The organism is Micromonospora sp. H33 (assembly GCF_052068455.1).
Taxonomy (GTDB): domain Bacteria; phylum Actinomycetota; class Actinomycetes; order Mycobacteriales; family Micromonosporaceae; genus Micromonospora.
Genome location: NZ_JBQHDE010000003.1, coordinates 222,418 through 279,461 on the forward strand (window position 1 = coordinate 222,418; position 57,044 = coordinate 279,461).

At 72.9% G+C, this 57,044-nt stretch carries 49 protein-coding genes (1 of these 49 running past the window's edge); 27 read left to right on the plus strand and 22 right to left on the minus strand.

All coding sequences use genetic code 11. The features are described 5' to 3' along the window. From ACTMS0_RS10235 to ACTMS0_RS10245, 3 genes are all read right to left on the minus strand, one after another. Nucleotides 1-2,208, minus strand: the 5' portion of a protein-coding gene (locus tag ACTMS0_RS10235; protein ID WP_441155160.1) for a lamin tail domain-containing protein. The gene continues 1,071 nt to the left of window position 1, outside the view; 2,208 of the gene's 3,279 nt are visible here — the first part of the coding sequence; its start codon is at nt 2,206-2,208; the stop codon falls past the left edge of the window. A gap of 92 nt (nt 2,209-2,300) precedes the next feature. Beyond that, complete coding sequence (locus ACTMS0_RS10240) at nt 2,301-3,317, minus strand: GNAT family N-acetyltransferase (RefSeq protein WP_441155161.1); 1,017 nt, start codon at nt 3,315-3,317, stop codon at nt 2,301-2,303. Between the two features lie 72 nt (nt 3,318-3,389). Further along, nucleotides 3,390-4,721, minus strand: a complete 1,332-nt coding sequence (locus ACTMS0_RS10245) for a lytic murein transglycosylase (protein WP_441155162.1) — start codon at nt 4,719-4,721, stop codon at nt 3,390-3,392. 56 nt (nt 4,722-4,777) lie between these two features. Between ACTMS0_RS10245 and ACTMS0_RS10250 the strand changes: the two genes are divergently transcribed. After that, nucleotides 4,778-4,993 carry an FmdB family zinc ribbon protein gene (locus ACTMS0_RS10250; protein ID WP_441154910.1) on the plus strand — a complete coding sequence of 72 codons (216 nt, stop codon included), beginning with the start codon at nt 4,778-4,780 and terminating at the stop codon, nt 4,991-4,993. Between the two features lie 154 nt (nt 4,994-5,147). Beyond that, a complete protein-coding gene (locus ACTMS0_RS10255; protein WP_441154911.1) occupies nt 5,148-7,976 on the plus strand; it encodes an ATP-binding protein in 2,829 nt (942 codons plus the stop codon). Nucleotides 7,977-8,098: 122 nt separating this feature from the next. Here ACTMS0_RS10255 and ACTMS0_RS10260 read toward each other — a convergent pair whose 3' ends face one another. The 7 genes from ACTMS0_RS10260 to arfA form a co-directional block, all read right to left on the minus strand. Next, nucleotides 8,099-8,638: a phospholipase gene (locus ACTMS0_RS10260; protein ID WP_441154912.1), complete on the minus strand. Its 540-nt coding sequence runs from the start codon at nt 8,636-8,638 to the stop codon at nt 8,099-8,101. 177 nt (nt 8,639-8,815) lie between these two features. Further along, nucleotides 8,816-10,471 (minus strand): glycoside hydrolase family 10 protein, encoded by a 1,656-nt coding sequence (locus ACTMS0_RS10265; protein WP_441154913.1) that lies wholly within the window; start codon nt 10,469-10,471, stop codon nt 8,816-8,818. A gap of 325 nt (nt 10,472-10,796) precedes the next feature. Then, complete coding sequence (locus ACTMS0_RS10270) at nt 10,797-11,810, minus strand: glycoside hydrolase family 43 protein (protein WP_441154914.1); 1,014 nt, start codon at nt 11,808-11,810, stop codon at nt 10,797-10,799. Next, the gene (locus ACTMS0_RS10275; RefSeq protein ID WP_441154915.1) at nt 11,807-12,706 is read right to left on the minus strand and encodes a carbohydrate ABC transporter permease; all 900 of its coding nucleotides are present in this window, start codon (nt 12,704-12,706) and stop codon (nt 11,807-11,809) included. Before ACTMS0_RS10275 ends, ACTMS0_RS10270 begins: the two co-directional genes overlap by 4 nt. Nucleotides 12,707-12,716: 10 nt before the next feature. Then, nucleotides 12,717-13,682 carry a carbohydrate ABC transporter permease gene (locus ACTMS0_RS10280; protein ID WP_441154916.1) on the minus strand — a complete coding sequence of 322 codons (966 nt, stop codon included), beginning with the start codon at nt 13,680-13,682 and terminating at the stop codon, nt 12,717-12,719. Nucleotides 13,683-13,688: 6 nt separating this feature from the next. Next, complete coding sequence (locus ACTMS0_RS10285) at nt 13,689-15,008, minus strand: ABC transporter substrate-binding protein (RefSeq protein ID WP_441154917.1); 1,320 nt, start codon at nt 15,006-15,008, stop codon at nt 13,689-13,691. A gap of 54 nt (nt 15,009-15,062) precedes the next feature. After that, on the minus strand, nt 15,063-16,580 hold the full coding sequence (gene arfA / locus ACTMS0_RS10290) for an arabinosylfuranosidase ArfA (RefSeq protein ID WP_441155163.1): 1,518 nt from the start codon (nt 16,578-16,580) through the stop codon (nt 15,063-15,065). A 148-nt stretch (nt 16,581-16,728) separates the two neighbouring features. Here arfA and ACTMS0_RS10295 point away from each other — a divergent pair, with 148 nt between their 5' ends. Beyond that, nucleotides 16,729-17,742, plus strand: coding sequence for a LacI family DNA-binding transcriptional regulator (locus ACTMS0_RS10295; RefSeq protein WP_441154918.1), 1,014 nt, complete (start codon nt 16,729-16,731; stop codon nt 17,740-17,742). A 76-nt stretch (nt 17,743-17,818) separates the two neighbouring features. Here the strand turns inward: ACTMS0_RS10295 and ACTMS0_RS10300 are convergent, their stop codons facing one another. The 3 genes from ACTMS0_RS10300 to ACTMS0_RS10310 form a co-directional block, all read right to left on the minus strand. Beyond that, the gene (locus ACTMS0_RS10300; RefSeq protein WP_441154919.1) at nt 17,819-18,544 is read right to left on the minus strand and encodes a methyltransferase domain-containing protein; all 726 of its coding nucleotides are present in this window, start codon (nt 18,542-18,544) and stop codon (nt 17,819-17,821) included. A gap of 190 nt (nt 18,545-18,734) precedes the next feature. Further along, complete coding sequence (locus ACTMS0_RS10305) at nt 18,735-19,052, minus strand: hypothetical protein (protein WP_441154920.1); 318 nt, start codon at nt 19,050-19,052, stop codon at nt 18,735-18,737. Nucleotides 19,053-19,090: 38 nt separating this feature from the next. Then, nucleotides 19,091-20,728: an ABC-F family ATP-binding cassette domain-containing protein gene (locus tag ACTMS0_RS10310; protein ID WP_441154921.1), complete on the minus strand. Its 1,638-nt coding sequence runs from the start codon at nt 20,726-20,728 to the stop codon at nt 19,091-19,093. Nucleotides 20,729-20,872: 144 nt separating this feature from the next. Here ACTMS0_RS10310 and ACTMS0_RS10315 point away from each other — a divergent pair, with 144 nt between their 5' ends. Then, nucleotides 20,873-21,634 (plus strand): ROK family protein, encoded by a 762-nt coding sequence (locus ACTMS0_RS10315; protein ID WP_441154922.1) that lies wholly within the window; start codon nt 20,873-20,875, stop codon nt 21,632-21,634. A 94-nt stretch (nt 21,635-21,728) separates the two neighbouring features. Beyond that, entirely contained in the window at nt 21,729-22,091 is a 363-nt protein-coding gene (locus ACTMS0_RS10320) for a tetratricopeptide repeat protein (RefSeq protein ID WP_441154923.1), read from the plus strand. 56 nt (nt 22,092-22,147) lie between these two features. Here ACTMS0_RS10320 and ACTMS0_RS10325 read toward each other — a convergent pair whose 3' ends face one another. After that, nucleotides 22,148-22,885: a class I SAM-dependent methyltransferase gene (locus ACTMS0_RS10325; RefSeq protein WP_441154924.1), complete on the minus strand. Its 738-nt coding sequence runs from the start codon at nt 22,883-22,885 to the stop codon at nt 22,148-22,150. Between the two features lie 118 nt (nt 22,886-23,003). Here ACTMS0_RS10325 and ACTMS0_RS10330 point away from each other — a divergent pair, with 118 nt between their 5' ends. Beyond that, nucleotides 23,004-23,258: a Smr/MutS family protein gene (locus tag ACTMS0_RS10330; RefSeq protein ID WP_350652564.1), complete on the plus strand. Its 255-nt coding sequence runs from the start codon at nt 23,004-23,006 to the stop codon at nt 23,256-23,258. A 34-nt stretch (nt 23,259-23,292) separates the two neighbouring features. Here the strand turns inward: ACTMS0_RS10330 and ACTMS0_RS10335 are convergent, their stop codons facing one another. Continuing rightward, a complete protein-coding gene (locus ACTMS0_RS10335) occupies nt 23,293-25,695 on the minus strand; it encodes a M28 family peptidase (RefSeq protein WP_441155164.1) in 2,403 nt (800 codons plus the stop codon). Nucleotides 25,696-25,957: 262 nt separating this feature from the next. Here ACTMS0_RS10335 and ACTMS0_RS10340 point away from each other — a divergent pair, with 262 nt between their 5' ends. The 7 genes from ACTMS0_RS10340 (at nt 25,958) to ACTMS0_RS10370 (ending at nt 34,755) form a co-directional block, all read left to right on the plus strand. Next, on the plus strand, nt 25,958-27,208 hold the full coding sequence (locus tag ACTMS0_RS10340) for a PP2C family protein-serine/threonine phosphatase (protein ID WP_441154925.1): 1,251 nt from the start codon (nt 25,958-25,960) through the stop codon (nt 27,206-27,208). Next, nucleotides 27,205-29,004: an ATP-binding protein gene (locus ACTMS0_RS10345; protein WP_441154926.1), complete on the plus strand. Its 1,800-nt coding sequence runs from the start codon at nt 27,205-27,207 to the stop codon at nt 29,002-29,004. The genes ACTMS0_RS10340 and ACTMS0_RS10345 overlap by 4 nt, the downstream gene beginning before the upstream one ends. Next, the gene (locus ACTMS0_RS10350; RefSeq protein ID WP_441154927.1) at nt 29,001-29,453 is read left to right on the plus strand and encodes a response regulator; all 453 of its coding nucleotides are present in this window, start codon (nt 29,001-29,003) and stop codon (nt 29,451-29,453) included. The genes ACTMS0_RS10345 and ACTMS0_RS10350 overlap by 4 nt, the downstream gene beginning before the upstream one ends. Further along, nucleotides 29,446-30,258 carry an inositol monophosphatase family protein gene (locus tag ACTMS0_RS10355; protein ID WP_441154928.1) on the plus strand — a complete coding sequence of 271 codons (813 nt, stop codon included), beginning with the start codon at nt 29,446-29,448 and terminating at the stop codon, nt 30,256-30,258. Before ACTMS0_RS10350 ends, ACTMS0_RS10355 begins: the two co-directional genes overlap by 8 nt. Before the next feature lie 179 nt (nt 30,259-30,437). Continuing rightward, the gene (locus ACTMS0_RS10360; RefSeq protein WP_441154929.1) at nt 30,438-31,445 is read left to right on the plus strand and encodes a coiled-coil domain-containing protein; all 1,008 of its coding nucleotides are present in this window, start codon (nt 30,438-30,440) and stop codon (nt 31,443-31,445) included. Nucleotides 31,446-31,481: 36 nt separating this feature from the next. Further along, entirely contained in the window at nt 31,482-33,035 is a 1,554-nt protein-coding gene (locus tag ACTMS0_RS10365) for a fused MFS/spermidine synthase (RefSeq protein ID WP_441154930.1), read from the plus strand. A 70-nt stretch (nt 33,036-33,105) separates the two neighbouring features. Next, complete coding sequence (locus ACTMS0_RS10370; protein ID WP_441154931.1) at nt 33,106-34,755, plus strand: serine/threonine-protein kinase; 1,650 nt, start codon at nt 33,106-33,108, stop codon at nt 34,753-34,755. Nucleotides 34,756-34,766: 11 nt separating this feature from the next. Here the strand turns inward: ACTMS0_RS10370 and ACTMS0_RS10375 are convergent, their stop codons facing one another. Together ACTMS0_RS10375 and ACTMS0_RS10380 are read right to left on the minus strand one after the other, a co-directional pair. Beyond that, on the minus strand, nt 34,767-35,435 hold the full coding sequence (locus ACTMS0_RS10375; RefSeq protein ID WP_441154932.1) for a potassium channel family protein: 669 nt from the start codon (nt 35,433-35,435) through the stop codon (nt 34,767-34,769). Continuing rightward, nucleotides 35,425-36,759 (minus strand): TrkH family potassium uptake protein, encoded by a 1,335-nt coding sequence (locus tag ACTMS0_RS10380; protein WP_441154933.1) that lies wholly within the window; start codon nt 36,757-36,759, stop codon nt 35,425-35,427. The genes ACTMS0_RS10375 and ACTMS0_RS10380 overlap by 11 nt, the downstream gene beginning before the upstream one ends. A 146-nt stretch (nt 36,760-36,905) precedes the next feature. Between ACTMS0_RS10380 and ACTMS0_RS10385 the strand changes: the two genes are divergently transcribed. Both ACTMS0_RS10385 and ACTMS0_RS10390 read left to right on the plus strand, forming a co-directional pair. Then, nucleotides 36,906-38,027, plus strand: coding sequence for a glycerophosphodiester phosphodiesterase (locus ACTMS0_RS10385; protein ID WP_441154934.1), 1,122 nt, complete (start codon nt 36,906-36,908; stop codon nt 38,025-38,027). A gap of 316 nt (nt 38,028-38,343) precedes the next feature. Further along, nucleotides 38,344-39,231, plus strand: coding sequence for an LGFP repeat-containing protein (locus tag ACTMS0_RS10390; protein WP_441154935.1), 888 nt, complete (start codon nt 38,344-38,346; stop codon nt 39,229-39,231). 457 nt (nt 39,232-39,688) lie between these two features. On the opposite strand, the gene ACTMS0_RS10395 is transcribed toward ACTMS0_RS10390, so the two are convergent. Next, nucleotides 39,689-39,919, minus strand: coding sequence for a GntR family transcriptional regulator (locus ACTMS0_RS10395; RefSeq protein ID WP_441154936.1), 231 nt, complete (start codon nt 39,917-39,919; stop codon nt 39,689-39,691). Between the two features lie 382 nt (nt 39,920-40,301). Here ACTMS0_RS10395 and ACTMS0_RS10400 point away from each other — a divergent pair, with 382 nt between their 5' ends. From ACTMS0_RS10400 to ACTMS0_RS10435, 8 genes are all read left to right on the plus strand, one after another. Then, nucleotides 40,302-40,508, plus strand: a complete 207-nt coding sequence (locus ACTMS0_RS10400; protein WP_441154937.1) for a DivIVA domain-containing protein — start codon at nt 40,302-40,304, stop codon at nt 40,506-40,508. Further along, the gene (locus ACTMS0_RS10405; protein ID WP_441154938.1) at nt 40,505-40,756 is read left to right on the plus strand and encodes a hypothetical protein; all 252 of its coding nucleotides are present in this window, start codon (nt 40,505-40,507) and stop codon (nt 40,754-40,756) included. Before ACTMS0_RS10400 ends, ACTMS0_RS10405 begins: the two co-directional genes overlap by 4 nt. A gap of 569 nt (nt 40,757-41,325) precedes the next feature. Continuing rightward, nucleotides 41,326-42,531 carry a substrate-binding domain-containing protein gene (locus tag ACTMS0_RS10410; protein WP_441154939.1) on the plus strand — a complete coding sequence of 402 codons (1,206 nt, stop codon included), beginning with the start codon at nt 41,326-41,328 and terminating at the stop codon, nt 42,529-42,531. Between the two features lie 5 nt (nt 42,532-42,536). Then, nucleotides 42,537-43,280 (plus strand): ABC transporter ATP-binding protein, encoded by a 744-nt coding sequence (locus ACTMS0_RS10415; protein ID WP_441154940.1) that lies wholly within the window; start codon nt 42,537-42,539, stop codon nt 43,278-43,280. Then, nucleotides 43,277-44,005, plus strand: coding sequence for an ABC transporter ATP-binding protein (locus ACTMS0_RS10420; RefSeq protein ID WP_441154941.1), 729 nt, complete (start codon nt 43,277-43,279; stop codon nt 44,003-44,005). The genes ACTMS0_RS10415 and ACTMS0_RS10420 overlap by 4 nt, the downstream gene beginning before the upstream one ends. Continuing rightward, nucleotides 44,005-44,895 carry a branched-chain amino acid ABC transporter permease gene (locus tag ACTMS0_RS10425; RefSeq protein WP_441154942.1) on the plus strand — a complete coding sequence of 297 codons (891 nt, stop codon included), beginning with the start codon at nt 44,005-44,007 and terminating at the stop codon, nt 44,893-44,895. Before ACTMS0_RS10420 ends, ACTMS0_RS10425 begins: the two co-directional genes overlap by 1 nt. Beyond that, nucleotides 44,892-46,010 (plus strand): branched-chain amino acid ABC transporter permease, encoded by a 1,119-nt coding sequence (locus ACTMS0_RS10430; protein ID WP_441154943.1) that lies wholly within the window; start codon nt 44,892-44,894, stop codon nt 46,008-46,010. Before ACTMS0_RS10425 ends, ACTMS0_RS10430 begins: the two co-directional genes overlap by 4 nt. 118 nt (nt 46,011-46,128) lie before the next feature. After that, entirely contained in the window at nt 46,129-46,875 is a 747-nt protein-coding gene (locus ACTMS0_RS10435) for an SDR family NAD(P)-dependent oxidoreductase (protein WP_441154944.1), read from the plus strand. Between the two features lie 58 nt (nt 46,876-46,933). Here the strand turns inward: ACTMS0_RS10435 and ACTMS0_RS10440 are convergent, their stop codons facing one another. After that, on the minus strand, nt 46,934-47,740 hold the full coding sequence (locus ACTMS0_RS10440) for a hypothetical protein (protein WP_441154945.1): 807 nt from the start codon (nt 47,738-47,740) through the stop codon (nt 46,934-46,936). A 144-nt stretch (nt 47,741-47,884) separates the two neighbouring features. Here ACTMS0_RS10440 and ACTMS0_RS10445 point away from each other — a divergent pair, with 144 nt between their 5' ends. The 3 genes from ACTMS0_RS10445 (at nt 47,885) to ACTMS0_RS10455 (ending at nt 52,499) form a co-directional block, all read left to right on the plus strand. After that, nucleotides 47,885-49,219: an AfsR/SARP family transcriptional regulator gene (locus tag ACTMS0_RS10445; protein ID WP_441154946.1), complete on the plus strand. Its 1,335-nt coding sequence runs from the start codon at nt 47,885-47,887 to the stop codon at nt 49,217-49,219. Nucleotides 49,220-49,228: 9 nt separating this feature from the next. Next, complete coding sequence (locus ACTMS0_RS10450) at nt 49,229-51,367, plus strand: DEAD/DEAH box helicase (RefSeq protein ID WP_441154947.1); 2,139 nt, start codon at nt 49,229-49,231, stop codon at nt 51,365-51,367. A gap of 178 nt (nt 51,368-51,545) precedes the next feature. Further along, nucleotides 51,546-52,499 (plus strand): hypothetical protein, encoded by a 954-nt coding sequence (locus ACTMS0_RS10455; RefSeq protein ID WP_441154948.1) that lies wholly within the window; start codon nt 51,546-51,548, stop codon nt 52,497-52,499. Between the two features lie 46 nt (nt 52,500-52,545). Here ACTMS0_RS10455 and ACTMS0_RS10460 read toward each other — a convergent pair whose 3' ends face one another. From ACTMS0_RS10460 to ACTMS0_RS10470, 3 genes are all read right to left on the minus strand, one after another. After that, nucleotides 52,546-52,962, minus strand: coding sequence for a helix-turn-helix domain-containing protein (locus tag ACTMS0_RS10460; protein WP_441154949.1), 417 nt, complete (start codon nt 52,960-52,962; stop codon nt 52,546-52,548). Nucleotides 52,963-53,081: 119 nt separating this feature from the next. Continuing rightward, complete coding sequence (locus ACTMS0_RS10465; protein WP_441154950.1) at nt 53,082-54,272, minus strand: class I SAM-dependent methyltransferase; 1,191 nt, start codon at nt 54,270-54,272, stop codon at nt 53,082-53,084. Between the two features lie 84 nt (nt 54,273-54,356). Further along, the gene (locus ACTMS0_RS10470; protein WP_441154951.1) at nt 54,357-56,015 is read right to left on the minus strand and encodes a DEAD/DEAH box helicase; all 1,659 of its coding nucleotides are present in this window, start codon (nt 56,013-56,015) and stop codon (nt 54,357-54,359) included. A 373-nt stretch (nt 56,016-56,388) separates the two neighbouring features. On the opposite strand from ACTMS0_RS10470, the gene ACTMS0_RS10475 reads away from it, so the two are divergent. Beyond that, nucleotides 56,389-57,027, plus strand: a complete 639-nt coding sequence (locus ACTMS0_RS10475) for a ferritin-like fold-containing protein (protein ID WP_441154952.1) — start codon at nt 56,389-56,391, stop codon at nt 57,025-57,027. Nucleotides 57,028-57,044: the final 17 nt, after the last annotated feature.

Below are 57,044 nucleotides of genomic sequence, written 5' to 3' on the forward strand. Positions count from 1 at the left end.
GCCCCGGTCGTCCGCGCCGGTGCGGTCGTACGCGGCCGCGTAGGCGGGACCACCGTTCCCGGCGATGGTCAGCGCCAGCTCCTGGAGGGTGTCCGGCGCACCGTCGGCGTCGTTCGTGGTGCCGCACACCAGCTCGGTGCCGCTGACCGTGCAGATGTCCTGGTCCTCCGCCTCCTGCACGAGGATCAGGTCGGGGGAGTGCAGGTCGGTGGTGATCTGGTCGGCCAGTGCGGCGAGCTGCTCCCGGTACTCCTCCTCGCTGCCGGGCACGTAGTCGAACGGCGGACGCACTCCGGTGCAGCCGGCGTTGCCGGTGAAGTCACAGCCGTCGAACGGGTCGTCGCGGAAGTCGTACAGGTTCTCCACGTTGTACGTCGCGACCGCGAACTCCTCCGACCGCTTGGCCGGCTGCGGCGGGTTGTTCTTCGACGGGTCCGCCCCCTCGGCGAAGGCGGCCGTCTCGACCTGGACGCCGTACTTCTCGAATGAGTAGTAGAGGCCGCCCACCGCGTCACCGGTCAGGGTGTCGAAGGTGTGCGCCGGTGACAGCAGCGTCGTGCTGTCCCCGGCCACGGCCTTGACGCCCATGCTGCCGAGCATGATCCGCTGGCCGTTGCCGTCATCGAAGGTGCGGGCCGGGTCGTTGTCGAGCGGGTGCGTGTCCCGGAAGACCCGACGGGCGTACGGGTCGGCGCGGTCGAGCAGCGGGTCGTCCCGGTCGATGACGAACGTCTCCGCGTCGGCGGTGGAGGCGAAGACGTTCCGCCCGCTGACCGCCGCGCTGCCGGCCCGCACCCGCAGCCGGGCGCCCTCGTGCCGCTCCCAGAAGCGCTGCGCGTCCGCCAGGTCGACCGGCGGGACCGCGTCGGTCACCGTGACCACGTTGGCCACGTCGAGGCCGGAGGCGACCTTGCGGACCAGGGAGGCGCTGGAGAGCTGGGTCATGTTGAAGAACTCGGAGACGCGGGCACGCAGCACCACCTCGTCGCCGACGGTCGGCACGTAGCCGCCGATGAGCGACGTGAACGAGCCCATGAAGACGAAGATTCCGTCCGAGCTGGTCGGGTCGCCGTCGGTGGCGTCGGACCGGCTCTGGAGGAAGAAGCCGTGCTGGTCCCGGCCGGACGAGTCGCGGGCCAGGGTGCGCTGGGTGATCACGCCGCGGACGTCGTACAGCGTGCTGCTGGTGCCGTTGCCGCTGGCCGGCGCGAGCGGCGAACGGTCGGCCGGGCCGGACTCGGCGTCCGTGGTCGGGCCCTGCACCTCGCCGACGGTCAGCTCCCGGGTGACCTGCACGGCCAGCGTGCAGGTGGCGGTGGTGCCGTCCGCGTCGGTCGCGGTCAGGACCACGGAGTACGCCCCGGCGGCCAGGCCGGCGCTCGCGGTGACGGTGGCCCGGGCGGTGCCGCCGACGGCCTCGGCGGGGGTGACGGCGGTACGGCTGATCGAGCCGGCGGCCGGCGTCGGAGTGACCGACGTGACGGCCAGGTCGACGATCCGGTCGTCCGGGTCGGTCGCGGTGACCTCGCGGGTCGCCGCGCTGCCGGACGGGGTGACGAGCGCGCCGCCGCAGGTGACGGTGGCCGGCACGTCGACCGGGCCGCCGCCGTCGACGGTGTGCGCGCCGAGCCCGTCGACCGTGTCGACGGCGAAGCCGGCCCACTGGGCGGCCGGGTCGAAGGCGTCGGCGGGATCGGTGTCGCCCGCCGTGACGCTGCCCAGGCGGCGCAGCGTGTTGTCGGCGGTGCTGGTCGCCCCGGAGCCCCACTCGGTGCCCGGATCCACACCCACCTGACCGATCGAATCGAGCACGGTGTCGCCGCGCCGGAGGACGACCGCGTCGTCGCCGTTGAACAGGCCGGCGCCGGTGGTCTGGTCGGCCTGGGCGAGGATCGCCGCGTTCGCCGACGATTGGGCGAAGACGTGGACGTCACCGGCCGCGACCGTGCCGGTCAGCGGGAAGGCCGTCGGCGTGGTGGAGCCGTTGAAGTACAGCAGCAACTGATAGCCGCCGGCGGCCAGGTCGATCGGCGCGCCGGTGCCGTTGAAGAGCTCGATCGCCTTGTTGTTGGACGAGCCTTCGACGTACTCGGAGATGAACAGGTCGGTGGGCGCGGCGCTGGCCGCGGTGGGTGCGACCCCGACCGCCGTGACGGTGACGGCGGCCGTGGCGGTCGCGAGCGCGGCGAGTGTGCGGCGCGGGCGCATGAGGCCTCCACGGTGGGTGGACATGAACTAACGCACGTTAAGTGGCGTTGTTGACCGCCGTCCATCCCCCGACGGACCGTTTCGTGAACTTCTCAGCGCCCCGCGTCGAGCCGGTGCACCAGGTCGGCCACGTCCACGCTGTACTCGCACCACTCGCGGTCGGGCCGGTAACCCAGCTCGGCGTTGACCTTGAGCATCGCCTCGTTGGCCTGGGCGTTCCAGGTCTGCACCTCGACGAGCTGCGGCTCGGCCGAGCGCAGCTCCAGCAGCATCCGCGCCTTGATCGCCCGGTCGATGCCGTACCCGCGGTGGTCCTGGACGACGATCGTGTCGTACTGGTCGGCGCGGGTCGGGTGCTGGGCCGGCACCACCACCTCGGTCAGGCCGGCCACCTCGCCGGTCTGCTCGTGCTGGGCGAGCACGATGTACGGCTTCATGCCCCGCCGGTGCAGGCAGTCCAGGCTGTCGCGGAGCCGCTGCGGGTCGTACGAGCTGGGGCGCAGCTCGCCGTCCTCGACGTCGCGTACCTCGGCCTTGGCCCGCGCGTACGCCTCGATCAGCTCGTCCGGTGGCCCGCCGGGGTGGAACTCCAGGTGGTACCCCGCGCCGATGCCGGCGGCCATCTCGGCCAGCTCGGTCCAGTCCACCGCGGTGAGGTCGAGCACGCTGCGGGTCTCCACGTACTCCTTCGTGAAGCCGATCGCCTCGTAGAAGGCGACCGCCGGGGTGTCGCCGACCACCTCGACGCCGATCGACTGGAAGCCCTCCTGGTAGACCCGGCGGGCGGCGGTCCGGACCAGCTCGCGGCCGAGGCCGCTGCGCCGCTCGGACGGGTGCACCAGCACCTCCAGCACGCCGATGTCGCCGAGCAGCAGCACATGGACCTGCCCCAGGATCGCCCCCGGGGTGCCGTTGGTGGCCGGCTCCGCCTGGGCGACCCAGGAGATCCGCCGCTCGCCCGGCATCACCTCGGCCAGGTATTCCCGCAGGGAATTCTCCTGCCACGGCGGATCCCGCGGCAGATCGACCGCCAGGACCGCGTTCAGCGTGTCCAGCAGCGACGCGATCTCGGCGGACGACGCGGTCCTGGGGTCCCACTCGCGCACCATCACCCGTCTAGCTTGCCGCTAACGGCTGCTCGGGGGAAGTGTCCAGTTCTCCAATGTATGCGGACGATCACATCACGTACGGCTCGCCTGCCCGTACTGGTTGGCCTTGTCGAACACGTCCTGCGCGTACCGGCGGACGTCGTTGTACGACAGGATGGCGTTCCACCAGTCGCCGGCGATGGTCAGGTTGCGGCCCCCCTTGCACAGGTAGTTCGCGGCGGCCAGGGCGGCATCGTCGATGTCATGCGGGTCCCTGCGGCCGTCGTTGTCCGCGTCGGCGCCGACCTCCTGCCAGGTGGTCGGGATGAACTGCATCGGCCCGATCGCCCGGTCGTAGGTCGTGTCCCGGTCGAGCACCCCGCGGTCGCTGTCGCGGATCAGCATCCGGCCGCCCTGCCCGTCCAGCGGGAGGCCGATGATCTCGGGAACCGCCCGGGCGTCGGGGCCGAGCCGGGCGCCGTTGGCCTGCCCGTGCGCGGATTCGACGTGCCCGATCGCGGCCAGCGTGGTCCAGCTCAGCCCGCAACTGCGGTTGGTCTGGGCGAGGACCAGCTCGGCGTAGCCGTACGCCTGCATCGCCACCGGGGCGATGCCCACCTTCGGGCCGATCTGGGCGGCCCAGGCGGCGAGGGCGTCGGCGGGTCGGCCGGTGCCGGGCGCGGGGACGACGCCCGGGCCGCCGGTGGGCGCCACGACTGTGGGCCCGCCGAGCGGCGGCAGCGTCGTGGCCGGCAGCGGTGCGCCCGCCGCCAGCGTCGGGTCGGGAACGGCCGTCGGCGCGCCAGCGGTGGCGTCCACCGCGACCGGCCGGGAGCGCACGGCCGCGGGCACCAGCAGGGCGCCGGCCGCGGCGGTCGCCGCGACCAGGAACAGCAGGAAGACGCCGGGCAGGGTGAGCCGGCCGCTGGGGCGCCGCGACCAGTCGCGGACCGCCCGTGCCGCACCCGCCGCCATCCGTCCGGGCTGCGTGCGTACGGCGTGCGCGAAGGGGACCCGGCGCCGCCGGGCTCCCGCGGGCCCATCCGGGGCGGCCGGGTCGACCCGGGTCAGCGGGTCGACGCGGGTGACGGTGAGGTCGTCGCCGGTGCGTGGCGGCGCGTCCGTCGACGGTTCCTCCGTGCGCGCTGCGACCTTCAGCGTCGGCGCGTCCCGGCCCGCCGGCTCGTCCTCGTGCGGCGGCCCGGTCGCCGTCACCGGCTCCGCATCGGTCTGCGCCGCGGGGCGGTCCTCGGTGTGCGGCGCCTCGTCGTCGGTGGGTGTCGCCGAGCGCAGCCACGGCCGGCGCGGACGGGGCACCGACGCGACCGGTTCGTCCGGGGCGGCGCCGGAGGCGGCGAGTGGCCCGTCGGGCGGCGCGGCCGGCCGGAGGGGTCGATGGGTCGTCCTGTCCTCGCCGTCCACCACCCGTCGAGTATCACCCATGTTCCGCCCGACGTCAGGACCGGTCGTACGCTGGTGCCATGCCCCGGTACGAGTTCCGCTGCCGCGCCTGCGGCGACACCTTCGAGGTCAACCGTCCGATGGCGCGGGCCGCCGAGCCGGCGTCCTGCCCCCAGGGGCATGACGACACGGTCAAGTTGCTGTCCACAATCGCGGTGACCGGCCGCGGCGGTGCGGGCGCGCCCTCGCCGGCACCGAGCGGCGGCGGCTGCTGCGGCGGCGCCTGCGGTTGCTGAGCCGCACTCGGAGTCCGTCGGTACGGCGGCCGCCCTTGCCCGCACAGAGACGTAGTGGCACCTTGGGGCGGAACCGGGCCGGCCGTTCTCACGATGCGTGACGGCTTGCTTTCAGGCAGCATGAACCCGACGTCACGGGGCGGAGGTTCCACGCATGTCGCCACGGATCCACCTCCCCACCGGGTGGGTGACCTTCGTCTTCACCGACATCGAGGGCTCGACCCGGCTGGCCCAGCTGCTCGGGCCCGACTACCGGCCCGTTCTGCGGGAGCACCGGCGTCTGCTGCGCCGGACGATCGCCGCCACCGAGGGCGCGGAGCTGCTCACCGAGGGGGACTCGTTCTTCCTGGCCTTCGGCGACGCGTCCGCCGCGTTGACCGCCTGCCTCACCGCCCAGCGGGCCCTGGCCAGTCATGACTGGCCGACGCAGGAGGCCGTGCCCCGGGTCCGGATGGGCCTGCACACCGGGTGGGCGGAGCCGCGCGACGGCGAGTACGCGAGCCCGGAGGTCCATCGCGCCGCCCGGGTCGCCGCGGCCGCGCACGGCGGGCAGGTGCTCTGTTCGGCGGCCACCGCGAAGCACGCCGACCCGCTGCCGTCCGGCGCGTCCCTGCTCGACCTCGGCCTGCACCGGCTGCGCGGCTTCGACGACCGGGAGCGCCTGTTCCAGCTCGTCGCCCCGGGGCTGGAGCGGCAGTTCCCGCGCCCGCGTACCGCCGACGCCGTGGCGCACAACCTGCCGACCCAGGTCACCTCGTTCGTGGGCCGGCAGAACGAGCGCGCCGAGCTGCGGCGGCTGGTGGAGGGCCACCGGCTGGTCACCGTGCTCGGCGCGGGTGGCGCCGGTAAGACCCGCCTCGCGGTGGAACTCGCCGCCGATCTGGTGGAGTCCTATCCGGACGGGGTCTGGTTCGTCGACATCGCCACCGTCACCGACCCGGGCCTGGTGGCGTTCGCCATCGCCGCCGTGCTCGGTCTCCGCCCGGAGCCGGGCCGCCCGATGGTGGACACGCTGGTCGAGTACGCGGCCGCCCGCCGGATGCTCGTCCTCCTCGACACCTGTGACGCCCAGCCGGCCGCGTCGGCCGAGGTGATCTCCCGGCTGCTCGCCGGCGGGGTGGGCGTCCGGGTCGTCGCCACCAGCCGGGAGTCGTTCGGGCTGCCCGGCGAGGTGGTGTGGCGGATCCCTCCGCTGTCGGTGGACCCGCCCCCGAACGGCGCGGAGAGCGACGCGGTCGCGCTGCTGCTCGACCGGACGGCCGCGGCCCGGGGCGGCCGGCAGCCGGACCCGGCCGAGTCGGCCGACCTGCGCCGGGTGGTGCAGCGGCTGGACGGCCTGCCGCTCGCCATCGAGCTGGCCGCCGCCCGGCTGCGGGTGCTCTCCGTCGGCCAGCTCGCGGAACGACTCGACGACGTGCTGGGCACTCTGGACGCCGGCCGGGACGACCCGGAGCCGCCGGCCGAGCGCGGCTGGACGGGCAACCAACAGGACACGGTGGACCTGGTCGCGGCTGCGGTCGGGATGAGCCCGCCCACCCCGGCCACCCGCGCGGTGCAGCGGTCGGCGACCGAGCGGCACCTCACCATGCAGGCCACCGTCACGTGGTCGTACCGGACGCTCGGCCCGCGCGCCGCCCGGCTACTGCGGTGGCTGGCGGTGTTCGTGGGACCGGTGGACCTGCCGACCGTGGAGTGGCTGCTCGGGGACGACCCGCTCGATCCGCTGTCGGTGCTGGTGGACAAGTCGATGGTGCTGGCTGAGCCGCACGCCTCGGGCAGCACGTACCGGATGCTCGACCCGATCCGCGCGTACGCGGCCCGGCGGCTCGTGGAGGCGGGGGAGGAGCAGGCCGCCCGGGACCGGCACGTGGCCTGGTCCGCCCACGCGCTCCAGCGGGCGCACCTCGGTCCGGACGGCCGGCCGGTCACCCTCTCGCTGTACGCGCTCGACCCGCTCGCCGGTGAGCTGCGCGCCGCGCTGCGCTGGTGCGCCACGGGCGGCAGCGCCCGGGCGGGGCTGGAGCTGACCGGCGGGCTGGACCAGTGGTGGCGGGAGCGGGGGCTGGCCCGGGAGGGGCGGCTCTGGCTGTCCCGGCTGTACGGCCGGATCGCCGAGACCGGGGAGCGGATCCCGGAGGCGGAGCTGGCGGCGGCGTACCACATGCACTCCCTGCACGCGGGCGCCGACGGCGAGTTCGCCGAGGAGCTGCGCTTTTCGCAGCGGGCGGAGGAGGCGGCGCGGCAGGCCGGCGACGCGGGCCTGCTCGCCCGGGTCCTGGCGGGCCGGGCGGCCCCGCTCGTCGACATGGGACAGTTCGCCGAGGCCGAGCGGGTGTGCCGGGAGGTGATCGACTGGGCGCACCGGCAGGACGTGGTGGGTGACGCCCTGTTCGCCGTGTTCAGCCTGGCCGAGCTGCTCTGGCGCCGGGGCGCGCTGGACGAGGCGGCCGAACTGCTCGGGGCGGCCCGCCCGGTGGAGGCGGCCCGCCCGGTCGAGCGCGGCCGGCGCTCGGTGGACATGCTGCTCGGCTTGGTCGCGCTGGCCCGGGGTGACCTGATCGCCGCACACGAGCACCTGCTGGTGGCGCTCCGCTCCCGCATGGCCCACGGCTTCCACGGCCGCGCCTGCGACACGCTGCACGCGATCGCGGTGCGCTGCGCCGCCGGGGGCGACCCGCTGACCGCCGCGCGGCTGTTCGGGGCGGCGCAGGCCACACGGGCGAGCCTCCGCTCCACACCGGGTATCTACGGCGCGTACTGGGCGCAGCGGCAGGCGGAGCTCCGCGGAGTGCTGGGCGACGTGGCCTTCGACGGTGCGTACGCCGAGGGCGCGGAGCTGGGCCTGGAGGAGGCGGCGGCACTGGCGCTCGGCGTCGAACACCCCGACCTGGCCGCAAACTCGACGAGGTTCGCCACGGGCGCCCCCCACCCGGCCCCCCGCCAACCCACCGGCGCCTCAACCCCCCACACCGAACACGCCTGACCCACCGGCCCACCCGCGCGCTGCCCTCGGCCCCGACACGCGTTGATCATGAGGTTAGCGGCGGTGTCGATCTCCCTGGCTGCCGCTAACCTCATGATCAACTTGTTCCGTGGGGGTGGCGGTCAGGCGCGGGTGGTGGCGCGGCGCTCGGCGTCGGCCTTCATCCTTGCGGCGCGGTCGATGTCGGACTGTTGGACCGCGGCCGTGGAGCCGAAGACGCTGACCGCCTGGTAGTAGGTCCAGGCCAGGCTGTAGCAGGCGGGACGGACGACGGAGCTGTACGTGGCGCAGACGCGCTTGAGGTCCTCGTAGAAGGCGCTGTCCAGACGGGACTTGTTCGACGAGAACAGGCCCATCGCCTTGTAGTTGCGGTACCCGAAGTCGTGCCGGTAGCAGGAGAGGGTGAAGTTGAACCCGAGCGGGTTGTCCGGGCTGGACGAGCAGTAGTCGGTCGACCAGTTGAAGGCGTAGTCGGACCAGGCGGCCTTGTTCAACCGGCCGGCGTTCCACGCGTTGTAGCTGGTGGCGCTGGTCTGGGTCCAGCTGGACAGGACGGAGAGCTTCTGCTCGCGCGTGACGGCGGCGGCCGGGGAGGCCAGGCCGAGCACGACGAGCAGGGTGACCGCGAGCGAGGCGAGGACGGTGGCGAGGCGTCTGGACACGGTTACCTCCGCGAGGGTGTGCGGGAGTGCAAGTTACCGGCGGGTTACCGGATGTAGATCAGTGTCGATCCCGTACCTCGCGGCGACCTCGCGGGCGTCTCAACAATTCGTGGCCGGCGCCCAAACAGACGAATGCCCCGGGCGCCAGGGGCGCCCGGGGCATTCAGCGGAGATCGGTCAGCGTACGAAGGCCGGCGGGCTGGCCGGGCCCTCGTTGGCCACCCGGTCGACCGCCCGTACGTAGTAGGTGTACGAGTGGCCGGCCTCGGCGGTGGTGTCCACCCAGGACTGGACGTCGCCGGTCGCGCGCACCGTGTCCACCAGGTGCGCGGCGTCGGCCAGGTCGCACCGGTCGGCCAGGCCGACCCCGTCGAGGCGGTAGATGGCGTACGAGGTCGCGGAGCCCAGCGGGCCCATCCCGTCGGCCGGCTGCCGCCAGCTCAGCCGGACCCCGTCGTCCTGCCACGTCGCGCCGGTGACCACCGGCATGAGCAGCGGCTTGGCCGGCAGGTGCGGCATGGCCGGCACCAGCGCCGGGCGCGAGTAGTGCTCGGCGGCGTAGATGTCGGTCGCGCCGAGGCGGTTGGCCCGCACCTGGACGGCCGAGAAGTGGACGTTGCCGAGCACCTCGGGGTACTGCCGGTTGAGCGTCAGGTGGTCGGACAGCTCGCGCGGGTTCATCCAGAACGAGCCGTACACCGGCTCGCCGCTCTTGTAGTCGGCCTGCCCGATGTAGAGCTGCACGCGGGTTCCGCGCACCTGCTCGGCCCACCACGGCACCAGCCGCGCGTAGTCGGCGGCCGGGTACTGGCCGATGTACCAGTAGAGCTGCGGCACCACGTAGTCGATCCACTCCTCCTTGATCCACTTGCGGGTGTCGGCGGAGATGATGTCGTACGACTGGCTGCCGGTGGTGTCCGAGCCCAGCGGGTCGACGGACTTGTTGCGCCAGATGCCGAACGGGCTGACACCGAACTTCACCCACGGCTTGACCGACTTGATCTTGGCGTTCATCTCCTGGACCAGCAGGTTGATGTTGTCCCGCCGCCAGTCGGCCTTGTTGGTGAAGCCCCGGTTGAACTCCGCGAACGTCGCGTCGTCCGGCACCTGGTGGGTGCCGCTCGGGTACGGGTAGAAGTAGTCGTCGAAGTGGACGCCGTCGATGTCGTACCGCTTGACCGCGTCGAGCATCGCGGTCTGGACGAACTCGCGGACCTCGGGGATGCCGGGGTTGTAGTAGAGCCGGCTGCCGGCGACGCCGGCCGGCGGGTACGCGAAGACCCACTCCGGGTGCTCGCGGGCCGGGTGGTTGGGCGCCAGCTTGCTGATGTCGGCGCCGGCGCCGCTCGGTGCCGGCATCGAGACGCGGTACGGGTTGAACCAGGCGTGGAACTCCAGGTTCCGCTTGTGGGCCTCCTCGACGACGAACGCCAGCGGGTCCCAGCCCGGGTCCTTGCCGCGCACCCCGGTCAGGTACTCCGACCACGGCTCGTGTGGCGACGGCCAGAACGCGTCGGCGGTCGGGCGGACCTGCACGACGACGGCGTTGTGGTTGAGCCGCTCGGCGAGGTCGAGCCAGCCCAGGTACTCGGCCTTCTGCGCCGCGACCTGGTCCGGGGCGGTCCAGGAGCCCTTGGTGGGCCAGTCGATGTTGGTGACCGACGCGATCCACATGGCGCGGAACTGCCGCTTCGGGGTGGCCGGGTCGGTGGTGCAGGTGGTGGTGGAGGCGGCGCTGGCCGTGTCGGGCGTCGCGGTCGCCGGGGTGGCGGCGACGAGCGCCCCCAGCAGCGCCGCGGCGAGCCCGGCGGCGCCGAGCCGAGTTGGCTTCATCCGGTGTGTCCCTTCGTTGGACCCCCGTGACAGGGTTCGACGCGGCGCCCTCGGCAACATCCGCCGCTGACTAAGTGCCGCTGGTAGAAAATTTTCACACCGTACGCGCTCCGCGCAAGGGGTCTGCGCCCGATCGATCCGTCCGTCGCTCTCCGGGTCCGTCGAGTGGCCCAGGCCACCTCGCAGATCGTGACGACATCCACACGCCAGGTCGTGACCCGGTTGCGGCCTCGTGACCCCTCCCCACCCGGGGGCCTCGTTCACGGAAAGAGTGGCTGTTCCACGCGGAACAGCCACTCTTTCCCGGTAAGTGCGGCAACCCCGGTCAGGGGCGGGGTTGCGGGGTGGCCGTCGGGCCCTTGACCACCGGCTTGCCGTTCTGCCAGACGACCTCGTCGAGCCAGACCTGGCGGCCGGGGTCGACGGTGCCCTCCTGACCCGGCGGCCAGGCGTGGTAGAGCAGCCAGGTGCGGCCGTCCTTGACCACCATCGACGCGTGGCCGGGGCCGGAGGCGACCTCGTTGCTCCGCAGGATCGGGTTCTCCGGGGCCTTCACGCACGGGCCGGCCGGGCTCTCGCAGACCGCGTAGCCCTCCGCGTACTGGGCGCGGTCGTACGCGTTGGCGGCGAAGAACAGGTACAGCCGCCCGTCCTGCCGGTGCAGGAACGGCCCCTCGATCAGGGTGCCCTCCCACGGCTCGGTCTGCTTGAGCAGCTTCGTCGGCTCGCCCACCAGCGTGAGCCCGTCGTCGGCGAGGCGCTGCGACCAGAGCCAGGTGTCCACCCCGATGGCGTTGCCGTCGTTCTTCCAGAGCAGCCACAGGCTGCCGTCGGTGTCGCGGAACGGGCTGGCGTCGATCGCGCCGCCCAGCTCCGCCTGGCAGATCAGCGGCCCGGTCGAGTCGTCCCGGTACGGCCCCGCCGGCGCGCTCGCCACCGCCCGGCCGACGCACTGCCGGCCCGACTCCCGTCCGGCGGCGGTGTAGTACAACACGAACCGGTCCGGAGCCAGCTCGATCACCTCGGGCGCCCAGTTCTTCCCCGGGTCCACCCAGTCCGGCAGCTCCGGCAGGGCGTCGCCGGCCGGCGTCCAGGTCACCAGGTCGGGCGAGGTGAGCACCGGGACGTTCCGGCCACCGGCGTTGGTGTGGAACAGGTACCAGGTGTCGCCGACCCGGATCGCCTGCGGGTCGGGGGCGTCGCTGCGGACGACCGGGTTGGTGAACATGCGCGCGTCGTCTCCCGTACTCGAAGGGGCTTCTCCACCACCGCAACCGGCGACGAGCAGTGCGGCGGCGAGCACCGCCGCGCCGCGCCGCCGGGTCCGGCCGCCCGTCATCCCTTCAGGCCGCTACGCGAGACGCCCTGGATGATGTGCCGCTGGGCCAGTACGAAGAGGATCAGCACCGGCACGCTGGCCAGCACCGCGCCGGCCATGATGACGGGGTAGTCGGTGACGTACGCGCCCTGGAGCAGGCCGAGGCCGGGCGGCAGGGTCAGCATCTCCGGGCTGAAGAGGACGTAGATCGGCCAGAGGAAGTCGTTCCAGTTGGTGAGGAACGACAGCACGGCGAGGGTGGCCAGCGCCGGCTTGGAGAGCGGGAGCACCACCCTCCAGAAAATCTGCCACTGGCTGGCGCCGTCCAGCGTCGCGGCCTCCTCCAGTTCCCGCGGCAGGGAGAGGAAGAACTGCCGCAGGAAGAACACCCCGAACGCGCTGGCCGCGCTCGGCACGATCACCACGGTCAGGGTGTCGAGCCAGCCCAGCTCGTCGACGATGAGGAAGTTCGGGATGATCAGCGAGGTCGGCGGGATGAAGAGCGTCCCGACGATCAGCGCGAAGAGCACCGTACGGCCGCGGAACCGCATCCGGGCCAGGGCGTACGCGGCCATCGAGGCGGTCGCCAGCACCAGCAGCGCGTGCAGCGTGGCGGCGAGCATGCTGTTGAGGAACCAGCGCAGCACCGGGTTCGCCGAACTGTTCAGGATCTGTTCGTAGCCGTACCCGGAGAGTGGGTCGGGCAGCCAGGTCGGCGGGATCTGCTGGGCCGCGGGGTAGGTCTTCAGTGAGGTGATGACCATCCACACCAGCGGCGCGAGGAAGACCAGGGCCAGCGTCACCAGGGTGGCGTAGAGGGCGGTCTTGCGCAGCGCCGGGGCCGGACCGCGCGCGTCCGCCGGCGCGCTACCGCGGGTCGGCGCGGTATCGCGGACGGTCTGCGTGGGCGTCGTCATGGCGGTCCCCTCAGTCTTCCCGGTATCGGAAGAGGCGGAAGTTGGCGATGCTCACCACGGCCAGCATCAGCGCGAACACGACGCTCATGGCGGCGGCGCGACCGGCGTCGTTGTCGCGCAGCCCCTCGTTGACGATCAGCCAGACGACCGTGCGGGTCTCGGTGCCGGGCGCACCCTGGGTGATCAGGAAGGACTGGCCGAACACGTTCGCCGAGGCGAGCACGGTCGTGGTGAGTACGAAGAGCAGCACCGGGCGCAGACCCGGGAGCGTGACGTGCCGGAACCGGTCCCAGGCGCTCGCCCCGTCCACCTTCGCCGCCTCGTAGAGCTCGGCCGGGATGTCCTGGAGGCCGGCCAGGTAGATCACCGCGTTGAAGCCCGCGGTCCACCAGACGGTGACCCCGACCAGCGCGATCCACGCCCACGGCGTGTCGGTCACCCAGGGCGTGTCCGCCGGCAGCCCGACCATCCCGGCGAGCCGGTTGACGAGGCCCAGGTTGGCGTCGAGCAGGAACCGCCAGAGTAGGCCGATCACCGCTACGCCCAGCACGTACGGCGCGAAGTAGACCGCCCGGAAGAAGGTCCGGCCGGGGAACGAGCGGTTCAGCAGCAGCGCCAGCCCGAGCGGAACGACCAGCAGCAGCGGCACCGACAGCACGGTGAAGATCGCAGTGGCCCGTACGCTCTGCCACCAGTCTCCGTAGATCGCCGAGTCGCTGGAGAAGAGCTCCCGGTAGTTGTCCAGCCCGACGAAGGGCCGGTGGGGCAGCTGGAAGTCCCACTGGTGGACGCTGAGCCACACGCCGAGCACGATCGGCAGCAGGCCGAAGACCCCGAAGAGCACCAGGTACGGGGCGAGGAAGAGATAGGGCGTCGCCCCTCCGGCCCGGCCCGCCGAGGCGCCTCGGCGGGCGGCCGTGGCCGCCGGGGGCGGCGCGTCACCGCGCGCCGCCCCGACCTCGATCACGTCCGCCACCGAGAATCAGCTCCCGTACTTCTTGCGGTTGTCCTCGAGCTGCTTGTTGGCCTTGGCCACCCCGTCGTCCAGCGCCTGCTTCGGCGACTTCTTGCCCAGCGCCGCCTCCTTGAACGAGTCGTAGAAGGTGGTCATCACCTCGCCCAGGCCAGGGGCGGCCGGTGGGAACGCGGCGTACTCCAGCTCGGGGGCGAGCGCGTTGACCTCGGTCAGCGCCTTGAAGCCAGCGTCCTCGCGGACCGTCTTGCGGGCCGGCACCTGGCCGCCCTTGGCCCAGTCCAGGGAGTGCTGGCTCAGCCAGTTGATGAAGACCTTCGCCGCGGAGACCTTGTTGGCGTCGTTGGCCCGGCCCTTGACGATGGTGAAGTTGTGCGAGTTCGCCCAGGCGGCCGGCTGGCTGCCGATCTGCGGCAGCGGCGCCACGCCCCACTGCATCTCCGGGCTCTTCTTCAGGTCGTTGATCTGCCAGATGCCGTTCCAGTTGAAGGCGTTCTTGCCGCTCTTGAACGCCAGGTAGTCGGCGTCCTGGCCGACGTTGGCCGGGGAGTGGCCCTGCTTGATCATGTCGACCAGCCAGGTGCACGCCTCCACCGCGGGCTCGGAGTTGAAGGTGGCCGTACGCGCCTCGCCGTCGAAGACGCTGCCACCCCACTGGTGCAGCACCGAGTAGAAGGTCATGCCCCCGGTGAACTGGAAGGGGCTGACCCAGAAGCCCTGGACGCCGGACTTCTTCAGCTCAGTCAGTGCGGCGGTGTACTCGTCGCGCGTGGTCGGCGGCTTGTTCGGGTCCAGGCCGGCCTTCTGCATCACCGCCTTGTTGTAGTAGAAGCCGAGCGGGTGCATGTCGAGCGGGATGCCGTACCGCTTGTTGTTGTAGAGCCCGCCCTTCCAGACAGTCGGGGCGAAGTCGCCCTCGCTGAGCTCCAGGGTCTTGGCCACGTCGTCCAGCTCGGTGATCACGCCGCGCGCGGCGAAGGTGGCGAGCTGGTCCATGTGCATGACGGCGATGTCCGGGCCGCTGCCGCTGGAGGCGGCGCCGGGAAGCTTGCTGTAGTAGTCCTGCCACTGGTACGTCGCGATCGACACGGCGATGTTCTGGTGCTCGGTGTTGAACTGGTTCACCAGCGTCTTGAAGATGTCGCCGTCACCGCCGGTGAACCCGTTCCACAGCTTCAGGTCGACCTTCGGGCCGGTGTACTCCTTGCCGCCGTTGCCGGCCGCCGGTCCGGCGTCGTCGTCGCCGCCGCAGCCGGCCAGGGTCAGCGACGCGGCGGCGCCGAGCCCGAGCCCGAGTAGCCGCCTCCGGCTCATCTCGTTGTGGATCATGCTGTTCAACTCCTTGGGGGGACGGGATGAATTCTGCCTGGTCAGAGCCGGTGCTCAGAGGTCGCCGGTGGGGGCGAAGCGCAGCACGTTCCAGGACACGGCCGGCAGCAGCACGGAGGACCGGCCGCCGTCGGTGGTGGGGGTGTTCATCTGCCGGGGCGTGACCCGCTCGGGCTCCGCCTCGGTGTTCGTCGCCGTCGGGTCGTCCCCGGCGGCGAGGCTGATGTGGTCCAGCCCGCGCAGGCCGGGCAGCCCGCGCAGGTCGAGGTCCAGGGGCAGGTCCGTCTCGCCCCGGTTCACCGCGAAGACCGTGAGGACTCCGGTCTCCTCGTCGTGCACGGCGACCGTGTCCAGCACCGGGACCTCGCCGTACTTCCTGGTCTCGTACGTGGGCGAGACCGGTTCGGTCCGCAGCACGGTGCCGCGCGCGTACCGGGCGGTCAGCGCGAAGGGGTGGAAGATGCTCTGCCGCCAGGCGGGTCCGCCGGTGCGCGTCCGGATCGGGGCGATCACGTTGGCGAGCTGGGCCTGGCAGGCGACACCCACCCGGTCGGCGTGCCGGAGCAGGGTGATCAGCAGGTCGCCGACCACCACCGCGTCCACGGCGGTGAAGTCGTCCTCGATCAGCGCCGGGGCCTCGACCCAGCCGCGCCGGTCCAGGTCGGCCTGGAGACGGGACTCGTACCAGACGTTCCACTCGTCGAAGGAGATCTTGAGCTTGCGCCGGTGGCGCTGCTTCGCCGCCACGTGGTCGGCGGTGGCCACCACGTCCCGGATGAAGTTGTCCATGTCGACGGCGGAGGCGAGGAGGCTCGCCCGGTCCCCGTCGGACGGGTCGTAGTAGGTGTGCGCGGAGATGTAGTCGACGTGCTCGTACGTGTGCTCCAGCACCGTCGCCTCCCAGGAGGCGAAGGTCGGCATCCGCCGGTTGGAGCTGCCGCAGGCCACCAGGCTGATCGACGGGTCGATCATCTTCATCGCGCGGGCGGTCTCGGCGGCGAGGCGGCCGTACTCGTCGGCGGTCTTGTGGCCCACCTGCCACGGCCCGTCCAGCTCGTTGCCGAGGCACCAGAGCCGCACCCCGTACGGCTCCTCGGCGCCGTGCTTGCGGCGCAGGTCCGACAGTTGGGTGCCGCCCGGGTGGTTCGTGTACTCCAGAAGGTCGAGCGCCTCCCGCACGCCCCGGGTGCCGAGGTTGACCGCCATCATCGGCTCGACGCCCGCCTCGGCGGCCCAGGTCATGAACTCGTCCAGCCCGAACGCGTTGGTCTCGATCGTCTTCCAGGCCAGGTCGAGCCGGCGCGGCCGGTCGCCGACCGGGCCGACCCCGTCCTCCCAGCGGTAGCCGGAGACGAAGTTGCCGCCGGGGTAGCGGACCACGGAGACGCCCAGCTCCCGGGTCAGCGCCAGAACGTCGCCACGCAGCCCCCGGGCGTCGGCGGTGGGGTGGCCGGGCTCGTAGACCCCGCCGTACACGCAGCGGCCCATGTGCTCGACGAAGGAGCCGAAGAGCCGGCGGTCCGCCGGGCCGATTGTGAAGGCCGGATCGATCGTGAGCTGCGCGGTCCGCAAGGGGGTGCCACCTTTCCTGTTGCCGAGCCGGGTGATCCCGATCACCCGTCCTGCTTGCTTTCTACAACGTTGTAAGCAACGTTGTAAAGAGGTCGTGACTCGCCCGTGACGCGGTAGAGTGCGGGCCAGCGTCTCCCGGGAGGAAGTAGTGCGGCACAGGCTCAAGGACGTTGCGGAGCGGGCCGGCGTGTCGGTGAAGACCGTCTCGAACGTGGTCAACGGCTACGTGCACGTCCGGCCGGACACCCGGGCGCGGGTCGAGGAGGCGATCGCCGAGCTGAACTACCGGCCCAACCTGTCCGCCCGCAACCTGCGCAAGGGGCGTACCGGGGTGATCGCCCTGGCCGTCCCCGAGCTGGACATCCCGTACTTCGCCGAGTTGGCCCGGCACGTCGTCACCGCCGCCGCCGAGCTCGGTTGGACGGTCCTGATCGACCAGACCGGCGGCGGTCGCGAGCAGGAACGGGTCGCCGCCGCCGGCATCGGCGACCACATGCTCGACGGCCTGATCTTCAGCCCGCTCGCGCTCACCGCCGACGACCTGGCCGGCCTGGACGGCACCCCGATGGTGCTGCTCGGCGAACGCGTCGACCACGGCCCCGCCGACCACGTGGGGATCGACAACGTGGCCGCCGCCCGGGCGATGACCGCCCACCTGATCGGGCTCGGCCGCCGCCGGGTCGCCGCGATCGGGTCGCAGCGCACCCCCGAGGGCGCCAGCGCCCGGCTCCGGCTCGCCGGCTACGCCGCCGCGCTCGCCGACGCGGGCATCGCGTACGACGAGTCGCTGGTGGCGCCCGCGCCGGCCTGGCACCGCGCGGAGGGTGCGGCCGCGATGCGGTCCCTGTTGACCTCCGGGGTACGCCCCGACGCCGTCTTCTGCTTCAACGACACCCTCGCCCTCGGCGCCCTGCGGGCCCTGCACGAGGCCGGCCTGCGCGTGCCCGAGGACGTCGCGGTGGCCGGCTTCGACGACATCGAGGACGGCCGCTTCTCCATCCCCACCCTGACCACCATCGCCCCGGACAAGGAACGGATCGCCCGCCTGGCGGTCGACCTCCTCGCCAACCGCCTGGCCGGCGACCGCGCAGCCCCCCCACGCGAACTCCCCGCCCCCTGGACCCTGCTCCCCCGCGAGTCCACAACCCCACCCCGGGGCTAGCTCCGGTTGATCATGAAGTTATAGCGCCGACACGCCGATGCGGGAGGCAATAACTTCATGATCGACGCGCAAGGGGTCAGGCGAAGAAGCGGGCCAGGTGGGACGGGGACGGGCCGTCGGCCCCGGGTGGGAGGGGGGTCAGGTCGGCGAAGATGCTCGCGCCGTCGCAGCCGGCGTGCAGCGGGTACCAGCGCGGGGTGCCGGGTGGGCGCTGCACGCAGATGCCCTTGATGGTCTGGACGTCGAGCAGCCGGACGTGGGTGGGGTCGGCGACCGCGTTGACGTGCCCCCACCAGGGGCTCATCACGTGCAGGACGCCGCCCGGCCGCAGCACCCGGTGCGCCTCGTCGACCAGCGGCAGGAAGTCGATCAGGTGCTCCAGGATGTGGACGGCGAAGAGCACGTCCACCGAGTCGTCGGCCAGCGGCAGCGAACTCGACAGGTCCGCGACCGCGTCCACGCCCGGCGCCGGGAAGATGTCCAGCCCCAGATTGCCCGGCCACTGCTTGGTCGGCCCGCACCCCAGGTCCACCACCACCGGATCCCGTCCGCCGACGCGGACCCGGCACCAGACGGCGAGGACCCCGGCGAGCCGGCCGACGCGGTCCCGCACCAGACGCAGGTCGTCCGGCTCGCCGACCTCCCCGGTCAGGTGAGCCACCCCCCGGTCGAAGCGCACCTCGACGGCGAGGTCCCGCAGGCGGTCGTCGTGCCGGGCCTGATCCGTCCAGGCTTCGGCGAGGAACTCGTCGACCGCCCGCAGCCGCTCGGCCGAGGGCGGGGTCAGTGCCAGCGCGACCATCGGCCCACCTCCGGCCGCCCGTTACCCACATCCCCGCCCGGTATGCCCCACCTTTCGGATCTGGGTGGGTGCTCGACTGCCCGGCGAGCGGGTGGATCGACTCCATGCCGCCGGCATCGCGCGTCCCGGGCGCCCGTACCGGCACGGCGTGCCGGCGGCATGGCGGGACCGGCCCGGGCGGGCGCCGGGGTCAGCCGGCGATGGTGCGACGGGGGCGGCCGACCGCGCGCATCCGCTGACGCGGCTGGGGAGTGGCCGCTTTGGGTCGCTTCAGGTGGTAGCGGTGGAGCTCGTTGTTGCCGGGCAGGGACGGGTCCTCGCTCATCGCGACCAGCTCCCAGCCCTGGTCACCGGCCCGGTTCAGGTGGGCCAGCGCGGTGTCACCGTACGGGGTGACGTCGACCATCGAGCCGTCCGGGCCGTACCAGACGAAGACGACCTCCCACCCGGTGTCGTTGGTGGCCGCCTGCCGACGGCGGACGAGCAGCGCGTACTCCCACTTGAGCATGGGCTCATTCTCACCCCGCGCGACCGGACCGGCACGGATCAGTCCTCGGCGATCCGTCCGGCGGTCACGCGCAGCCGCCGGTTGACGCTCACCACGTCGAGCATCCGCCGGTCGTGGGTGACCAGCAGCAGCGTGCCCGGGTAGCTGGCCAGCGCCGACTCCAACTGTTCGATCGCCGGCAGGTCGAGGTGGTTGGTCGGCTCGTCGAGCACCAGCAGGTTGACCCCGCGCCCCTGCAGCAGCGCCAGCGCCGCCCGGGTGCGCTCACCGGGGGAGAGGGTCGCCGCCGGCCGCAGCACGTGCGCCGCGCGCAGGCCGAACTTGGCCAGCAGCGTCCGCGCGTCGGCCGGCGACAGGTCCGGTACGGCCAGCCGGAAGGCGTCGAGCAGCGGTGCGTCGCCGAGGAACAGCCCGCGCGCCTGGTCCACCTCGCCGACGACGACACCGGGCCCGAGCGAGGACTGACCGGCGTCCAGCGGCAGCCGGCCCAGCAGGGCGGCGAGCAGCGTCGACTTGCCGGACCCGTTCGCCCCGGTGACGGCCACCCGGTCCGCCCAGTCGATCTGGAGGTTCACCGGCCCGAGGGTGAACGCGCCGCGGCGTACCACGGCGTCGCGGAGCGTGGCCACGACGGCGCCGGCGCGGGGCGCGGCGGTGATCTCCATGCGCAGCTCCCACTCCTTGCGCGGCTCCTCGACCACCTCCAGCCGTTCGATCAGCCGCTCGGTCTGCCGGGCCTTGGCCGCCTGCTTCTCGGTCGCCTCGGAGCGGAACTTGCGGCCGATCTTGTCGTTGTCGGTGGCCTTCCGGCGGGCGTTCTTGACGCCCTTCTCCATCCACGCCCGCTGGGTGCGGCCCCGTGCCTCCAGGCCGGCGCGGGTGTCGGCGTACTCCTCGTAGTCGGCGCGGGCGTGCCGCCGCGCGACCTCCCGCTCCTCCAGGTAGGCCGCGTAGCCGCCGCCGAAGTGGTTGACCTGCCGCTGGTGCAGGTCCAGCTCGAGCACGCGGGTCACGGTACGGGTCAGGAACTCCCGGTCGTGGCTGACCAGGACGGTGCCGGCGCGCAGCCCGGTGACGAACTCCTCCAGCCGTTCCAGCCCGGCCAGGTCCAGGTCGTTGGTGGGCTCGTCGAGGAGGAAGACGTCGTACCGGCTGAGCAGCAGCGACGCCAGCCCGGCCCGTGCCGCCTGGCCACCGGAGAGGCCGGTCATCTCGGCGTCGAGGGAGACGGCGAGGCCGAGGTCGGCGGCGACCTGCTCGGCGCGCTCGTCCAGGTCCGCCGCGCCGAGGGCGAGCCAGCGGTCCAGCGCCTCGGCGTACGCGTCGTCGGCGCCGGGCGCGCCCGCGGTCAGCGCCTCGGTGGCCGCGTCCAGCGCCGCCTGCGCCCCGGCCACCCCGGTGCGCCGGGCCAGGAAGTCGCGGACCCGCTCGCCGACCCGCCGCTCCGGCTCCTGCGGCAGGTGCCCGACGCTCGCGGTGGGCGGGCTGATCGTGACGCTCCCGGCCTCGACGGGCAGCAACCCGGCGAGCGTACGCAGCAACGTCGACTTCCCCGCGCCGTTCGCCCCAACCAGCCCGACCACGTCCCCCGGCGCGACCACCAGATCCAACCCGGCAAAAAGCTGCCGCTCCCCGTGCCCGGCGGCCAGCCCCTTGACAACCAACGTCCCACTCATCAGCCCGCAACCCTATCCGGCCCCCACCCTCCCCGCGATCTTGCACTTTGTGCCCGGACAAACAGGTGTGAAAGCGGCATAGGAGGGGCCGAAAGTGCATGATCGATGAGGGTGGTCCGGCGCGGACCGGGCACACTGCTCGGCGTGGTGACGACTCTGGCGATCGACTGCGGCGGGGGTGGGATCAAGGCGTCCGTTCTTGACGCCGCCGGGACCATGCGGGCGCGCGCGTTGCGCGTGCCGACGCCGTACCCTCTGCCGCCCGCGCTCTTCGTGAAGACGCTGCGCGACCTCGGCTCCCGGTTGCCGACGGCGGACCGCCTGACCGTGGGGATGCCGGGGATGATCCGGCACGGGGTGGTCGTGGCCACGCCGCACTACGTCACCCGCTCCGGCCCGCGCAGCCGCGTGGACCCGGGCCTGGTCGCCGAGTGGTCGGGGTACGACGCACGCAGCGTCCTCGCCGACGCGTTCGGGGTGCCGGCGCTGGTGCTCAACGACGCCGAGGTGCACGGGGCCGGGGTGGTCGCCGGCACCGGCTGCGAACTGGTGCTGACCCTCGGCACCGGGCTGGGCAGCGCCCTCTTCGACGGGGGCGTGCTCGCCCCGCACCTCGAGCTGTCCCACGCCCCGGTGCGCTGGGGCACCACGTACGACACGTACGTCGGCGAGGTCGAGCGGCGGCGGCTCGGGGACGCCTTCTGGTCGCGCCGGGTGCGGCAGGTGGTGGAGGGGCTGCGGCCGGTGTTCCGGTGGGACCGGCTCTACCTGGGCGGGGGCAACTCTCGGTTGATCCGCCCCGAGCAGTTGACCCGGATGGGCGACGATGTGGTGGTGGTGCCGAACACGGCGGGCATCGTCGGCGGCGTCCGCGCCTGGGATCTCGCCCTCGCCCGGTCGGTCTGATCGACGCAATTCCCATCCGGGGGAACAGTCGCGGCACGGCTGATGTTGTGCCAGCGTCGGTGGAGTGACGAGGTGACACGAGGGGGTGGGTCGAATGGATCTTCTGGCCGAGTACCGGCGGGCGACTCTGTTCTTCGAAGCCGGTGACCCGACCGGAGCGGCCCGGCTGCTCGAGCCGATCGTCGAGGCCGAGCCCGGCAACGCCGCCGTGCGGCAGTTGCTGGCCCGGGCGTACTTCCAGTCGGCCCAGCTCAACCGGGCCGAGGAGCAGCTTCGCGAACTGGTCGACCGGGACCCCAGCGACCATTACGCCCACCACGTGCTGGGCCGGACGCTGGAGCGCCTGAACCGGCCGGCCGACGCGCTGCGGCACCTGCGCATCGCGGCGGCCATGCACCACGGCAACGACGACTACCAGGCGGCGCTGCGCCGGGTGGAGACCCGGGTCGGCCGCTGAACGCGCACGACGGGGCAGCCCTTCCGGGGGCTGCCCGTCGTCGTCTCCGCCCCCGATCAGGCCGGGAGGCGGTAGACGGACACGTGGGACCGGCAGTCCGCCGTGAACTCCGCCCCGGTCCAGTCGGCGTGCCGGCTCTCCAGCTCGAAGCCGGCCAGTTGGGCCATGAGGTCCAGCTCCGCCGGCCAGATGTACCGGTGGGGGCTCAGGGAGACACGGGCCTGGCCGTCCTGGTCGTACCGGACGTGGTGCGACACGGCTCGCTGGTGGAGCACGTCGTAGGTGTCCAGGCCGATGTAGCCCGGTTCGTAGTGCCAGACCGTGGCCTGCTGGCCGGGCGGGAGCTTGCGTAGCTCCGGCACCCAGAGTTCGATCACGAACCGGCCGCCGGGCGCGAGGTGCCGGGCGGCGTTGCGGAAGCAGGCGACCTGCTCGGCCTGGGTCTGCAGGTTCGAGATCGTGTTGTAGACGAGGTACACGAGCGTGTACGTCCCCGGGGCGACGGCGACCGCCATGTCGCCCCGGACCACCGGGATCCGCTCCTCGTCCACCTTCGTCCGCAGCTCATCGATCATCGGGCCGGACAGTTCGATGCCCGTGACGGGTACGCCCCGCTCGGCGAGCGGAACCGCGACCCGCCCGGTGCCGATGGCGAACTCGAGGACCCGGCCACCCTCCGCCAGGGCGGCGAGCCGGTCCACGGTCGGTTCCAGCACCTCGGGCGCGAACATGCCCGTGCCCGGTGTGTCGTAGCGCCGCGCGGCGTCGGCGTTCCAGAGGTCCTCCTGTCGCATCCCCCGACGATGGTCAGGGACGGAAGCGGCGTCCAGCGATTTCCGGCGCACCGGCCGTCCGGGCGTACCCCGACCTACCATGGGCAGCCATGGAACCCGACCCGGCGGAGGCCCGGCCGTGAAGCTCAAGCTGGACCTGCACGACATCTACAACAAGGGCACCGACATCGAGCGTGCCCTGCGCGGGATCATGGACGAGGCGGTCGCGAAGAAGGCGACCCTCGTGGAGATCATCCCCGGCAAGGGTTCCGGCCAGCTGAAGAAGCGCGTGCTGCGGTTCCTGGACCAGAAGGACGTCAAGGCGCTCTACCACCGGGTCGAGAAGGACTCGAAGAACTTCGGCCGCCTCTTCGTCCACTTCCGCTGGAAGTGAGGCGGGCCGCCCCGAGCAGGGCGGCCCGTCCCCCTCAGAACGGGTACGTGCGGGCGACGGCCAGCATCTCCGAGCTGTGCGAGCCCACGATCCCGACGCCCGGCGGGCGGGGTCGGAAGCCGGGGAGCGCGTCCAGGCCGTCGCTGGCGTCCATCGCCCGGAACGCCACCTGGCCCGCCTTCGGCGTCACCGTCAGCGTCACCTCGATGCCCTCGGCCGGCGGGGCGTGGAAGACCACCCCGAAGCCCCAGCGGCCCGGGCGCGGCGTGACCGGCACGGACCGGCCCGACACCTCGGCCCGCAACACCGTCGCCGTCCCCGTGTCCACATGCAGCGCGGCCAGGCGGACCGGCCGCTGCGGCGTGAGCCGCAGTCGCAGCGTGCGTTCGGTGCCGGCGGTGCTGTCGGCGAGCACGTCCAGCATCGGCGCGGGCAGGCCCGCCGCCTGCGCCGGGCCGGCCAGCAGCTCCTCGTCACCGAAGACGGGGAACTCGTCGGCGACGGAGACCCGGTCGCCGTCCACGTACCCGTCGGTCCACGGCTGCGGCTCGGCCTCGTGGCTGAGCCAGCGGGCCTGGCCGGTGCCGGCGTCGAGCGCGTACATCAGGTGGGTCGGCGTGGGGTGCGCGGCGTCGAACCGGTCGACGGCGAGCCCGACCCCGGCAAAGACCACCGCCGCGAGCGCCGCGGCGGCGGCCGGCAGCGCGCCGAGCCGGCGGGCCCGGAGTGCGACCATCCCGCGCTGGCCGCCGGCCTGCGGGTGCAGCAGGTCGACCACGGGCAGTGCGGCCAGGCCGAGCAGCACCGCCACGAGCGCGGCGACGCCGCCCATCGCCATGCCGAGCGCGGGGAAGAGCAGCACGACGGTGGGCAGCAGGACCACCACGGCCACCGCGCCGGCCAGGGTCACCGCGACCACCGGCACCGGCCCGTCGATCCGGGCGAGCAGCGCGACCAGCCCGGCCAGGGCGCCGGCCAGGGCCGGCAGGGTCACCAGGTACGCCCCGCCGGGCACCAGCACGGCGAGCAGCACCCCGATCAGGGCCAGCCACCCGAGCGCGCCGATCGCCAGCGCGGCCGGGCCGACGTGGCGGCGGGTGAGCGCGTACCAGGCGAACAGCACCGCCGCGGCGAGCGCCACCACCGCCAGCCGGTACCACGTCGGCCGGTACGGATCGAGCAGCTCGGTGTAGCCGGGGCGCGCCGCGGCGATCCCCGCCCAGAGCAGGGTCGCGCCGACCGGGGCGACCACCAGCGGCACGAGCGCGAGGCCGAAGCCGGCGGCCAGCCGGCCGGCGGTCACCCGGCCGCGGCGCCGGGCGAGCCAGCCGAGCGCGACCACGCCGGCGAGCGCGACCAGCGCCAGCGGCAGCACCAGCCAGCCCGGGTAGCGGACCAGCCCGCCGGGGACGGGGAAGTACGTGGCGTCGTGCCCGGCGTCGAGTGTCGCCAGGTCGACCCGGCCGAACTCGCGGGCCAGGCCGAGCGCGTTGTCGCCGTGGTGCTGGAGGCTCGCCCGGTCCATCCTGGCCGGCGTGTCCAGCGGGGTGTGGTAGATCGCCCCGCCGTCGATGTACGCCGAGTTGAGACCCACGAAGCCGGCCTCGGCGAGGAAGGCGGTGAAGTCGGTGTCGTTCGGCAGGGCGCGGTAGATCTCGACCGCGAACGAGGTGCCCACCGGGTGCGGCGCGGCCCGGCCGAAGGCGTCGACCAGGGCGGCGTTCCGCTCCGACGTCTCGAACATGATCACCGGCCCGGTCGAGCCCCGCGCCTCCAGGTTGAGCACGACGCCGCCGTCCGCGGCGAGCGGGTGGCTCGACGCGAACGCGGACGCGCCGCACAGGCACGCCTCCTCGGCGTCGGTGAGCACGAACACGACGTCGTTGCGGGGCCGCGACCCGGCGGTGAGGGCCCGGGCCACCTCCAGGACGGCCGACGTGCCGGCGGCGTCGTCGTTGCCGCCCGGCCCGACCTGGACCGAGTCGTAGTGCGCGACGAGGAAGATCTTGCCGGTCGGGTCGGTGCCGGGGAGGCGGGCCACCACGTTGCGCACCCGGGCCAGGGTCGCGCCCCCGGCCGCGCCGCTGAGCTGGCCGGCCTCCGGGGCGACCGTGTCCTGCACCTCGGTCTCCAGGCCGAGGCCGCGCAGCGCCCCGACCAGGTGCTCGCGGACCTGGTCGTTGGCGGGGCTGCCGGCCACGTGGGTGCGGGCCGCGATGACCCGCACGTGCTCGTACGCCCGCCCGGCGCTGAACTCGCCGGGCGCCGCGTCGGCCGGGCGCGGCGCGGGGGTGCGCAGGTCGGCCAGGGTGAGGGCGCCGACCGCGACGAGCGCGACCAGCGCGGCCACGGCGGCCGCGAGGCGCGGGCGGGGACGGGCCAGCGCGCGGTCGGCGGCGAGGACGAGCGCCGCCGCGGCGGCCGACCGGCGCTTCATGGTCGGGATGGGAGGTACGCCCACGGGGACTCCTCGGGGGTGGGGGTGGCCCCATCCTGCACCTCGCCGGGCGCCGGCGGGACTCCCGGCACGGGCGGATCGGGAGGCAGACATGCCGGATTCGTCCGCTCTGAACCGTGATCGGGAGCATCGTGCGTCGAGCCGAGGCCGTCGTGTTGTGTGGGACCGTTGTCTAATACAGGATCAGCAGGGCACTCGGAAGGAGCCCGACATCACCAGCGATCTCCCGCGTCTCGCGGCGGTGGCCCGGCCGCACCGGGGGACCGGCCTGGCCGGTCCGTCCGTCGTGCCCCGGGCCGACCCGCTCGGCGGTCTCGGGCACCACGCGCGCGTGCCGCCGGGCGAGCGGCTGCGGGTGCTGCTGGTCGAGGACGACGAGGGCGACGCCTTCCTGGTCGGCGAGCTGCTCGCCGAGACCAACTCGGGCATCGACCTGCTGGTGGCGACCAGTCTGCAGGAGGCGCGCAAGCGGGTGATGGGCGTGGACTGCGTCCTGCTCGACCTCGGCCTGCCCGACGCGCAGGGCATCGACGGGCTGCGCCAGGTGCTGGACATGGCCAGCGGCGCGGCGGTGTGCGTGCTCACCGGCCGGTCCGACGAGCACCTCGGCATCGTCGCGGTGGCCGAGGGCGCGCAGGACTACCTGGTCAAGGGCCAGGTCGACGGTGTGCTGCTGACCCGCGCGCTGCGGTACGCGGTGGAGCGCAAGCGCGCCGACGAGAACGCCCGCCGGCTGCGCGAGGTGGAGCTGCGCCAGGCCGAGTCGGCCCGCCTGGAGCGCGGCCTGCTGCCGCAGCCGCTGATGTCGACCGACCAGGTCGCGGTGAACACCTTCTACCGGCCGGGCCGCCACGCCGCCCTGATCGGCGGCGACTTCTTCGACGTGGTGCAGACCCGCCCCGACCGCGTCGACCTGATCGTCGGCGACGTCTGCGGGCACGGAGTGGACGAGGCGGCGCTCGGCGTCGAGCTGCGGGTCGCCTGGCGGGCGCTGATCCTCGCCGGCGTGCCGGACGACGAGGTGCTGCCGGCGCTGGAGCAGGTGCTGATGAGCGAGCGCCGGCTCCAGGAGATCTTCGCAACCGTCGCCACCACCCGACTGCACCTGGACGCCAACCGGGCCACCGTGCGGCTGGCCGGGCACCCGCCGCCGCTGCTACTCAGCCGGGGGCGGGTCGCGTCCGTCCCGGCGCCCGGCGGGCTGCTGCTCGGCGTACGGCCCCGCCGGCCGGTCGCGTACGACCTGGAGTTCGACACCGAGGACTGGTCCCTCCTGATGTACACCGACGGCCTGATCGAGGGGCGCGTGGGCGAGGGCGACGAGCGCCTGGACGTCGACGGCCTGGCGGGCCTGCTCGCCGACCCGTCCACCTCCGGCGTGCCCCTGCCCGAGCTGCCGGCCTGGCTCGTCGGGCGGGCCGAGCAGCTCAACGGCGGCCCGCTGGCCGACGACGTCGCCATGCTGCTGGTCACCCGGGGCGGTGGCCGGTGACGACCGGGGCCCGGGGCTGGACGCTCCGCCGCCGCGTGGTCGCGCTGCTCGCCGTGGCCGGCGTACTGCTGGGCATCCTGGTCGCCGCCGTCATCGTGGTGGCGGCGCAGAACCGCCAGTACGCCCATGAGGTGCTGGACCGGTGGGGCCCGCTGCGCGCGCAGTCCCAGGAGCTGCTCGCGGTCCTGGTCAACCAGGAGACCGCGGTCCGCGGGTACGCGGTCACCGGCGATCGGGCGAACCTGACGCCGTACACGACGAGCCTGGACCGCGAGCAGGACCTCTACCAGGCGATGCGGTCGTTGATCAGCCCGTACCCGGATCTGGCCCGCCAGTTGGACACGGTGGAGGCCGGCGCGGCCGCCTGGCGCGCCACCGTCGCCGAACCGGTCATCCAGGCCACCAACCAGGGCGGGACGGCGGCCGGTCAGGTGCTGATCGGCGACCAGAGCCGGCAGCGCTTCGACGCCATCCGCTCCTCGCTCGCCGCCCTCCAGGAGGGCATCCTGGCCGAGCGTGAGGAGGGCGCCCGGAACATCTACCGCACCAGCACGCTGGTGGTCGTGCTGCTGATCGTGGCGGCGCTGGTGGTCGTGGTCGCCGGCGTGGTGCTGCTGGTCTCGCTGGACCGGATCGTGGTCCGTCCGCTGACCGACCTGGCCGGGCAGGTCCGGGAGGTCGCCGAGGGTGACTACCGGCACCGGATCACCGGCTCCGGCCCCCCGGAGTTCCTCACCGTGGCGGGCGACGTGGACGCGATGCGGCAGAAGATCGCGAAGGAACTCGACGAGGTACGCGAGGCCCGCGAGCGGATCGAGTGGGTCAACAGCCAGCTCCAGAAGCAGGCCGAGGAGCTGACCCGCTCCAACCGCGACCTGGAGCAGTTCGCGTACGTCGCCTCGCACGACCTCCAGGAACCGCTGCGCAAGGTGGCGAGCTTCTGCCAGCTGCTCCAGCGCCGGTACGCGGGCCAGCTCGACGAGCGCGCCGACCAGTACATCGCGTTCGCGGTGGACGGGGCGCAGCGGATGCAGCGGCTCATCAACGACCTGCTCGCCTTCTCCCGGATCGGTCGGCTCACCACGGGCTTCACCGAGGTCGACCTCAACAAGGTGATGGGTGACGTGGCGGCGCAGACCGAGGCCGCCCGCCAGTACACCGACGGGGAGCTGACCTGGGGCGAGCTGCCGGTGATCCGGGGCGAGGAGCCCCTGCTGACGAACCTGCTGGCCAACCTGGTCAGCAACTCGATCAAGTTCCGTCGCCCGGACGTGCCGCCGAAGGTGCACGTGTCGGCCCGGCTGGTCGGCGACGAGTGGGAGATCAGCTGCGAGGACAACGGCATCGGGATCGAGCCGGAGTTCGCCGACAAGATCTTCGTCATCTTCCAGCGGCTGCACGCGAAGGACGCGTACCCGGGCACCGGCATCGGGCTGGCGATCGTCAAGAAGATCGTGGAGTACCACGGCGGCCGGGTCTGGGTCGACACCAGCCTTTCCGAGGGCACGGCGATCCGCTTCACGCTGCCCGCGCTGCCCGAGGACGTGCAGGCCGCCGCGGCCGGCGATGCCGCGGACGGCACGACCGCCGGGACGGAGGACGGGGCGGCCGACGGCGGGTCGGTGGACGACGGGCCGGCCGGCCGCGCGGACGGTGGACCGGCGGGGGACCCGGCGGACGGCGCGACCGGCGCCGGACCGGTGGACGGCGACGGCGACCGTGCCGGTACGGCGGACGGCCCCGACGGCCAACCGGGAAGCGGTAGAACGGGTGACATGAGGGAGACGGTGGGATGACCGTGCCGGCGGACGGCAACAGCCCGATCGAGGTGCTGCTGGTCGAGGACGACCCGGGCGACGTGCTGATGACCCAGGAGGCGTTCGAGGAGCACAAGCTCCGCAACCGTCTGACCGTGGTGTCCGACGGCGCCGAGGCCCTGGCGTACCTGCGGCGCGAGGGGCAGTACGCGGACGCGGTCCTGCCGGACCTGATCCTGCTCGACCTGAACCTGCCCCGCCGGGACGGGCGGGAGGTGCTCGAGGAGGTCAAGAAGGACGAGCAGCTCTGCCGGATCCCGGTCGTGGTGCTCACCACCTCCCAAGCCGACGAGGACATCCTGCGCAGCTACCAGCTCCACGCGAACGCGTACGTGACCAAGCCGGTGGACTTCGACCGGTTCATCTCGGTGGTGCGCCAGATCGACGAGTTCTTCGTCAGCGTGGTCAAGCTTCCGCCGCGTGGCTGACACCCTGCTCGACGACGTCGGTGGGCTGCTGCGCGAGGCGGCCGACCAGGCCGTGCTGCCGCTGTTCCGCAAGCTCGACGACGACGACGTCGCGGAGAAGGCCCCGGGCGACCTGGTCACGGTCGCCGATCGGGCGGCCGAGGAGCTGATCTCGGCGGGGCTGCGCCGCCTGCGGCCGGGATCGGTGGTGGTGGGCGAGGAGGCGGTCGCCGACGACCCGGGACTGCTGCGGCACCTGCGGGGATCGGGTGAGGTGTGGCTGGTCGACCCGGTCGACGGCACCGCGAACTTCGCGGCCGGCCGCCGCCCCTTCGCGCTGATGGTGGCGCTGCTGACCGACGGGGAGCCGGCCGCCGCGTGGGTGCTCGACCCGCTGGCGGACAACCTGGCGGTGGCGCGGACCGGCGAGGGGACGTACCTCGACGGGCGGCCCGTGCGGACGGCCGGTGTGGCCGCCGCGCCCGGTGGGCTGCGCGGCGCGGCGATGTCGCGCTTCCTGCCGTCCTCGGCCCGCGCCCGGGTGGAGGCCGGCGGTGAACGGCTGGGCGAGCTGCTCCCCGGCCAGCACTGCGCCGGCCGGGAGTACCTGGACGTGCTCACCGGCGACCAGCAGTTCGTGCTCTTCTGGCGCACCCTGCCGTGGGACCACGCGCCGGGCACCCTCCTGGTGCGGGCGGCCGGCGGCGTCGCCCGGCGGTTCGACGGCACCGAGTACCACCCGGCCGACGAGGGGCACGGTCTGCTCGTCGCGGCGAACGAGCGGGTCTGGTTCGAGGTGCGGGACGCGTTGCTCGGCGGAGCGTGACCGACACCACGACAGAGCGTCGATGTTCGATGGTTCGGCGGGTCGCGGGCCTGGTCAGCGGCGGACGGTCCGGTATCGTGTCCGGCGGTCTCCGCCAGCAGGCCGCCACCCGGCGCCGGCGGGACCGCCGCCGCGCAGTGGCACTGACGGGGGGCCGGCGGCCGACGGAAGGATGCGACTTGCGTACGACCCTGCCCCGCGGGCGTCGCGGCCCGCTGATCGCCCTCCTCGCCGCCGTGGCGCTGCTCCTCGGCGTCGGTGCGGTGCCCGCGTACGCGGAGCCCAACGAGGGCGGGACGAAGAAGCTGCGGGACGCCTTGGCGGCCACCGCCAAGGCGCACATCGAGGCGACGACCAAGCTGGAGAACTCCAAGCGGCGGCAGAAGGCGCTGACCGCGGAGGTGAAGGCCCTCGAGGTGCGCCTGGTGGACCTGACCGCCCAGGTGGGGGAGGTGGCGGCGCAGTCGTACCGGCTGGGCCGGCTCACCTCGGCTGCGATGCTGCTGGATAGCAAGTCGCCGGAGGTGTTCCTGGAGCGGGTGGCGAGCCTGGACACGATGGCTCAGCGCGACGGCCGGAAGGTGCGGGAGCTGACCGAGGCCCGGCAGGCGGCGCGGGACGCCAAGATCGCCATTGACGCCGAGGTCCGCGAGCAGACGAGGCAGGTCGCCGTGCTGAAGAAGAACAAGAAGGCGGCCGAGGCGGCGCTCGCCTCGGTCAGCTCCGGGGGCAGTTCCGGCTTCAGTGGCCTGTCGGCCAGCGCCAGACCGGCCCCGCGCAACTCGGACGGCTCCTGGCCGTCGGAGTCCTGCTCGGTGAACGACCCCACCACCTCGGGCTGCATCACCCCGCGCACGCTGCACATGCTCCAGCAGTCCAAGGCGGCCAACTACAAGCGGTACGTCTCCTGCTACCGCGGCGGCGGCGACGGCGAGCACCCGAAGGGGCGGGCCTGCGACTTCGCCGCCGCCAGCGGCGGGTTCGAGAACGTGTCCGCGACCGGCGGCGACAAGGCGTACGGCGACAGCCTGGCCGCGTACCTCAAGAACAACGCGAGCCGGCTCGGCGTGATGTACGTGATCTGGTATCGGCAGATCTGGATGCCGAACACCGGGTGGCGGTCGTACAGCGGCGGCGGCAGTCCCGCCGCCGACCACACAAACCATGTTCATGTTTCGATGTACTGACCCGGGCGGCCAGCTTCGCTGCGTACCATCGCGCGGGTGAACCCTGCATCGTCCGACGTCACGGTCCCGCCGGCCCGACCCGCGCCGGCGTCCGGCCGGGCCCTGCCCACCGGGCTCGCCGCGTTCCTGGTCTTCTTCTCCAGCGGCGCGGTCCTGGTGCTGGAGACCGCCGCGCTGCGCCTGGTCGGCCCGTACGTCGGGGTGACCCTCCAGGTGACCAGCTCGGTCATCGGCATCGCGCTGGCCGCCATCGCCTACGGGGCGTGGGCCGGCGGGTGGCTGGCCGACCGGCGGGACCCGCGTACCCTGCTGGCGCCGGCGCTGGTGCTGGCCGGCATCGCCACGGCGGTGACCCTGCCCGCGGTCCGTTACGCCGGTGAGGTGCTGCGGGGCGGGGCGGCCACCGCGATCCTCCTGCTCGTCGCGCTCGCGGTGTTCGTTCCGGCGATGCTGCTGTCGGCGGTCACCCCGATGGTGGTCAAGCTCCAGCTCGCCGACCTGCGCCGCACCGGCCAGGTCGTCGGCCGGCTCTCCTCGATCGGCACGCTGGGCGCCGTCACGGCCACCCTGGTCACCGGCTTCGTGCTGGTGGCGGCCCTGCCCAGCACCCTGATCCTGCTCGGCCTGGCGGTGTCCCTCGGGGTCACCGGGTTGGCTCTCGGCGTGTGGCTGCGCCGGGCCGCCGGCGCGCCGGTGACCGGTCCGGCGCGGGTGTCGGCGAGCCTGGCGGTGCTCGGCCTGGTCGGCGCCGGCCTCACCACCGTCGCGCCGAATCCGTGCGACATCGAGACCGCGTACCACTGCGCCCGGGTCGAGGCCGACCCCGGCCGGGAGACCGGGCGCACGCTGCTGCTCAACTCGGCGGAGCACTCGTACGTGGATCTGGTCGACCCGACCTACCTGGAGTACGCGTACACGAAGTGGATCGGCGCGGTGGCGGACGTGGCCGCCCCGGCCGGGCGGCGGTTCGACGCGCTGCACCTGGGCGGGGGCGGGTTCACCGTGCCGCGGTACCTGACCGCCACCCGCCCGGGCACCGACAACGTGGTGTTCGAGATCGACGGCGGGCTGGTCGAGTTGGGCGAGGAGAAGCTCGGCGTACGCCAGGGGCCGGACCTGCGCGCGGTGGTCGGCGACGCCCGGATGCTGGTCGCGGACGAGCCGGCGGACAGCCGCGACCTGGTGGTGGGGGACGCGTTCGGACACCTCGTGGTGCCCTGGCACCTTGCCACCCGTGAGATGGCCGCCGAGATCCGCCGGGTGACCCGCCCGGGCGGGGTGTATGTGCAGAACGTCATCGACTACCCGCCGATGCGCTTCATCCGCAGCGAGGTGGCCACCGTGGCGGCCGAGTTCCGGCACGTCGCGCTGATCGCCCCGCCGGCCGCGCTCGCCGGCACGGTGGGGTCGAACTTCCTCATCGTCGCGTCCGACGCCCCGCTGCCGCTGGAGGCGGTCCGGGCCCGGCTCGACCAGGTGGACCCGTCGGTCACCGTGCTCAGCGACGAGGCGCTGACCGACCACGTCGGCGACGCGCTGGTGCTGACCGACGACTACGCCCCGGTGGACCAACTGCTCGCCACCGCCTGATCGGGTGACATCGCGGCCCCATTCCGATTCGGAGGTGTAGCCGCCCCGGTCCCGGGCAACAACGATCCCCATGGGTGGAGAGTTCCGCGACGGCGCGCAATTGCTCGGTGACCGGTACCGGCTGATCGAACAGCTCGGTGCCGGTGGCATGTCCGTGGTCTGGCGGGGCTACGACGAGGTGCTCGGTCGCCAGGTGGCGGTCAAGGTGCTCGCCTCCCGGCTCGCCAGCGACCGTGCCTTCCGGCACCGGATCCGCGTCGAGGCCCAGGCCGCCGCCCGGCTGTGCCACCCCAACATCACCAACGTGTACGACTACGGCGAGTCCGAGCAGGTCGGGCTGACCGTGCCGTACGTGGTCATGGAACTGATCGACGGCGAGTCGCTGACCGGGCGGCTCCGGCGCGGTCACCTGCCCTGGCGGGAGGCGGTGACCGTCGGCGCGGAGGTGGCCTCGGCGCTGGCCACCGCGCACTCGCGCGGGGTGGTGCACCGCGACGTCACCCCCGGCAACATCATGCTGACCGCGACCGGCGTGAAGGTGGTCGACTTCGGCATCTCGGCGCTGGTGGGGGAGAAGGAGAAGGGCCCGGACGGAGCGCTGCTCGGCACGCCCGCGTACCTGGCCCCGGAGCGGCTGGACAACGGCGACGTCTCGCCGGCCACCGACGTGTACGCGGTGGGGCTGCTTCTCTACCGGATGCTCACCGGGCGGCTGCCCTGGGAGGCGAGCACCACCACGCAGATGCTGCGTGCGCACATGTACAACGACCCGGAGCCGATGCCGCCGGTGCCCGGGCTCCCCGACGAGGTCGCCGACCTGGTGCGCCGCTGCCTGACGAAGCGCCCCGAGGACCGGCCAGCCACCGCCGAGGTCGCGCGTACGCTCGCCGCGGCCGCCGGGATGATCTCCGCCGTGCCGGTCTCTCCGGCTCCGGGTGGCCTCGTCGACGCGACCACCGTGGCGAACCTCGGCACCACGATCCTGCCCTGGTCGACGGCGACGGACGCGCTGCCCTTCTCCCGGAGCCGCAACCGGCGCGCGATGACCCGGCGCCGACGCGTGGAGGCCGGGGTCGCCGCCGCGGGCCTGGTCGCGGTGACGGCCACGATGTGGGGGGTGACCTCCGGCAGTTCGGCGAGCGGCGGTGTCGACCAGCCGACCGAGGTGCGGATGGGCACGGAGGAGGACAAGGTCTCCTGCCAGGTGACGTACGCATTGCGCACCGACTCGGGCAAGGACTTCGCGGCCGAGGTGGCGCTCACCAACACCGGCGGCCGGGAGCTGCGCGACTGGCAACTCGCCTTCGCCTTCCCCGCCCAGCAGACGGTGACCAAGGCGTCGCCCGTGCCGGTCCGCCAGGAGGGCCGGACCGTCCACGTGCAGCCCGCGCCCCAGCGGGCCGCGCTGGCGCCCGGCGCGACCGAGAAGTTCACGCTCACCGGCCGCTACACCGGGGTCAACCCGTTACCGGTGGAGTTCCGCATCGCCGACGAGCTGTGCGGCGTCCAGGTCTCCGGGGTGGCCGGAACGGTGCCGAGCAGGGCTCCCGCCACCAAGGCGCCGGTCAAGAAGGCGCCGGTCAAGAAGGCCACCACCACCGCGCGGGACGGCGGCTCCTCCGGCACGGCAGTCACCCGCGCCAACTCCGGCAAGGGCAAGGGGGCAGGTGGTGGAAAAAAAGTCGTGGAAAGGGACGGGGACGATGATGACGACGACTGACCGCGGAGCGCTCAGCTGAGCGCGGCGAAGCGCTCCACCGCGTCGATGCTGCCCTCCACGATCAGCACGCTCCCCGGTGCGACCACCATGGCGTCGGTGGCGTACCGGAACCACTCGTCCGGGAGCTTGACCCCCACGACCCGGACGCCGTAACGGTCCGCCGGCCGCAGTTCGGCGAGCGGGCGCCCGGTCATGCTCGGCGGGGCGAGCACCTTGGCGATGGCGAAGTCGTCGCCGAACTCGATGAAGTCGAGCATCTTGCTGACGATCAGATGCGCGACCCGCTCACCGGCCTCCCGTTCCGGAAAGATCACGTGGTGGGCGCCGACCGCCGACAGGATCTTGACGTGCTTGCTCGACGTCGCCCGGGCCCAGATCTGCGGCACGCCCAGTTCGACGAGCGCGAGCACCGTGAGCACGCTGGCCTCGACCGAGTCGCCGATCGCGACCACCGCCCGATCGACGTCGGCCACCCCGAGCTGCCGGAGGACAACCTCCTGCGTCGCGTCGGCCTGCACCACCCGGTCGAGCTGCTCGGACCAGCGTTGCACCGGGCCGGCGTCCCGGTCGATCGCGAGCACCTGGTGGTTCTGCCGGACCAGCGCGCCCGCCAGATGGGATCCGAACCGGCCCAGCCCGATCACCACGATGCCGCTGGGCTCCGCACTCCTAGCCGACAATGGGTTGCTCCTCCGGGTAGCGGTAGAGCCGGCGCCGGGTGTTCAACGCGAGTGCCGACCCGAGGGTCAGCGGCCCGACGCGGCCGATGTACATGAGGACGATCAGAACGAGCTGTCCGCTGTCCGGCAGACCCGTGGCGATGCCGACGCTCAGGCCGGTGGTGGTGAAGGCCGAGGTCACCTCGAACAGCGCCGCGTGGAAGGGAATCCCCTCGGTCAGCAGGATCAGCGTCACCGTGCCGGCCACCACCAGCGCCACCCCGAGGAGCGCGACGGTGATCGCCTGGCGGTGGCTGGCCGTGGCGACCCGCCGGTGTCCGACCGTCACGTCCGGCTCGCCGCGCAGCTCGGCCCAGATGACGAAGGCGAGCAGGAAGAACGTGCTGACCTTGATGCCGCCGGCGGTGCTGGCGCTGCCGCCGCCGATGAACATCAGCGCGATGATCATCGGTACGCTCTCCTCGTCGAGGGCGTTGACGTCGACCACGTTGAACCCGCCGGTGCGGATGAACGCGTTCTGGGTGAACGCGGCGAGGATCTTGTCCGGCCACGAGTAGATGCCGAGCGTGTAAGGGTTGGACCACTCGGCGGCCAGCAGGGCGAGGAAGCCGAGCAGCAGTAGCACCCCGCTGCCCCAGACGGTGAGCTTGGTGGCCACCGCCCACCCGGACGGGCGCCGCCACTCCCGGACGGCCTCGAAGAGGGCCGGGAACCCGAGCCCGCCGACCACCGCCCCGAGCGCGAGCGGCAGGGTGACCCAGGCGTCCCCGGAGAAGCCGATGAGGCTGTCGGTGTAGAGGGCGAAGCCGCCGTTGTTGAAGGACTGGACCGCGTGGAAGACGCTGTTCCAGAGCGCTTCACCGAAGGGATAGTCGTACCTCCCCCACAGTCTGAGGGTCAGGACCGCGGCGATGACCGTCTGGCAGGCCAGAGAGGTCGCGGCGATCCGCAGCAGGAGGCGACGGATGTCCCCGATTCCGAACTCGGCGGTCTCGGCCTGCACGAGCAGACGGTTGCGCAGCCCGAGCCGACGGGCCACCGTGAGGATGACCAGGGTCGCGCCGGTGAGGATGCCGAGCCCGCCGATCTGCGTGAGCACGGTGATCATCACCAGGCCGAAGTCGTTCCAGTAGTTCGGTGTGTCCACCACCGACAGGCCGGTCACCGAGATCGCCGACGTCGCGGTGAACAGCGCGATCATGAACGGGGTGTACCGCTGCTGGCCGGTCGCCCACGGCAGCATCAGCAGGACGGTGCCGATCAGGATCGCCACGCCGAACCCGATCGGCACCAGCCGGACGGGACGACGCAGCAGCCAGCGCACCAGACAATCTTCACTTTTCAATCCGGCTGGCGGTGGCGGAAACGGCATCCCGGAGGGTTCACCCGGCGGCCAGGAAGCGACCATCTCGCCGTCAACGTCGGCGGTTGTGCTGAGGCGGTTGCCCAGACGAACGACAGGAGACGGCGTTGCGACGACGCACCCTTTCCGCCCTCGGCGTGGCCGGGGCCCTGCTCGCGGCCACGGTGGCCGTGCCGACCGTGACCGCCTCCGCCGATCCGGCCGCCGACCGGTCCCGCGCGGACGACCGCCCGATCGTGATCGGCCACCGCGGCGCCAGCGGCTACCGGCCCGAGCACACGCTGGAGGCGTACCGGCTGGCGATCCGGCAGGGCGCCGACTACATCGAGCCGGACCTGGTCGCCACCCGCGACGGCGTGCTGGTCGCGCGGCACGAGAACGAGATCAGCGGTACGACCGACGTGGCGGCCCGGCCGGAGTTCGCCGCCCGGAAGACCACGAAGAACATCGACGGCGTGGCGGTGAGCGGCTGGTTCACCGAGGACTTCACGCTCGCCGAGCTGAAGACGCTGCGCGCCAAGGAGCGGCTGCCGCAGGTCCGCGTCGCGAACACCGCCTTCGACGGCCAGTTCGAGGTGCCGACCTTCCAGGAGGTCATCGACCTGGCCCGGACCGAGGGCGGGGCGCGGGGGCGGGTCATCGGTGTCTACCCCGAGACCAAGCACCCGACCTACTTCGCCTCCATCGGGTTGCCGCTGGAGAAGCCGCTGGTCGAGGTTCTGCGGCGCAACAAGCTGACCCACCGGAGTTCGCCGGTCATCATCCAGTCCTTCGAGACCGCCAACCTGCGCGAGCTGGACAAGGTCATCGACGTCAAGCTGGCCCAGCTGCTCAACGTCGGCGGCCGCCCGTACGACTTCACCGTCGCCGGCGACACCCGCACCTACCGGGACCTGGCCACGCCGGCGGGCCTGAAGTGGATCGCCACGTACGCCGACGGCGTCGGCGCCAACAAGGACCTGATCGTCCCCCGCGACGCCGCCGGCAAGCTGCTCGCCCCGACCACGCTGGTCCGGGACGCGCACCGCGAGAAGCTGATCGTGCACGCGTGGACCTTCCGGGCGGAGAACCAGTTCCTCCCGGCCGACTTCCGGGTCGGCACCGACCCGAACGCGCGCGGTGACATCCAGGCCGAGTACGAGCTCTTCTACGGCCTGGGCCTGGACGGCGTCTTCACCGACCACCCGGACACGGCCGTCGCCGCCCGCGCCGGCCTGCCCCGCCGCTGACGCCGTTCGAGCGGTTCACGACACTGGCCCGTCACTCCCTGCCCTCCGCGGGGATGGCGGGTCATTCCATTCATGAGAGGCGATCGAGGCGGGCAGAGAGTGTCTCGGCGTGATCCCCTGACCTGGCCCTATGGATGTCGCCCTATCTCTGCTGGCTGAGCATTGCAGCCGTGTAGCTCCGGTCTCCCGGGGTAACCCGCCGAGGCTCGAGCGGGCATGGACAAGCGAGAAGGGGACGGTGATGGGTGTACCAGTCGTACTGGCTACCGCAGCTGCGACTGCGGGGATCGGTGAGGCGATAAAGAGGGTGGCGGGCATGCTCCACGGCTCCCGATCGTGTCTGATCGAGTTCACGAATCGAACGGGGCACGTGCTGCGCGTGCAGTCCCACACCCACGATCACGGCGGGTTCGCGGAGCCGCCGAGTGCCGAGGTGCCAGCTGAGACGGTCGACATCTTCGGCTCGCAGAGCAAGGGCGGCTCCTTCGCTACCGGAACGAACGGTTCGGTCACCTACCGCCTTGGCGACTCCAACACGACCGTGCGAATCGGTTGGAACCATCCGTTCGTCGGCGACGTGGAATGCAACGCGCGTGTCGATGGCGACAACCGGCTCGCGTTCCACCTGACCTGTATCGCGGGCTCCGGCGACACCGCGCACATGAAATACGATCTACGCCCGGTGGATACGAGGGGCCACGCCGTCTTCGGCGCCATCCTCGAGAAGTGGGCGTCGATGGGGTATTCGAACGGTCTGCTCAAGTTTCCCGTCATGAGTGAGGCCGCCGTAGCCGACGGGGTCGGTCGCTTCCAGAATTTCGAAGGCGGAATGGTCTACTGGCATCCTCAGATCGGGGCATTCGCGGTCTGGGGCCTGATCGGGGAGCGCTGGATCCAGATCGGCAAGGAGAAGTTCGGTTATCCCGTCACGGATGAGACGGTCACGCCAGACGGAGTCGGCCGGTTCAATCACTTCCGCGCGTTCACCCCGGGCGGGCCCGTTGACGCGTCGATCTACTGGACGCGAGAGACCGGTGCCCATGAGGTCTTCGGCGGGATTCGCCACAAGTGGGCGGAGATGGGCTTCGAGAAAAGCCACCTCGGGTATCCGGTCTCGCATGAGGTCGACCACGAAGGGGGGCGTCTCCAGCGGTTCCAGGGCGGTGCATTGTTCTGGAACGGCCGGGAGGTGCTGGTGCGCTGAGCCGGGTGACGGGACCTTGCACGCCGCCGCCCGGCCCGCCAGGCCGCGCGGATGCCTCACCCCTGAAGGGATCGGCGGCCGGACGGGGTTCCATGCACCGCGCGATCCACTGTCGAGCTGCCCCATCTGTGCGACCGCAACGGGATCCGAGAACGACGTTCCCGCGCCGTACCGGCGAGTGGGCGGGCACCGGCTGGTTGCACCTGCCGTCGCGGGTCGGTTGGAGCTGATGTCGTGGGTGGATCGGGTCAAGGTCGTGCTCGGTCCGGGAAGTAGTGGTCTCGACGCGTCCGCTATGCCACTACTCGCAGGATCGACCGTGATCATGCCGGGAGGCGCGTTGATCGACTCCGTGCCGCCGGCATGGGGGTGTCACGGTCGGTCGGACACCGTGATGCCGCCGGCACGGAGACGGCCGCTGGCTCCGGAGCCTCGCCCCGGGTGTCCGGCGGAAGGGTTACCGTCCGGGCTGCTCCGCGACGTACGTGCCCCGGCCCGGTTGGCCGGTGATCAGCTCCCGGTCGTGCAGGAGGGACAGGGCGCGCGAGGCGGTGTTCATGTGGACCTCGTAGGCCTCGGCCAGCTCTCGTGTGGATGGGAGCTTGTCGCCGGGCTTGAGTTCGCCGCTCTTGATCTTCGCGGTGATGTCGTTGGCGATGCGGCGATATGGGGCTTCTGCTGTGGGCATGGGAGGACTCCGGTTGGTTCGGCGTCTCCGATCATGCCGGGCCTACACCAGTAACTGCAACAAGTTGCCGCGTCGTCGCCCTGCGGGGTCGACCTACACAAGCATTTGGGGTAGCTTCTCCTTGTCCGGCTCCGGTTGGTTCGGCAAGCCTCGGGGTCGGGCCCCAAAGTGGGCTCCGGGGTCGTACCGCCGATGAGGGCTGCGGTCGCGGGGCCGGCGGTCCGGTCCGCGTCCCCTATCGGCGGGCCGGGCCGCCCTCCAGGTGGCAGCGAGGAGGAGGTCCGGCTTGCGTAACGTGCTCAACCTGTTCCGGAAGGACAGAACCAGGCGGCCGGGGCGGTCGCCGAATGGTGGGTGGTACCGGTCGGAGTCGTGCCGGCCGTTGACCGCGGGGCAGGTGCGGGACCGGCGGTTCCGGTCGGTGCGCCGAGGGCTCGATCCGGCCGAGGTGCACGCGTTCCTGCACCGGGTGGCCGGTGAACTGGCCGCCGCTCGGCGCGACCTGGTCACCGTCACCGAGGAGAACGCCCGGATCAAGCGGGCGCTGCGGAGTTGGCAGGCCCGGTTCGCGCCAGGGGTGCGGCGGTGAGCCGGGACCGCTTCGTGGTGCACCTGCCGGTGCTCGCCGCCGACCTGACCGCCGCGAAGCGCTTCGCCCGGACGATTACCCGCTCGCTCGGCTTCCTGCCCGACATCGACCCGAACGAGACGACGGTCTCCGAGGAGGACGCGCAGTTCGTACGCCATCGGGTCTTCTGCGACGCCCGACTCGACGGTGCCGGCCGCTGCGCGCGCCCGGCCGACCACGACGGCCCCTGCGTCCCGCCGCGGCGGTGACCCGCTGCCCGCCCGCCCGGCCGGCCTGGGCCGGCAGCGGCGACGCTCCGGCGACCGGGCGGCGAGCCTGCGGCGGATGACGTGCCCGACACCACCCACGGCCGGGATGCGGCACGATCCTGGCTGATCCACCCACGACGTCAGCTCCACAGCTAGCGGTGGTCGCACAGATGGGGCAGCTCGACAGTGCCCGCACCCGCGAATGCTCCGGCGCGCCATGAATAGGAAACGCGAACCCGGCACGGTCGACGGGGACGCCGTCGCCCGTGCGGCGGTCGCGTGGCCGCCTCCGCCCGGTGGGTCGGCCGGTCGGGTGGCGGCGCCTGCCGGACGGGCAGGGCGGTGTTGTCCGGTCGTGGTGGCGGGGGGCGACACAGGGCCGGCCGGCTCCGTGGCGGTGGCGGCTATCGCCCCGGTGGGCCGTCACTGCCGGGCCGGTGGCGCTGTCACCGACGGCCACCCATCCCCTGTTACTTGTGTGTTTCGGCCACATAGCCCGTGGGTGACGTCACTTCTAGCGTGAGCCGACAAATGATTCCCCTTCCTCCGAGTCCTCACGTGGAGTCGCAATGACGGTCCGGACGACGCGGCGGGTGTTCCTCTCCGCCGCCACGATGATGGCGGCGGCGCTGGCCGCCACGGCCTGTGGCAGCCCGCAGGAAACCGCCTCCGGTGGCGGCGACAACGCCGCGCCGGTGAAGGTTGGCCTGGTGTACTCCCAGTCGGGTGCGCTGGCCAGCTACGGAAAGCAGTACATCGAGGGGTTCAAGGCCGGCCTCGACTACGCGACCAAGGGCACCAACAAGGTCGGTGACCGGGCCATCGAGCTGACCGAGGTCGACGACGCGGGCGACCCGGCGAAGGCGGTCTCCGCGGCGAAGGACCTGATCGGCAAGGGACACAAGATCATCGCCGGGTCGACCGCGTCCGGCGTGGCCCTCCAGGTGGCCCCGATCGCCGCCCAGAACAAGGTGCTGTTCATCTCCGGGCCCGCCGCCACCGACGGTGTGACCGGCGCGAACAAGTACACGTTCCGGTCCGGCCGGCAGTCGTACCAGGACGTGGTCACCGCCAAGTCGTTCATCGGCGACCCGGCCGGCAAGAAGGTGGTCGTCTTCGCGCAGGACGGTGCCTTCGGTGACGCGAACGAGGCGGCCGTCAAGAACGTCATCGGCGGCGCCGGTGCGACCGTCAGCAGCGTACGGGCCCCGGCCAGCGCGACCGAGTTCACGCCGTTCGCCAGCCAGATCAAGGCCGCCAAGCCCGACCTGCTCTTCGTCGCCTGGGCCGGCACCACCGCCCCGGCGATGTGGCAGTCCCTCGACCAGCAGGGCGTGCTCACCTCCACCACGGTCGTCACCGGTCTGGACATCCGCGCCTCGTGGCCCACCTTCGGCGCCGCCGGCAGCAAGATCTCCTTCCTGTCGCACTACTTCGACGGGGCCACCGACAACGAGGCCACCAAGGCCGCCAAGGCGAAGATCACCGACGGCACGCTCGACCTGTTCCACCCGGACGGCTTCCACGCCGCGCAGATGGTCGTCCGCGCCATCTCCGAGGGCGGCGACGACGTCGAGAAGATGGTCACCGCCCTGGAGGGATGGAGCTTCGAGGGCGTCAAGGGACAGATGACCATCCGCAAGGAGGACCACGCCCTGCTCCAGCCGATGTTCCAGGCGAAGCTCTCGGGCAGCGGCCAGGCGTTCACCGCCAGCGCGCAGAAGAGCCTCACCGGTGACGAGACCGCGCCGCCGGTCGTGGCTATGAAGGGCTGACAGAAATGCTCGCCACCCGCGGTCTGACCTGGCGGATCGGTGAGGTCGCCATCGTCGACAGCGTCTACCTCGACCTGGCGCCCGGGGAGTTCCTCGGCGTCATCGGGCCCAACGGCGCCGGCAAGACCTCACTGTTCAACCTGATCACCGGCCTGCGCCGGGCCACGGAAGGTCGGATCACCCTCGACGGGCAGGACATCAGCGCCCTCCCGCCGCACCGGCGGGCCCGCCTCGGGCTCGGCCGTACCTTCCAGGCGTCCTCGGTCTTCGGCTCGCTCAGCGTGCGGGAGAACGTCCGGCTCGCCGTGCAGGCGTACCGCGGGGGCTCGATGAAGCTGTGGCGGCGGGCGGCGGCCGACCGGGAGGTCGCCGCCGCCGCCGACGCGGCGTTGGAGCGCGTCGGCCTCGCACACCGGGGTACGGCGCTCGCCGGCACCCTCGCCCACGGCGAGAAGCGCAAGCTGGAGATCGCCCTGCTGCTCGCCGGGGAACCCCGGGTGATGCTGCTCGACGAGCCGATGGCTGGCGTCAGCGCCGAGGACGTGCCGGAGCTGGTGCAGGTGATCCGCTCGCTCACCGGCGACAGCGACCGGTCGGTGCTGATGGTCGAGCACCACATGGACGTGATCCTGGAGCTGGCCGACCGGATCGCCGTGATGCACCACGGCGCGCTGCTGGCCTGCGACACCCCGGAGACGGTCATGGCCAACCCGACGGTGCAAGAGGCGTACCTGGGGGAGTCGCTATGACCGAACCCGTGCTCAGTGTGGAGAACCTGTCGGTCCGGATCTCCGGGCTGCACATTCTCCAGGGAGTGTCCTTCACGGTCGCCCCGACCGGCGTCACCGTGCTGCTCGGGCGCAACGGCGTCGGCAAGACCACCACGCTCCGCGCCATCGTCGGGCTCACCCCGAGGGCGGGCGAGGTGCGCGGCACGGTCCGGATGGGCGCGCAGAGCCTCCTGGCCCGGCCCACCCACCGGCTGGTCCGCGGTGGGCTCGGCTACGTGCCGGAGGACCGCTGCGTCTTCGCCGGCCTCACGGTCGCCGAGAACCTGCGGCTCGCCGAGCGGCGGGGCACGAGCCCGGCGTACGACCGGGTGTACGCGCTCTTCCCGGAGCTGGACCGGCGGGGCCGGCAGCGGGCCGGCTCGCTCTCCGGCGGGCAGCAGCAGATGCTGGCGATCGGCCGTGTGCTGCTCAACGACAACCGGCTGCTGCTGATCGACGAGCCGACCAAGGGCCTCGCGCCGAAGGTGGTGACCGAGGTGGCCGAGGTGCTGGAACGGGTCGCCGAGTCGGTGCCGGTGCTGCTGGTGGAGCAGAACCTGGCCGTGGTGCGGCGGCTGGCCCGGGACGCGGTGGTGCTCGCCGCCGGCAAGGTGGCCTGGACGGGTGACGCGCAGGAACTGCTGATGGAGACCGGCCTGACGAAGTCCCTGCTCGGGGTCGGCTCCGCGGAGGTGCATCACTAGTGGACACGATCATCCTGTTGACGCTGACCGGGCTCGGCCTGGCGGCGCTCTACTTCCTGGTCGCCTCCGGCCTGTCCCTGGTGTTCGGCCTGGCCGACGTGCTCAACTTCGCGCACGGGCTGTTCCTCGGCGTCGGGGCGTACGCGACGTGGTGGGCAGCCGGCAACCTGCCCGGTGCCGGCGGGGACGGGTTCGGGTTCGTCGTGGCGGTCGCCTTCGGCGTGCTCGCCGGCACGCTGGTGGCGGTCCTGGTCGAGCTGGTCCTGATCCGGCCGCTGTACTCGCGCACCATCGAGCAGGTCCTGGTCACCGTCGGTCTCTCGCTGGCCGGCGTGGCGCTGCTCCAGGCGACGTGGGGCGCCGACGCGCGCACCTTCCCCCGCCCCGAGTGGACCCGGCAGGTCACCAACGTGCTCGGCGCCAACGTCCCCAACGGCGGCCTGCTGCTGATCATCGCGGCGGTGCTGGTGCTCGGCGCGATCCTGGCCTTCCTCCGCTGGACCCGCTACGGCCTGGTGATCCGGGCCGGGGTGGAGAACCGGGAGATGGTCACCGCGCTCGGCATCGACGTCCGCAAGGCGTTCACGCTGGTCTTCGCGATCGGCGGGGCGGCCGCCGCGCTGGCCGGGGCGCTCGGCAGCGTCTACTTCGGCACGGTCTCGCCCGGGCAGGGCGGCTCGCTGCTGATCTTCGCGTTCATCGTGGTGGTCATCGGCGGCATGGGCTCGGTCGTCGGGTCCGCGTACGCGGCTGTCGCGGTGGGGCTGCTGCAACAGTTCGTCAACTACTACGGCACCTCCGGACTGGGCGACATCTGCGTGGTCGGGCTGCTCGCCGTGGTGCTGCTGCTGCGCCCGCAGGGCATCGCCGGAAAGGTGGCAACGGCATGACCGAGGTCAAGAGTCCCGAGGTGCCGGCGCCCCCGGCGGCGGTGCCGTCCGAGCTGACGCCCACCGGCGGCCGCTGGGGTCGGGTGCGCCCGTTCCTGCCGCTGGTCGCGCTGGCCGTGGCACTGACGCTGCCGTACTCGACGCTGCACCTGCCGGGGATCTTCGAGGGCGCGCTGAACGAGCCGGGCACGCTGCAACTGCTCGCCGTCTGCCTGGTCTTCGGCGGGCTCGCCGCCGGGTACGACCTGCTGTTCGGGCGGACCGGGATGCTCTCCTTCGGGCACGCCCTCTACTTCGCCGCCGGCGTGTACGGCACCGACATCCTGATCACCAAGGCGGGGCTGCCGCTGTGGCAGGCCGCGCTGTTCACCATCACCGGCGGCACGATCCTCGCCGCGCTGATCGGCGCGGTGGCGCTGCGGACCGTCGGGATCGCGTTCGCCATGGTCACGCTGGCCTTCGCCCAGGTCGGCGCGATCCTGGTGGCCCGCGACTTCGGCGGGCTGACCGGGGGCGAGGAGGGCCTGCCGCTGGACGTCTCCGGGGTGCCGGGGGCGCTGGTCGGGGTGACGAACACGGTCAACCTGTACTGGCTCGCGCTGGCGTACCTGGTGGTCGTCGTGTTCGTGGTGCACCGGGTGAGCGGCTCGCCGACCGGGCGGGTGCTCGCCGGCCTGCGCGACGACGAGCGCCGGATCGGTGTGCTCGGGCTCGACCCGTACCGTTTCAAGCTGGTGGCGTTCACCCTGGCCGGCGGGCTCGCGGCGGCCGGTGGCGTGGTCTACTGCCTGATCGTCGGCGGCGCCTCCCCGCACATCACCTCCAGCGAGCTGACCCTGTCGCTGCTGGTCATGGTGGTGCTCGGCGGGCCGGGCACCCGGTGGGGGCCGGTGCTCGGCGGCATCCTCTACATGTACCTGGACCACCGGCTGGTCGCCTTCGGCACCAGCGAGGCGGTGGACGCCCTCCCGGCGTTCCTCAGCCGGCCCCTGTCCCAGCCGCTGTTCGTGCTGGGCACGGTGTTCATCCTGGCCGTGTACTTCTTCCCTGGCGGACTGGCCAGCCTGGCCCCCCGCCTGGCCCTTCTCCGCCGGTCCCTCCGCCCGAACCGCTGACCCGAACACCGGAGCGGGCACCAGCCCGCCGATCATGACGTCCGTTTGGCCGCGACACGTCGTGTGCCGGAGCGATAACGTCATGATCGGCGGGTTTCGGCGTGTGGGAGGACGGCGTATGGCTGAGCGGCTTGTGGTGGTCAGCGGGGGCGGGACCGGGATCGGGGCCGCCGTTGCCCGGGTGCTGGCCGTCGACGGGTTCGACGTGTTGGTCGTGGGGCGGCGGAAGGACGTGCTCACGGACACCGCCGAACGGATCTCCTGGGACATCGGGCGGCCCCGTGCCGTCCGGCCCGTGGTCGCCGACCTGACCGATCCGGAGCAGGTGTCCGAGGTGGTCGAGGCGGTCGGTGACCGGGGGGTGGACGCGGTCGTCAACAACGCCGGGGGATACCTCGGCGGCGACACCGGCAACCTGGCCGGGGTCGCCGCGCACTGGCGGGCGAACCTCGAGGCCAACGTGCTCACCGCCGTCCTGCTCACCGAGGCGCTCCGGCCGGCCCTGCGTCGCCCCGGCGGCCGGGTGATCCTGGTCAGCTCGATCGCCGCGCAGCGGGGCGGCGGCGGGCCGTACTCGGCGGCGAAGGCGGCGCTGCACGGCTGGGCGTACGACCTGGCCGCGCAGCTCGGCCCGGATCAGATCACGGTCAACGTGGTGAGCCCCGGATACGTCGCCGACACCGAGTTCTTCGGCGACCGGATGACCCCGGGGGGGCACGCCAAGCGGGTGGCGGCCACCCTGGTCGGCCGGGCCGGTACCCCCGACGACATCGCCGAGGCGGTGCGCTACCTGGCCGGCCCCGCCGCCGGCTACATCACCGGACAGGTCCTCGGCGTCAACGGCGGGTCCGTTCTCGGCCGGTAGGCGGACGGACGAGGGGCCGCGACTCCCCGTGTGGCCGCGGCCCCCCGTACGCCGTGGGTCAGCCGTTGAACATCTCGTACGCCGACGCCGGCGCCGCCTTCGCGCCCTCGGGCGCGGTGATCGCCGGCGCCTTGCCGAAGTCGTGGTACTTCACGACGTACTTCAGCGCCTTCTGCTTGCCGGCGGCCGGGATGTCGAGGGTCAGCGAGGCGAGGTTGCCGTCCGGCCCGACCACCGCGGTGAACGGCACGGTCTTGGCGGCGTCACCGAGCGCGGCGACGTCGATGCCGTCCAGGGCTTCGACCGCCTCCTGACCGGTCAGGTCGGCCGTTCCCGTGTACGTCCCGTCGGCCTGCTTCTCGACGGCGGTGGCGGCGGCGATGATCGGGCCGGCGTTGCCCGGGTCCGCGCCCTCGTAGCCGGGTACGGCCTCCGAGTCGGTGAGCTTCGCCTTGTCCAGCTCCATCCAGTTCTTCGGCAGCTTGAGCAGGGTGTGCAGCTCCTCCGCGCCGCCGAAGTCCACCTTCACCCAGGACTGCTGATCCACGAAGCGGAAGGACATCTTCATCGTGAAGCCCGCCTCGGCGTCCTTCTCGGTGACGTTCAGCTCCATGCCCTTGCTGGCCGGGTCCACGGACCCGGTGACGGTGCCGTTCGCGTCGGTGCCGCTGAAGAGGAACGCCGGGTCCTTCTCGTCCGGCACGGCGGCCAGCAGGTCGGCCTTCGGGTCGGGCGACGGGGACGGCGACGCCGAACCCCCGTCCTTGCCGGTGCACCCGGTCAGCAGGGCCGTGGCGGCCAGCATGGCGGTCGCGCCGGTGACGGCCCGGCGGGCCAGTGCGGCGGTGCCGGTTCGCTGCGTCATCAGATGATCTCTTTCTCGTACGGGGCTGTTGCCAGGGCCGATACTGGCACGAGTTCGCTGCCGGGCCACTGCCGCTATGCTGCCGTCCGACTGCCGCACGCCGCCGCCAGGCGCGCGGCCGGGTGTCAGGAGCGGAAAAGTCGCATGTCAGGGGCGTTGCGCTTCGCGCTTCTCGGGCCCCAGCGGGCCTGGTACGCCGACCGCGAGCTCGACCTCGGTCCGAGCAAGCGACGCGCCGTGCTGGCCGTGCTGCTGCTCGCCGCCGGCCGGCCGGTCCCGACCGCGCAGCTCGTGGACGCCGTCTGGCCGGACGATCCACCGGCGAACGGCCCGAACGTGGTGCAGAAGCACGTCGCCGGGCTGCGCCGGATCCTGGAACCGGAGCGGTCGTCACGGACGCCCGGACAGGTGCTCGCGCTGACCGACGCCGGCTACCTGCTGCACGTGGACCCGGAGGCCGTCGACGCGATCCGCTTCGAGCGGGCCGTACGCCGGGCGGAGCGGCACCGGGAGGCGGGCCGGGCGGCGGAGGCGCTGACCGAGCTGGGCGCGGCGTTGGACCTGTGGCGGGGCGAGCCGTTCACGGGTTTCGCCGGGCCGTTCTTCGACTCGGTGCGGCAGCGGTACGTCGACCTGCGGGCGACCGCCCTGGAGAACCGGGCCGAGCTCGAGCTGGACCAGGGCCGGCACCGGGAGCTGGTGGGCCCGCTGGTGGAGCTGGCGGTGGAGTTCCCCGTCCGGGAGCGGCTGCGGCGGCACCTGATGGTGGCCCTGTACCGCAGCGGCCGGCAGGCGGAGGCCCTCGCGGCGTACCGCGACCTGGACGCGTTGCTGCGCGACGAGTACGGCATCGAGCCGGGCGAGGAGCTGCGCGAGCTGCACCGCCGCATCCTGCGCGCCGATCCCGAACTGCTGCGCGCCGCGCCGCCGCCGGCCGTGACCGAGCCGCCGGCCGCAACCCATGCGCTCGCCCGCACCGGGTATGCCGCCCCGGCGCCGGTGGCGCCCGCTCTGCCGGCCGCCCACTGGCCCGCCGTCGCCACCCCCCGGCCGATCGCGGTCGCCGCTGCCTGGCAGCCCCGCCCCGCCGCACCGCTCCGGCGGGCCCCCCGCTGGCTCGGTGTCCTCGCCACGGTCGTCGGCACGCTGACCGTTCTGCTCTCCTTCGGCGGGCTCACCTGGCTGGTGATGCTCGGGTATGCGGCCTGGCGCCGCAGTTGGCGACTGGCGGTGGCCGCCGCCGGATACCTGGCCCTCGTCGTCGGGTTGATCGTGGTGGCCGCCCAGGTGGATCCGGATCCCGACGTGGAACTGCCGGACAGCCAGTTCCTCTACTTCATCGGCGCGGTGGCGGTGTGCTGGCTGGTCGGCGCGCTGCACGTCGTCCTGCTCGACCGGGGCGTCCGCGCGCTGCTCGCCGGCGGCTCGCGGCGGGCCGGCACCGAACTCCAGCCGGGCGGTACGCCCGGACGCTGGTAGAAATGCCGGATGAGCCAGGAGCGGACGGCGGTACGCGAGCGGGCCGAGGCGGTGCTGCGCCAGTTGGCCGGAGAGCACGCGCGGCTCCGCGAGGACCAGTGGCGGGCGATCGAGGCGCTGGTGGTCGACCGGCGGCGGGTGCTCTGCGTGCAGCGCACCGGATGGGGCAAGTCCGCCGTCTACTTCGTGGCCACCGCCCTGCTGCGGGAGACCGGTGACCACGGGCCCACGGTGATCGTGTCGCCGCTGCTGGCGCTGATGCGCAACCAGGTCGAGTCGGCCGCCCGGGCCGGCATCCGCGCCCGGACGATCAACTCGGCGAACCTGGACGAGTGGGACGAGATCACCGCCGAGATCCACGCGGGGACGGTGGACGTCCTGCTGATCAGCCCGGAACGGCTGAACAACCCCGACTTCCGGGACACGGTGCTCCCGAAGCTGGCCGCCACCACCGGGCTGCTCGTGGTGGACGAGGCGCACTGCGTCTCCGACTGGGGGCACGACTTCCGCCCGGACTACCGCCGGCTGCGGACGTTCCTCGGCAACCTGCCGTCGGACACGCCGGTGCTCGCCACGACGGCCACCGCCAACGCGCGGGTCACCCAGGACGTGGCCGAGCAGCTCGGCGCCGCGTTGGGGCCTGGGTCGACGCCCCAGGCCCTCGTGCTGCGCGGCAGCCTGGACCGGGAGTCGCTGCGGCTCGGCGTGGTCGACCTCCCCGGCCCGGCGCACCGGCTGGCCTGGCTCGCCGACCACCTCGACGAACTGCCCGGCTCCGGCATCGTCTACACGCTGACCGTCGCGGCGGCGGGGGAGACCGCCGAGTTCCTGCGTTCCCGGGGCTACGCGGTGGCCTCGTACACCGGGCAGGCCGAGGACGCGGACCGCCGCGCCGCCGAGCAGGACCTGCTCGACAACAAGATCAAGGCGTTGGTCGCCACCAGCGCGCTGGGAATGGGCTTCGACAAGCCGGACCTCGGCTTCGTGGTGCACCTCGGCGCACCACCGTCGCCCATCGCGTACTACCAGCAGGTCGGCCGTGCCGGCCGCGCCGTCGCGCACGCCGAGGTGCTGCTGCTGCCTGGCACCGAGGACGCGGCCATCTGGCGGTACTTCGCCTCGCTCGCCTTCCCGCCCGAGGAGCAGGTGCGGGCCGTGCTCGCCGCCCTGTCCACCGACCGGCCGCTCTCCACCCAGGCCCTGGAGCCGGTCGTCGACCTGCGTCGGGCCCGGCTGGAGCTGATGCTCAAGGTCCTGGACGTCGACGGCGCGGTCCGCCGGGTGCGCGGCGGGTGGCTCGCCACCGGCGAGCCGTGGGTCTACGACGAGGCCCGGTTGCGGCGCGTCGCCGCCGCGCGCACCGCCGAGCAACAGGCGATGCGGGAGTACGCGACCACGCCCGGCTGCCGCCTGCGCTACCTCCGGGAGTGCCTGGACGACGCCGGGGCGGCGGACTGCGGCCGGTGCGACCGTTGCGCGGACCCCGTCTTCTCCGTCGACGTCTCCGCGGCCGCGCTCGGCGCCGCGCAGGCTTTCCTTGGCCGCCCCGGCGTCGAGGTCCCGCCGAAGAAGCTCTGGCCGACCGGGCTGGAGGCGGTCGGCGTACCCCTCAAGGGCCGCATCGCCCCCGCGGAGCAGGCGCTGCCCGGCCGGGCGGTCGGGCGACTGTCCGACCTCGGCTGGGGTGGCCGGCTACGCGAGCTGGTCGGACCGGACGCGGCGGACGGCGAGGTTCCGAGCGACGTGGCCGCCGCCGTGGTCGAGGTGCTGAAGGCGTGGGCGCACGGCGACGATCCCTGGCCGAGCCGGCCGGTGGGGGTGGTCGCGGTCGGTTCCCGCCGCCGGCCCCGGCTGGTCGGCTCGCTCGCCGGGCGGATCGCCACGGTGGGCCGGCTGCCGCTGCTCGGCACCGTCTCCGTGACCGCGCCGGGCGGCCCGCGCGGCAACAGCGCCCAGCGGGTACGCGCCCTGCACGGCGCGGTCACCGTGCCGCCGGACCTGGCCGGTGCCCTCGCCGGACTGGACGGGCCGGTGCTGCTCGTCGACGACCTGGTCGACTCGGGTTGGACGCTGACCATGGTGGCCCGCGAACTGCGTCGCGCCGGGGCACCGGACGTGCTTCCGCTGGCCCTGGCCGTCGCGGGCTGACCGCCGGACGTGCTCCCGCTGGCACGGCCGTCGCGGGCTGACCGCCGGATGCGCTCTGACCTGCCCGTACCGTCGTCCGAGGGGCCGGAGAAGTTCCCGGGCCCGGCGGATTGCGACGGTCGCCACGCCCGGCGGGCACCGGCCGGCAGCGCGCGGCGCCGGCGGTAGCGTGGGCGGTATGACCGATCAGCCGCCGCCCGACGCCGTGCGCGCTGACCGTGTCTCCGCCGTGCCGGACCGGAGCACTCTGCGGCTGGCGCTGGTCGTCGGCGGGTTGATCCTCGCCGTCCTGCTCGGGTTCGGCCTCGGCCGGACCGGCGGCGGCGACCCGACCACGGCGGTCGGCTACGACAGCGCACTGGCCGACCACACCCACGCACCCGGGACCGGGGCGCACCAGCACGGTGCCGACCAGGGCCTGGCGGCGGAGGTCACCGGGCTGTCGGTCAGCGCCGCCGGCTACACCATCGCCCCGTCGGCCGTGGACTTCGCCGCCGGTCGTCCCGGCGAGCTGCGGTTCCAGATCCGCGACGCGCAGCGCCGCCCGGTGACCCGCTTCGCCGTGGTGCACGACAAGCCGCTGCACCTCATCGTCGTGCGCCGCGACCTTACCGGCTACCAGCACCTGCACCCCACGATGGCGGCCGACGGCACCTGGTCGGTGCCGCTGACGCTGCCGCAGCCGGGCAGCTGGCGCGCGTACGCCGACTTCACCGCCCTCGCCGACGACGGCCGGCGGACGGCGGTGACCCTGGGGACGGACCTGGTCGCGGCCGGGGACTACGACCCGCGCCCGCTGCCGGCGGCCACCACCTCGACCACCGTCGGTGGGTTCACCGTCGACTACCAGGGGAGCCCGCAGGCCGGCGTGTCGGTGCCGCTGACCTTCCGGATCACCGGCGAGGGTGGTCGCCCGGTGGCGCTGGAGCGGTACCTCGGCGCGTACGGGCACCTGGTCGCGCTCCGCGAGGGAGACCTCGGATACCTCCACGTCCACCCCGAGCCGGCCCTGGTCGACGGGGCGGTGCGGTTCTGGGTGACGGTGCCCGGCTCCGGCCGGTACCGCCTCTACCTGGACTTTCAGGTCGCCGGGGCGGTGCGGACCGCGGAGTTCACGCTCGACGCGCCCTGACCGCCGGCGGCGCACGCCCACACCCGGACGCGCCTCCGCCCGTTCGTCAGCCGACCCGGCGGATCGGGCGGCGGGCCAGGTAACGCAGCAGGTCCCGGATGTGGTGCTTCTCCTCGGCCGGCACGGTCGGGTCGGCGAGCCGCTGGAGGATCACCCGGACGTCCGCGTCGACCGGCCCGTCGTCGCTGCGGCGGCGGGGCGTGGGGCCGGCGTCCGGCAGGCCGAGCGCGCGGAACGCGGCTGCGACGGGCAGGTCGAGCGCGGCGCAGAACCCGCGCACCTTGGCCAGCTCGGGGTAGTCCTGCCAGTCACCGGCGAGCCAGCGGAAGACCGTCGAGCGACCGACACCCGTGTGAGACGCCAGGTCGGTGACGGTCCACCCGCGCTCCTCCCGGGCGTCGTCGATAGCGCGCCGCACGAACCGCGCGAACGCCGCCTGCGGCGATACCTCTACCGAAGCCATCCCAGCGGGTCTTCCCTCCCGACCGGCACCGACGGTGCGTGAGTCGAGGGTAGTACGGCTCACGGCGGACGCAATTGACTGATCGACCAGACCGTCCCGTTGGCGGGACTTTGCCGTCGTCAGCAGCAGAAACGCGACCCGTCGGTGCTGTCGCCCCGCGCGGCCGGCTCACCGAGCAGGGTCGCCAGCCTCGGCGTGACGCCCCACTGGTCGACGAGCGCCCCGTACTCCGCCCGCTGCGCCCCGGTCGGCGCCGCGCCGGTGCGGCGGGCCCGGATCAGCAGGTTCCGCGGGGTGTGCCGCGAGTCGACGAACTCGACCACCTCGGCCCGGTAGCCGTGCAGCCGCAGCAGCCCCGCCCGCAGCGCGTCGGTGAGGACGTCCGCGAAGCGCTCACGGAGAATGCCCTGCCGGATCAGCAGGTCGTACGGCGGCGGCGCCGGCCGGGGGCGCAGCTGCGCCGCGACGTCGTGGTGGCAGCACGGCGCCGCGAGCACCCAGCGGGCCCGCCACCGCACGGCCCTGGCGAGCGCCTCGTCGGTGGCCGTGTCGCAGGCGTGCAGCGCCAGCACCAGGTCGGGAGCGGGCTCGACCACCGCGTCGGCGATCGTGCCGGCGACGAAACGCACCCGGTCCGCCCAGCCCAGCCGCTGTGCCAGCTCGGTGTTGCGCTGCCGCTGGTCCTCACGGACGTCCACGCCGACCAGGTGCACGTCGAGCCCCCGCTGGGCGAGCCACCGGTACGCGGCGAACGTCAGGTACGCGTTCCCGCAGCCCAGGTCCGCCACCCGCAGCGGGCCGGCCAGGTCGTCGGGCACCGTCGCGGCGAGCGCCCGCAGGAAGGCGTCCACCTGACGCCGCTTCGCCGCCGATCCGCCGATCTCGGCGAAGATGGGGTCACCCGGGTCCAGCAGGTAGTCCTTCGCCCGGTCGTGGCCGGCCGGCTCGGCTGTCGTCGGGCGAGCCGTCGCCGCGCGGTGTACCTGCGCCTCGCCGGACTTCGTGACCCGCAGTTGCAGGGTCGTCCGCCCGGTCTCCACGTGCCAGTTGCCGAACGGCTCGGCCAGCAGCGCGTCCACCGCCGCGTCCGCCTCGGCGCCCGGTGCCACGTTGCGGGTGTAGGGCCGGCTGCCGTCGGAGGTGGCGATCTGGAGGCGGGGGCCGGCCTTGAGGGTGACCGGCCGTAGTTCCGCCCGGACCACCGAGGGGTGTTGCCCGCGCCGCCGGCCGGCGGCCACCGCCCGGGTCAGCGCGGGGTCGAGCAGCAGCGCCCGCACCTCGGCGAGCGCGGCGTCCAGTGGCTCCGGCATGGCTCGATCCTCCCCGTGGTCGTCCTGAGCGTGCGACGTCCCCCGCTCCGGGAAGGAGGCGGGGGACGTCGGGACGTGCGCGTGTCAGTCGGCGGTCGCCTCGGCCGGCGTACCCGGGCCGGAACCACCGCCACCACGACGGCGCCGGCGGCGGCGCGGCTTCGGCGACGCCGAGCCCTCGGCGACGGCTGCCGCCGGCTCGGTGCCGCCCTCGGCGGAGATCACCGCGGTCGGCTCGCCCGCGACCACCTCGCCGGCCCGGCGGCGCCGGCGGCGACGCGGGCCGTGCTCCTCGGCGTCGTCGGCGGCGTCGGTCGGCGCGTCCGTGGTCGACGCGGCGGCCGCCTCCCCGCCCCGGCCGCGCCGGGGCTCCCGACCCCGGCTCTCGCCGCGCCGCGAGCCCCGGCCGTCGCCCCGGCGGGACCGGCCGCCGAGGTCCTCCTCGACCTCGGCGGAGAGCCCGGCGCGGGTGCGCTCGGCGGTCGGCAGGGTGCCGGTGATCTCGGTGGAGATGCCCAGGTCGGTGTAGATGTGCGGGGACGTGTGGTACGTCTCCGGCGGCTCCGCCATGTCCAGGCCGAGCGTCTTGTCGATGATCCGCCAGCGGGGCATGTCGTCCCAGTCGACGAAGGTCACCGCGACGCCGGTCGCCCCGGCCCGGCCGGTGCGACCGATCCGGTGGGTGTAGGTGTCCTGGTCCTCAGGGCAGTCGTAGTTGATGACGTGGGTGACGCCCGAGACGTCGATGCCGCGTGCGGCGACGTCGGTGGCGACCAGGGTGTCGATCTTGCCGGCGCGGAACGCCCGCAGCGCCCGCTCGCGGGCGCCCTGCCCGAGGTCGCCATGCACGGCGGCCACGGCGAAGCCGCGGAAGTCCAGGTCCTCCGCGACCCGGTCGGCGGCCCGCTTCGTCCGGGTGAAGATCATGGTGAGCCCGCGCCCCTCGGCCTGGAGGATCCGCGCCACGATCTCGACCTTGTTCATCGAGTGGGTGCGGTACGCCAGCTGCTGGGTCTGCGGCGACGGGCCGGTCTCGGCGGTGTGCCCGGCGTGGATCGTCACCGGACGGCGCAGGAAGCGCCGCGACAGCGCGACGATCGGGTCCGGCATGGTGGCCGAGAAGAGCATCGTCTGCCGGTCCTCCGGAAGCATCGCCAGGATCTTCTCGACGTCGTCGAGGAAGCCCAGGTCGAGCATGCGGTCGGCCTCGTCGAGGACGAGCGCGTGGACCCGGTCGAGGCGCAGGTGCTTCTGCTTGGCCAGGTCGAGCAGCCGGCCGGGGGTGCCGACCAGGATCTCGACGCCCTTGCGGAGCGCCTCGATCTGCGGCTCGTACGCGATACCGCCGTAGATCGGCAGGACGCGGACGCCCCGGGTGCTGCCCGCGGCCTGGAGGTCCTTGGCGACCTGGATGCCCAGCTCACGGGTGGGGACGACGACGAGCGCCTGGGGCTGGCCGTCGCCGCCCTCGGACGGGGCGAAGACTCGCTCCAGCAGCGGGATGCCGAAACCGAGCGTCTTGCCGGTGCCGGTGGGTGCCTGGCCGATCAGGTCGGTGCCGCGCAGCGCGATCGGCAGCGCGTACTCCTGGATGGCGAAGGCGCGGGTGATGCCGGCCGCGGTCAGCGCCTCGACGGTCTCCCGCCGTGCGCCCAGCTCGGCGAAGGTGGGTGCCTCCGGTCGTACCGGGGCGGTGGGGGCCAGCTCGTGGCCGTCCATCAGATCTTGCGTCAGCTCGCTCATATGGATTTGGGGGTGCCCTCTCGTGGGTGCGCCCCGTTGAGTCCTCAGGGCGCGGACGGTATGGCGCGGGCCACACGGTCGGCGGCGGATCTGCCGCGCGGGACCGGGCCGCACGCGCGCCGTGGGACGGCTGCGACCAGATCGAACGTCGGTCGGCGCCCACGGCAACTGCTCCAGTCTACCTGAACAGGTCCGACCCCGTTCTGATTCCTGGTCGGGGTGCCGTACGCCTTCTGGTCGGAGTGCCGTACGCCGAAACGGACAGGTGTGATCCCGTTCACATCAACGGCGATTCGTTGCCGGACGGTACCCTGCGCTGGTGTCCGCCCCAAGCGATTCCACGCCGACCGATTCCGCCCCGACCGATGCCGGCGTGACCGATTCCGCGCTCGTCGATCTGCTCGGCCTGGTGGCCTTCGGGGAGCTGCTCGCCTTCGAGCGGATGGCCGCCGACGCCCGGCTCGCCCCCGATCTGCGCCGCCGCGCGGCGCTCGGTGAGATGGCCGCGGCGGAGATCCGCAACTACCGGCGGCTCGCCGACCGGCTCGGGGACCTGGGTGTCCTGCCCGACGACGCGATGGCGGTCTACGTGGAGCCGTTGCAGGCGTACCACGACTCGACCGAGCCGAAGGACTGGGCCGAGGCCGTGACGAAGGCGTACGTCGGGGACGGCATCAGCGACGACTTCATCCGGGAGATCGCCGGAGCGCTGGACGAGCCGGACCGGGGTCTCGTGCTGGAGGTGCTGCACGAGTCGCGCTACGCGGACTTCGCCGCCGCCGAGATCCGGGCGGCCATCGAGGCCGACCCCCGGGTGGCCAACCGGCTGTCCATGTGGGCGCGTCGGCTGGTCGGCGAGGCGCTGTCGCAGGCCGGCCGCGTCGCCTCCGCCGACCGCGGCGCCCTGACGGCGCTCATCGCGCGGGGGGAGCAGGTGGACGTGCAGGGCCTGTTCCGCAGGTTGACCGCCGCGCACACCGCCCGGATGGCGGCCGTCGGCCTGAACAACTGACCGGGGACGCCGCGGCA

Coding starts and splice junctions, on each gene's coding strand:
- ACTMS0_RS10240 (WP_441155161.1), bottom strand. CDS start 3,317: ATGGTGCGCGAGTGGGACCCCAGGACCGCGTCGTCCGCCGAGATCGCG.
- ACTMS0_RS10250 (WP_441154910.1), top strand. CDS start 4,778: ATGCCCCGGTACGAGTTCCGCTGCCGCGCCTGCGGCGACACCTTCGAG.
- ACTMS0_RS10255 (WP_441154911.1), top strand. CDS start 5,148: ATGTCGCCACGGATCCACCTCCCCACCGGGTGGGTGACCTTCGTCTTC.
- ACTMS0_RS10265 (WP_441154913.1), bottom strand. CDS start 10,471: ATGAAGCCAACTCGGCTCGGCGCCGCCGGGCTCGCCGCGGCGCTGCTG.
- ACTMS0_RS10270 (WP_441154914.1), bottom strand. CDS start 11,810: ATGACGGGCGGCCGGACCCGGCGGCGCGGCGCGGCGGTGCTCGCCGCC.
- ACTMS0_RS10275 (WP_441154915.1), bottom strand. CDS start 12,706: ATGACGACGCCCACGCAGACCGTCCGCGATACCGCGCCGACCCGCGGT.
- ACTMS0_RS10285 (WP_441154917.1), bottom strand. CDS start 15,008: ATGATCCACAACGAGATGAGCCGGAGGCGGCTACTCGGGCTCGGGCTC.
- ACTMS0_RS10300 (WP_441154919.1), bottom strand. CDS start 18,544: ATGGTCGCGCTGGCACTGACCCCGCCCTCGGCCGAGCGGCTGCGGGCG.
- ACTMS0_RS10305 (WP_441154920.1), bottom strand. CDS start 19,052: ATGCTCAAGTGGGAGTACGCGCTGCTCGTCCGCCGTCGGCAGGCGGCC.
- ACTMS0_RS10310 (WP_441154921.1), bottom strand. CDS start 20,728: ATGAGTGGGACGTTGGTTGTCAAGGGGCTGGCCGCCGGGCACGGGGAG.
- ACTMS0_RS10320 (WP_441154923.1), top strand. CDS start 21,729: ATGGATCTTCTGGCCGAGTACCGGCGGGCGACTCTGTTCTTCGAAGCC.
- ACTMS0_RS10325 (WP_441154924.1), bottom strand. CDS start 22,885: ATGCGACAGGAGGACCTCTGGAACGCCGACGCCGCGCGGCGCTACGAC.
- ACTMS0_RS10335 (WP_441155164.1), bottom strand. CDS start 25,695: ATGAAGCGCCGGTCGGCCGCCGCGGCGGCGCTCGTCCTCGCCGCCGAC.
- ACTMS0_RS10350 (WP_441154927.1), top strand. CDS start 29,001: ATGACCGTGCCGGCGGACGGCAACAGCCCGATCGAGGTGCTGCTGGTC.
- ACTMS0_RS10370 (WP_441154931.1), top strand. CDS start 33,106: ATGGGTGGAGAGTTCCGCGACGGCGCGCAATTGCTCGGTGACCGGTAC.
- ACTMS0_RS10390 (WP_441154935.1), top strand. CDS start 38,344: ATGCTCCACGGCTCCCGATCGTGTCTGATCGAGTTCACGAATCGAACG.
- ACTMS0_RS10395 (WP_441154936.1), bottom strand. CDS start 39,919: ATGCCCACAGCAGAAGCCCCATATCGCCGCATCGCCAACGACATCACC.
- ACTMS0_RS10410 (WP_441154939.1), top strand. CDS start 41,326: ATGACGGTCCGGACGACGCGGCGGGTGTTCCTCTCCGCCGCCACGATG.
- ACTMS0_RS10415 (WP_441154940.1), top strand. CDS start 42,537: ATGCTCGCCACCCGCGGTCTGACCTGGCGGATCGGTGAGGTCGCCATC.
- ACTMS0_RS10420 (WP_441154941.1), top strand. CDS start 43,277: ATGACCGAACCCGTGCTCAGTGTGGAGAACCTGTCGGTCCGGATCTCC.
- ACTMS0_RS10430 (WP_441154943.1), top strand. CDS start 44,892: ATGACCGAGGTCAAGAGTCCCGAGGTGCCGGCGCCCCCGGCGGCGGTG.
- ACTMS0_RS10435 (WP_441154944.1), top strand. CDS start 46,129: ATGGCTGAGCGGCTTGTGGTGGTCAGCGGGGGCGGGACCGGGATCGGG.
- ACTMS0_RS10440 (WP_441154945.1), bottom strand. CDS start 47,740: ATGACGCAGCGAACCGGCACCGCCGCACTGGCCCGCCGGGCCGTCACC.
- ACTMS0_RS10445 (WP_441154946.1), top strand. CDS start 47,885: ATGTCAGGGGCGTTGCGCTTCGCGCTTCTCGGGCCCCAGCGGGCCTGG.
- ACTMS0_RS10450 (WP_441154947.1), top strand. CDS start 49,229: ATGAGCCAGGAGCGGACGGCGGTACGCGAGCGGGCCGAGGCGGTGCTG.
- ACTMS0_RS10455 (WP_441154948.1), top strand. CDS start 51,546: ATGACCGATCAGCCGCCGCCCGACGCCGTGCGCGCTGACCGTGTCTCC.
- ACTMS0_RS10460 (WP_441154949.1), bottom strand. CDS start 52,962: ATGGCTTCGGTAGAGGTATCGCCGCAGGCGGCGTTCGCGCGGTTCGTG.
- ACTMS0_RS10465 (WP_441154950.1), bottom strand. CDS start 54,272: ATGCCGGAGCCACTGGACGCCGCGCTCGCCGAGGTGCGGGCGCTGCTG.
- ACTMS0_RS10470 (WP_441154951.1), bottom strand. CDS start 56,015: ATGAGCGAGCTGACGCAAGATCTGATGGACGGCCACGAGCTGGCCCCC.